Origin of the sequence: Pseudomonas sp. Marseille-Q5299 (genome assembly GCF_943737035.1) — a bacterium.
Taxonomy (GTDB): Bacteria; Pseudomonadota; Gammaproteobacteria; order Pseudomonadales; family Pseudomonadaceae; genus Aquipseudomonas; species Aquipseudomonas putida_E.
In genome coordinates this window covers 1-57352 of record NZ_CALSFR010000002.1, presented here as the reverse complement: position 1 = coordinate 57352, position 57352 = coordinate 1, and the positions used below count along the sequence as shown (strand labels likewise).

Here is a 57352-nt window from a genome sequence, read left to right as displayed (position 1 = left end):
CAGCGAATCGCCTATCTGGGTTTGCTGCCTGCCTGGGTCGGGGTTCCAGTGCTCCTCCAGGGTCAGGCTGCGGGCTGGCAACCACGGTTCGGCCGCGGGCCAGGCGGCGGGGATCGGGCGTACGGTCAGGCGCAGCGGCAGCGACCTGACCTGTACCTGGCGAGCGGTGCGTGCAGTGCCCTCAGGCTGCTGAGCGTTATCGGCGGCGGTGGCGGTGAACGTGAGCGGCGCGATTTCCAGGGTGCCGCTGTGCTGCGGATAGAGTGCGTAGCGTGTCTCGATCACCCCGTGGCGTACGCCGTTGATGTCCTTCTCATAGGTGCGTGAGTCACCCAGCGGCTCGACCTTGGCGTTTTCCAGCTGCAGCGGGCTCAGGCTGCTGTCATCGTACAGCGACACCGAATGGTAGATGCGCAGGGTCAGCACGGCCTGGGCCTGGACATAGACCTCGTTGCTGTCCAGCGTGGCTTCGACGAATATCTGGGACGCAGTATCCGGGCGGCTGGCGTCGGCCTGCAGCACCTGCAGATCGATGGCCTGGCTGTGTGACTGGCCCAGTTGCAGCTCAGGAATACGCAGGCTGCCGCTACGCCTTGGCAGCAGGGTAATGATCCAGCGGGTGCTGGCGCGGGTCTCGCCGTCGAGGGTATGCAGGCTGTTCAACTGGCGCGTGCCGCGCACTTCGAAGTCGCCGTCCAGGGCGCGCAGGTCGGGCTTGCCGAACTGGGTCACATCCTGGCTTTCGAGGGTCAGTTCCAAAGTTTCGCCGGCGCCCAGGCGAGTGCGATCGACGCTGGCCTGCAGGGTCGGCTCGGCCTGGGCCAGAAGGGCCCAGAAGAGGCTGAAGAGAAAGACGCCGAGGCGACTCATCGTGGGGTTTCCTGATGCAATTGCTGTTCATACCAGAATTTGCGGCGTAGCAGCTGCGCCGGGTTGTCGGGGATTTCCCGCAGCCATTGTTCCAGGGCCTGGCGTTGCTCGGCGTCCAGGCTGGTGGAAACCGGCCGCTTGGGCGGCTGGGTGATGCTGTCATCGTCGCCACCCTGGTTTCCGGGAGTGGCCTGGCTGTTGTTGCTGTCTTGGCCGGGCTGTTCGGCGTTGGCCGGTTCATTGTTGCCGGGCGTGCCCTGCGCCGGGCTGCTGGCCGAGCTGCTGTTGCCCTCGGTCTCGCTGTCGGGCGTGCCTTGGGCATCGTCTTTGGCCGGTTGTTCCTCGGCCTGTGCTTCGCGTTGCTGCAACAGCTGCTGGATCAGTGCCTGGTTATCCAGCGCCGGCTTGAAATCGGGCTGGCGTTCGAGGGCTTGCTCATAGGCATCCAGGGCGGCTTCCAACTCGCCGCTGCGGGCCAGGGCATTGCCTCGATTGTAGTGGGCCGCTGTCGTATTGCCTTGGGCAAAGGCCTTGGCGGCCGCGGCGTAGTCGCCGGCCTGGTACAGCGCCATGCCGCGCCATTGCGGGTCCTGGAAGTGCCGGGCGGCGTCCGCCGGGCGGTTCTGTTCAAGCAGGCGCTGGCCCTGCTGGTCGGGGCGCAACCACAGGTCATTGAACTCCAAGGCCTGGCTTGGCTGCGGCAGGGCCAGCAGCAGCGGCAGGCAGAACAGCCAGCCGCGCCGACCCGCGCAGGCGGCCAGCAGTAACAGGGGGATCAACAGCCAGTAGCCTTGGTCGGCCCAGCTGTCGAGTTGCACGTTCTGGCCGTCATTGCGCAGGATGCGCGGGTTGTCGTACAGGCCCAGGCCACGCAGGTCGAGGTCGTCGATGCGGGCATGACGGTAGCGTCCGCCGGTGCTGTTGATAAACGCCCTGAGGCCGCCGCTGTCCAGGCGCGGTACCAGAATGGCACCTTGCTCGTCCTTGAGGAACTCGCCGTTGGCCTGGCGCACCGGAGCCCCGTCGCTGGTGCCGACTCCGAGCATCAACAGGCTCGGGCCCTGGCGGCCCAGGGCCTGGACGATGCCTTGGCGTTCCGGGCCGCTCAATGCCGAACCGATCAGCAACAGGCGGCCTTGGCCCAGGCCGCTCTGCGCCAGCAGGGCCAGGCCTTTTTGCACGGCCAGGTCGGCGCGTTGGCCGGGCTGCGGCATGATCGAAGGGTCGATGGCCTCGAGCAGGTTGCGCGTGGTGCTCAGGTCGTCGGACAGCGGCACCAAGGTGTGTGCGCTGCCTGCGTAGACGATCAGGGCGGTCTGGCTGTCGCGGCGGTGTTCGAGCAGGTCCAGGACCTTGCGCCGAGCCTGCTGCAGCCGGTTGGGCGGGGTGTCCTCGGCAAGCATCTGCGGCGTCAGTTCGAGCAGGATCACCAGCGGGTCGGCCGGGCGTTGGCGGGATTCCTCCACACGCTGCCAGCTCGGCCCGAGCAGCGCCAGAACGACCAGCAACCAGGCAAGGCCGAGGGCCACCCAGGGCAGTTTGCTGTTGCTGCCACTGCCGCCACCGAGCAGCACCGGGTGGAATGCCTTGGGCAGGATCATCTGCCAGCGCCCGGCGCGCTTGCGCCGGTGCCACAGCTTGAACAGCAGCCAGGCGAGCAGCGGCACTACCAGCAGCCACAGGGGGCGCAACCATTGCGGCCACAGATCGATCATCGCCGCTTCCTCAAGCGCAGCCGTTTAAGGCGCTCACGCCATTGCGGGTGGGGCTGCAGGAAGCGCGGTTTGCGCAGGCCCCGTTGCAGCAGGTTGTTTGGCCATTGCACCGCCACCACCAGCAGCACGCTGAGCAGTAAGGCCAGGGCCAATGGCCAGGCATACAGGGCCTTGGCCGTGCGCGCCTGGGTCGGCTGCTGGGCGACGGGTTCTAGCTGATCCAGGGTATCGCCGATGGCGTCCAGTTCGGCACCGTCGTGGGCGCGGAAGTACGCGCCGCGGGTCAGCTCGGCGATTTCCTTGAGCGAGGCTTCGTCCAGGTCCAGGCTTGGGTTGAGCCCGAGCAGGCCAGGTGTACCGCTGGCCTCGGGGTTGGCGCCGATGCCGATGGTGTAGATGCGCACGCCTTCCTGGGCGGCCAGGCGGGCGGCGGTCAATGGGTGGATCTGCCCGCCATTGTTGGCGCCGTCGGTAATCAGCACCAGCACGCGGCTTTGCGCAGGGCGCTGGCGCAGGCGTTTGACCGCAAGGCCAATGGCGTCACCGATGGCGGTGTTTTTGCCAGCTATGCCGATTTGCGCTTCGTCGAGGAAGGTACGCACAGTGCGCCGGTCAAAGGTCAGCGGTGCCTGCAGGTAGGCCTGGCTGCCAAACAGAATCAGGCCGACGCGGTCGCCTTCGCGGTCCTGCAGGAAGTCGCCCATCAATGCCTTGACCAGGTCGAGGCGGCTGACTTCGTCGTCCTTCCACTGCATGTCGGGGAAGTCCATGGAGCCGGACACATCCACTGCAACCATCAGGTCACGGCCACTGGCGGCCACCGGTAACGGGTCGCCCAGCCATTGCGGGCGGGCAGCGGCGAGCAACAGCAGCAGCCAGATCACCACGAACGGCGCCTGCTGGCGCCAGGTTGGCAGGTTCAGGCGCGCACGCCGGCCGGCCAGGCCTTCCAGCTCGTGGAGAAAGCCCACCTTGAGCACCGGTTCGCCGCTGTCAGCGGCGGGCAGCACCAGGCGCGCCAGCCACGGCAGCGGCAACAGCACGAAGATCCACGGCCAGGCCAGTTCAAACATGTTTGCGAATCCAGGTTTCGACGGCCTGGCTGAGCCCGACGATGGCCTTGTCGTCGAGCTTGCACTCGGGCTTGTACGCGCCCTCGACCAATACCATCCAGCGGGTCAGGCCGGCGGCCGGGCAGCGGTTGTCGAGGAACGCCAGCCACTGGCGGCCGTTGAGTGTATGGCTGTTGGCCCCGGGGTAATGGTTGCGGCACAGGCGTTTGAGCAAGGCGTTGATCTGCTGCAACCAGGCCCCGGCCGGCGCGCCGTCGTAGGGGCGGGGTAGGCGGGCAAGTTCGGCCAGCGCCTCTAGGCGCACCGGGTCGAGCGGCTGTTCGGCACGCACCACCCGGCGCTTGCCCGGGCGCCAGCGCCGCAGCCGCCACAGGCCCCAGGCCAGCAGTGGCAGCAAGGCGAGCAGCAGCCACCAGCCTGGTGCCGGTGGCCACAGGCCAATCGCCGAGGGTGCGATCAGCGGCTGCAGCTGATCCAGCGGATTCATTTACTGCTCCCAGGGCGCTGGGCATTGAGGTATTCGCGCAACTGCTCGATCATTTCGCTTTGGGTGCTCAGTGGCATCAGCACCACGCGCAGCTTTTGCGCCATCAAGTCCCAGCGTTCGATACGCGCTTCGGCCTGCTGACGGTAGGCCTGGCGCAGGTTGGTGTCCAGCGTGTCTAGCTCCAGCTGCGCACCGCGCTGGGAAAAACGCAGCAGGCCAGCAGCAGGCAAGGCGTGGTCGAGCGGGTCGGAGACCGGTATCAGCAGCAGGTCGCAATGGCGCGAGAGCATCGCCAGGTGCTGTTCAGCCTGGGCGCTGAGTGAGCGCTCGTCGCAAATGACGATGGCCAGGCTGCCTGGGCGCAGTACTTCACGTGCGCGGCGCAAAGCCAGGCCCAGGCTGTCAGCGTGGGGCGCGGCTTCGGTGTGCAGCGCCTGGTTGACCTTCGCCATACGGTTGAGCAACTGCAGCAGGCTTTGCTTGCTGCGCCGCGGCTTGATTTCGTGGTGCTCATCATCGCCGAACACCAACCCGCCGATACGGTCGTTGTGGCCCAGCGCAGCCCAACCGAACAGCGCCGCAGCCTGGGCCGCGAGCACTGACTTGAACATCAGCCCCGAGCCGAAGAACAGGCGTTGGCTTTGCTCGACGAGGATGAAGATCGGCCGCTCCCGTTCTTCATGGAACAGCTTGGTATGCGGCTCTTGGGTGCGTGCGGTGACCCGCCAGTCGATGTTGCGTACGTCGTCACCGGCCTGGTAGACCCGCACCTGGTCGAAGTCCACGCCGCGCCCGCGCAGCTTTGAGTGGTGCAGACCGACCAGCGGGCTGCGCTGGCCAGGCCGGGAGAACAACTGGATCTCGCGCACCCGGTGGCGCATGTCGATCAGCTCGGCGAGGCCGATGCGGATGCCGGGTTCGGCCTGCTGAGCGGTGGGCATCGGCTCAGGCAACGGCGACGACGTCAAGGATGCGCTGGACCACGCGGTCCTGGTCGATCCCTGCCGCTTCGGCTTCGAAGGAGAGGATGATGCGGTGGCGCAGCACGTCGAACAGCACGGCCTGGATATCCTCGGGGCTGACGAAGTCGCGCCCGGCCAGCCAGGCATGCGCCCGCGCACAACGATCCAGAGCGATGGAACCGCGCGGGCTGGCGCCGTAGGCGATCCAGTCGGCCAGCTCGGTATCGAACTTGGCCGGTGTGCGCGTTGCCATGACCAGTTGCACGAGGTATTCCTCCACCGCGTCGGCCATGTACAGGCCAAGGATTTCCTTGCGTGCGGCAAAGATGGCCTGCTGGCTGACACGCCGTTCAGGTTTGACTTCGCCACCCAGCGCTTCACCGCGGGCCTGGGCCAGAATGCGTCGCTCCACCGCCGCATCGGGGAAGCCGATCTTCACGTGCATCAGGAAACGGTCGAGCTGGGCCTCCGGCAGCGGGTAGGTTCCTTCCTGCTCGATCGGGTTTTGCGTGGCCATGACCAGAAACAGCGGCGACAGGTCATAGGTACTGCGCCCGACACTGACCTGGCGTTCGGCCATCGCCTCGAGCAACGCCGACTGCACCTTGGCCGGTGCCCGGTTGATTTCGTCAGCCAGCACCAGGTTGTGGAAGATCGGCCCCTGCTGGAACACGAAGCTGCCGGTTTCCGGGCGGTAGATTTCTGTGCCGGTAATGTCGGCCGGGAGCAGATCAGGGGTGAACTGGATGCGATGGAACTGCGCTTCGACACCTTCGGCCAGCTCTTTGATGGCCTTGGTCTTGGCCAGGCCCGGGGCGCCCTCGACCAGCATGTGGCCGTCGGCCAGCAGCACGATCAACAGCCGCTCGACCAGTTTTTCCTGGCCTAGGATCTGGGAGGAAAGAAAGGTGCGTAGCGCGATCAGCGCTTCACGGTGTTCCATCGGCGGCGGTTCCTGGGATTGGGCCAGGGCGGGCGCGGAGCGCGACGGACCTGGCAGGGGTGGATACTTTAATCTATCCGGGGGGTGGCGACCAATTACGCCCCGGTTTTTTATGCGCATTGAAGCGGTGGAATATCCGCGTGCGTTTCAGGTGTTCTCCGATTCCCGGTGGCGGTGATCTGTCGCTTGCTTGTGCTCTTCGAATCATGAAGGAGCATGATGATGAGCAAGCAGTACGGTATACCTGCCCCGGTCACCCTGCGGGTGGGCGTTTTTTTCGATGGCACCGGCAACAATCAGGGCAACGCTGCACCCTTGGCTTCCACCGGCCGCGCTTGCGCAGGGGGTAGTTACGCCAATGCCCGCAGTAACATTGCCCTGCTGCACGCGCTTTATCCCTCCGGGCCTGTGCAAGGTCAGGTTCATTTCAGCGTTTATGTGGAAGGTATCGGTACAACACACGGTGCGCCTGACTCGTCCTTCGCCCAGGCGACGGGGCGTGGAAGCGCGGGGGTGGCGGCCCGGGTAGATCAGGCGCTGGTGGAGGTTGGCAGGCAGCTGCGCGATTATCGGGCTGAGCATCCGCAGGTTGTACCCAAGTGCATCGAATTCGACCTGTTCGGTTTCAGTCGAGGTGCTGCGGCGGCCAGGCATCTGGCCAATCGGCTGGGCAAGGAGGAGGCGGGCTTGCCGGCTGAGCTGCACGGGCCCCGGGCGATCAATTTCATTGGTCTGTTCGATACGGTGGCGGCAATCGTTGCACCTTTGCAAGGCAGCTTCGACCCTGCCAGCGATCAATACGGCGGTTTGCGTCTCGGGCTGGACACACTTGTCGCCCGGCAGGTGGTGCAACTGGTGGCCGGCGATGAGCAGCGCCACAACTTCCCGCTGGTGCGCAGCGACAACGACATAGTCGTGCCGGGTGTGCACTCGAATATCGGTGGCGGTTATCGTGAGCACATGCGTGAGCAGGTTCTTTTGTGCAAACCGCAGTCGAGCCGGGTCGCGCGGACGACGCCGGCCGAATGCACAAGCGCCCATGCGGCGGTCAATGGGCTGCTGACCTCGACTTTTGCCGGCCTGGTCGATCCGCGGCCAACGCTGCTCAGCTGGGAGGTGCCGATCGAAGGCAGCCGAGCCAGGCGTGATGACCCGGAAAAGCAGGTGTATGCCGCTGTGTACCGAGAACGTGAAGTCAGTGGCCACCTGTCACGTGTCTACCTCAGCATCATGCGTGAACTGGCCGTGCGCGGTGGCGTACCGTTCGCTCCCTTGGGCAGTGACGATGCGCATCACCTGCCGGCAGAGTTGCTGCCTGTCAGCCGCAAACTGCATGAGTTTGCCCTCGGGCAATGTGCGCAACTGCGCCTGACGCCCCAGGAACGAGCGTTGCTGCAGGCAAAGTATGTGCACACATCGGCGCACTGGAACGCAGTGAAAGGGCTGGATAACAGTGCGCTGGACGCGTTTTACATCGACCGGCCGGGCAAGGCGGGCAGGGTGCTGCACAAGAACCCGGTTGGCTGATGCGGGTGCCGGCCTGCCCACCATTATCGATGTGCAGGCCGGCCCGGGTCAGTTTTTCGAACTGGAGTGCTTGCGGCCTTGGTCACACAAGGCAAACACCACCACCAGCACACCGGAAACCGCCAGGATCAAAGCCACGCCGTCGGTGGAGTGGGTCGCCGAGTTCGCCACCAAGGCAAGGCCGCCCAGGGGCGCCAGGCCGCCGGCCACTGCAGTGCCAATCTCGCGCCCGGTGCCGAAACCGGAAGAGCGCGTCTGGGTCGGGAACTGCCGGCTAAGGAACGAGCCCTGGGGGGCGAACATCATTGGCGCGAGGAGGCCGGTGCCGATGGCAATGGCCACATAGATCAGTGTTGGCTCACCGCTGCTCAGCAACTGCAAGAATGGATAAGCAAACAGCGCCGACAGCACGCCGCCGAGCATCAACACGGTCTTGCTGCTCCAGCGGTCGCACAGCCAGCCGAAGAACGGTACGGCAAAGATCGCCACCAGGCTGGCGATGGTCACCGACAGGGAGGTGACATGTGCCTCGACACCTTTGAACTGAGTCAGGTATGCCAGCGAGAACGTCTTGAATATGTAGCTCAGAGCGTTGTAGCCGATGGCCACGAAAAACACCACGGCCAAGCCTTTGAGATCGTTCCTGAACAGCAGTTTCAGCGGTGACTCCTGCGGTTTGGCATCGGCCTTGTCGAGTTCTTTGAAGTCCGGTGTCTCAGGAATGCTCTTACGCACCCAAAGGCCGATCGCCACCAGGGCGATGCTGGCGATGAACGGAATGCGCCAGCCACCGGCGAGGAGAAACTCGTTGCCGTTCATGGTCAGCAGGTAAACGGTCAGCGACGACAGCAGCAAGCCCAGGTTGAGCCCCAGTGCTGGCCAAGCGCCCTGGCTGCCGCGCTTGCCTTCGCTGGCATGTTCGTAGGAGGTGACGGCCGCCCCGGACAGCTCTGCACCGGCGCCCAGGCCCTGGATGATGCGGATCACTACCAGCAGAATCGGTGCCCAGATACCGATCGAGGCGTAGCTGGGGATCAGACCGATCAGCGCGGTGCACACACCCATCATGCAGAACGTGATAACCAGTACATGCTTGCGGCCGAAGCGGTCGCCCAGGTAGCCAAACAGAACCCCGCCGAATGGGCGCGCGACAAAACCGATGGCAAACGTGGAGAACGCCAGCAGTGAAGCCACTGCCGGGTTGCTGGCATCGAAGAAAATCTTCGAGAACACGATCGCCGCCATGGTCGCGTAGAGGTAGAAGTCATACCACTCCAGCATCGAACCGAAGATGGTTGCCGCCGCCACCTTGCGCAGGCGCTTGCGTTTCTGTGCTGGTGTCTCGCTCGCGGCCGGGGCCGCCTCGTGTACCGACATCTGATGTTCCTTATTGTCTTTGTAGTTGGGGTGTGCAGCAGGGTTCAGCTGGCGTTGAGGATCTTTTCAGCGATCATCTGGCCGATGGGGATCGCCGAGGTGGCAGCCGGTGACGGTGCATTGCAGACATGCACCATGCGCGGGGTCTCGGCGAACAGAAAATCGTGGACCAAGGTGCCGTCGCGCATCACGGCCTGGGCACGGATGCCGGCCTCGAAGGGCAGCAGGTCGCCGGCCTGCAGCGACGGGCAGTACTTGCGGCACTGCTCCAGGTAGCCGTGCTTGAACAGCGAGTTCTTCATCTCGGTGGTGCCGGAGCCGAGGTTGTTCCAGATCGTTTTCCAGAACCCAGGGAAGCGCACGTACTCGGCCACATCGCGCCAGTTCACCGCGAACTTGCGGTAGTTTTCCCGGCCAAAACCCAGCACGGCGTTGGGGCCGACGGTGACACTGCCGTCGATCATGCGCGTCAGGTGTACACCGAGGAACGGTAGCTGTGGGTCAGGAATCGGGTAGATAAGGTGGTTGACGATCTGGTTCTTGCTGGCTGGCAGGCGATAGTACTCACCGCGGAATGGGATTATCTGGTGGTCGATCTTTACCCCGGCCAGGCGCGCCAGGCGGTCGGATTGCAGGCCGGCGCAGGCGACCAGCTGGCGGGCATGCCAGGTCTGGCTGTGATCGCACACTTCGACATGATCGCCAAACTCGCGGATGGCCTGCACGGTGGTGGCCAGGCGCACTTCGCCGCCGGCCTGCTCGATGACCTTGGCCATGGCATCGCACACCTGCTTGTAGTCGACGATGCCGGTGGCATCGACGAACAGCGCACCAAGGCCTGCGATATTGGGTTCGCGGCGCCTGAGTTCACTGGCGTCCAACCGCTCGACCTTCAGCCCGTTGAGCTGTGAACGCTCGTACAGCGCCTGCATGCGCTGCATTTCCAGCGGGTTGGACGCCACCAGCAGTTTGCCGCAGACATCGAAGGCAATGCCGTGCTCGCGGCAAAAATCCTTGGTCGCCAGGGCTCCACGCTTGCACAACTCGGCCTTGAGGCTACCCGGGGCATAGTAAATGCCCGCATGGATCACCCCACTGTTGTGGCCCGTCTGGTGGCGGCCGAGGCTGGACTCCTTTTCCAGTATCAGCAATGACGCCCCGGGGCGTTGTTGGAGCAGGGCCATCGCGGTGGCCAGGCCGACGATGCCGCCGCCGATGATGCAGTAGTCGTATGTCATGCAGGGGTACCTTGGGATTCTTGTCGGTGGATCTGCTTATCAGGTTGTCAGACTAATGGATGCGTAAAAAAAAGAGCTTGCCGGGTCGCAGCAAGCTCTGGGTATCAGTCGAGTGCAGGTAGTTCTATTTTCAGGCGTTTGGCAGAGGCGCGCAGATGCGCTTCGGCACACGCCGCAGCCCTTTGGCGGTCACCGTCGGCGATGGCCTGATAAAGCGCTTGGTGTTCGCGATTGGCTTCGGCCGAGCCGCCCACCGAATGGGCTGCGGAGTTTTCCCAGGCGGTGCGCCGTGCATTGGCCAACTGGCCGCCGAGAAAGTCATGGAAGGCCACGAAGTAATCGTTCTTGCTGGCTTCGGCGATGGCCCTGTGGAAGGCCACATCAGCTGCCGAGGCAGTGGCGAAGTCGCTGCGTTTGTCGAGCATCTCCTGCAGGGCCTGGGCCATGTTCGCCAGATCGTGTTCGTCACGTCGGCGCGCGGCGATGGCCGCTGCCTGGGTTTCGATCCACAGGCGCATTTCGAACATCTGCACCAGGTCGGGTTTGCGACCGGTACTGCCGGGGAAGCGGAACACCGTGCCCCCGGGGGTTTTCGAGATATAGGAGCCAAGCCCGCGGCGGGCGATCAGCACGCCATCGGCCTTGAGCTGCGCTACCGCTTCGCGCACTACCGAGCGGCTGACGTTCAGTTGTTCAGCCAGTTGCTGTTCAGTGGGCAGGCGCGCTTCGGCGGCCAGGCGACCGGAATCGATTTCTGCACGGATGGCGCTGACAACCCGTTCGACCAGAGTGTCGGGGCGCTGGAGTTCTAGCATGGAAGCGATTGCCTAGTGGTCAGGTTGTCAGACAATGCCTGTAGCGGGTATGGGATGTCAATCGTTTCGATCAGGTGTGCGTTGCCAGGCATGGCCCTCGCACCGGTGAGCCGTCTCGCGCAGAGAAGCCACCGCTCCGCGGTTGGACGGCCGCGTCAGGCAGGCTTTCAGAGCTCGCTGACGAAGGTCCCTGTCCCCTCCAGAATGTTGCGCAAGGTCAGTTCGACCTCTTCCAGGTCAGTCCCTGCCGATGTCAGCACGATCTCCAGCGTTTCGTCACCCTTCAACGCATCTCGATCCCCGGCCGCCACTTCGATCAGCAGGCGCTTTGCGCTCAGGGTCACCTTCAGGCCATCGAGCGTCGACGGTTCATCGTCCAGGGTCAGGTCCACGGTGTCCTCATCCGGGTAGCGGGTGAGCAGGAACATCTGCCCCTTGTCGCTGTGGCAGCACAAGGTCGCCATGTTGTCTTCCTCGTCATCGCAAGGGGTGGCGAACAGCAGGGCGGTGTTGATTTGCATGAAGGCGGCTCGGGTCAATGGAAACGAAAGTGAATTCTGACAGCCTTGGGGGCATCGATAAACGTAAAGTTTCCCCCCCTTGACCGAAATTGTCGCAGCGCTGCAAGCGGTAATGACCGATCAGTCGTTAAGCTTCCGCGAGCCCTGAACATTACCGTCCGGCTTGCCACGGGTTGGCTATCGTTGATCCGTGATCGTCGGATGTACGCGACGCTTCAATTATTACAAAGCCCAAGCGGAGTACCACAGATGGCGTTCTTCACCGCAGCCAGCAAAGCCGACTTCCAGCATCAACTGCAAGCGGCCCTGGCGCAGCACATCAGCGAGCAGTCACTGCCACAAGTGGCGCTGTTCGCCGAACAGTTCTTCGGCATCATTTCCATGGACGAGCTCACCCAGCGCAGGCTGTCGGACCTGGCCGGCTGTACCCTTTCCGCCTGGCGCATCATCGAGCGCTTCGACCCCGCGCATCCGCAGGTGCGGGTGTACAACCCCGATTACGAGCGCAATGGCTGGCAGTCGACCCACACCGTGGTCGAGGTGCTGCACGATGACCTGCCGTTCTTGGTGGATTCGGTACGTACCGAGCTCAACCGCCGCGGCTATAGCATTCACACGCTGCAGACCACGGTGCTGAGCGTGCGTCGTGACGCCAAGGGCAATCTGCTCGAGCTGTTGCCCAAGGGTACCCAGGGCGAGGGTGTGTGCCATGAATCGCTGATGTACCTGGAGATCGACCGCTGCGCCAACGCTGCCGAATTGACGGTGCTCACCCGCGAAATCGAGCAGGTGCTGGCCGAGGTGCGGGTGGCGGTGGCCGATTTCGAGCCGATGAAAGCCAAGCTGCAGGAAGTCATGGCGCAGGTGGAGCAAACCGCGTTTGCGCCAGCGCACCACGAAAAGGGTGAGGTCAAGGCGTTCCTCGAGTGGCTGCTGGACAACCACTTCACCTTCCTCGGTTATGAAGAATTCACCGTGCAGGCCGACAGCGCCGGCGGCCAGATGGTCTACGACGAGCAGTCGTTCCTGGGCTTGCCGCGCCGCTTGCGTGTGGGCCTGACGCCTGAAGAGCTGCGTATCGAAGACTACGCGGTGGCTTACCTTGCAGAGCCGCTGCTGTTGTCGTTCGCCAAGGCTGCACTGCCCAGCCGGGTGCACCGCCCGGCCTACCCGGATTACGTCTCGATCCGCCAGCTGGACGCCGATGGCAAGGTGCTCAAGGAACACCGCTTCATGGGCCTTTACACCTCGTCGGTGTACGGCGAGAGCGTGCACGCCATTCCATACATCCGGGTCAAGGTCGCCGAGGTCGAGCGCCGCTCCGGCTTCGACGCCAAGGCACACCTGGGCAAGGAACTGGCCCAGGTACTCGAAGTGCTGCCACGCGACGATCTGTTCCAGACCCCGGTCGACGAGCTGTTCAGCACGGTGATGTCGATCGTGCAGATCCAGGAGCGCAACAAGATCCGTGTGTTCCTGCGCAAGGACCCGTACGGGCGCTTCTGCTACTGCCTGGCCTACGTGCCACGGGAAATCTACTCCACCGAAGTGCGGCAGAAGATCCAGCAGGTGCTGATGGAGCGCCTGAAGGCCAGCGACTGCGAGTTCTGGACGTTCTTCTCCGAATCGGTGCTGGCACGCGTGCAGCTGATTTTGCGCGTCGATCCGAAGAACCGTATCGCCATCGACCCGCAGCAACTGGAAAACGAAGTGATCCAGGCCTGCCGCTCGTGGCATGACGACTACGCCGCGCTGGTGGTGGAGAACTTCGGTGAAGCCCAGGGCACCAATATTCTCGCCGATTTCCCCAAAGGTTTCCCGGCCGGCTACCGTGAGCGCTTTGCCGCCCATTCTGCGGTGGTCGACCTGCAACATGTGCTGGCCCTGTCCGAAAGCAAGCCGCTGGCGATGAGCTTCTACCAGCCGCTGACGCGTCTGGGCGAACGCTTGCTGCACTGCAAGCTGTACCACGCGGACACGCCATTGGCGTTGTCGGACGTGCTGCCGATCCTGGAAAACCTTGGCCTGCGTGTGCTGGGCGAGTTCCCCTATCGCTTGCGCCACGCCAGTGGTCGTGAATACTGGATCCACGATTTCGCCTTCACTTACAGCGAAGGCTTGAGCCTGGACATCCAGCAACTCAACGACGTGCTCCAGGACGCGTTCATCCATATCGTCCAGGGCGATGCCGAGAATGACGCGTTCAACCGCCTGGTGCTCACCGCCGGCCTGCCATGGCGCGACGTGGCGCTGCTGCGCGCCTATGCCCGCTACCTCAAGCAGATCCGCCTGGGCTTCGACCTTGGCTACATCGCCAGCACGCTGAACAACCACACCGACATCGCCCGTGAGCTGACCCGGTTGTTCAAGACCCGCTTCTACCTGGCGCGCAAGCTCACTGCCGATGACCTGGACGACAAGCAGCAACGCCTGGAACAAGCCATCCTCAGCGCCCTGGACGATGTCCAGGTGCTCAACGAGGACCGCATCCTGCGCCGCTACCTGGACCTGATCAAGGCCACCCTGCGCACCAACTTCTACCAGCCTGATGCCAACGGCCAGAGCAAGTCGTACTTCAGCTTCAAGTTCAACCCCAAGCTGATCCCCGAGCTGCCCAAACCGGTACCCAAGTTCGAGATCTTCGTCTATTCGCCAAGGGTCGAGGGTGTGCACCTGCGCTTCGGCAATGTGGCACGCGGTGGCCTGCGCTGGTCGGACCGTGAAGAGGACTTCCGTACCGAGGTGCTTGGGCTGGTCAAAGCCCAGCAGGTGAAGAACTCGGTGATCGTGCCCGTCGGTGCCAAGGGCGGCTTCCTGCCACGGCGTTTGCCGCTGGGCGGCACGCGTGACGAAATCGCCGCCGAAGGCGTGGCCTGCTACCGCATATTCATCTCGGGCCTGCTCGACATTACCGACAACCTCAAGGACGGCGGCGTGGTGCCACCGGCCAACGTGGTGCGTCACGATGACGATGACCCGTACCTGGTGGTGGCGGCCGACAAGGGCACCGCGACCTTCTCCGACATCGCCAACGGCATCGCCATCGATTACGGCTTCTGGCTGGGCGATGCCTTCGCCTCGGGTGGCTCTGCCGGCTACGACCACAAGAAGATGGGCATTACCGCCCGTGGTGCCTGGGTGGGCGTGCAGCGCCACTTCCGCGAGCGCGGCATCAATGTGCAGCAGGACCCGATCACCGTCATCGGCGTCGGTGACATGGCCGGTGACGTGTTCGGCAACGGCCTGCTGATGTCCGACAAGCTGCAACTGGTAGCGGCGTTCAACCACCTGCACATCTTCATCGACCCGAACCCGGACCCGGCCAGCAGCTTCGCCGAGCGCCAGCGGCTGTTCGACTTGCCGCGTTCGGCCTGGAGCGATTACGACACCAGCATCATGTCCGAAGGCGGCGGGATCTTCCCGCGCAGTGCCAAGAGCATCGCCATCACGCCGCAAATGAAGGAACGCTTCGCCATCGAGGCCGACCGGCTGACACCGACCGAGCTGCTGCATGCATTGCTCAAGGCACCGGTAGACCTGCTGTGGAACGGGGGCATCGGTACCTACGTCAAGGCCAGCAGCGAAAGCCACGCCGATGTCGGCGACAAGGCCAATGACGCGTTGCGGGTCAACGGCAACGAACTGCGCTGCAAGGTGGTGGGCGAGGGCGGCAACCTCGGCATGACCCAGCTCGGCCGTGTCGAGTTCGGCCTCAACGGCGGTGCCACCAATACCGACTTCATCGACAACGCCGGTGGGGTGGACTGCTCCGACCACGAGGTCAACATCAAGATCCTGCTCAACGAAGTGGTGCAGGGTGGCGACATGACCGAGAAGCAGCGCAACCAGCTGCTTGGCAGCATGACCGATGAAGTGGGCGGGCTGGTGCTTGGCAACAACTACAAGCAGACCCAGGCGCTTTCGTTGGCGGCGCGTCGCGCCCGCGAGCGGATCGCCGAGTACAAGCGCCTGATGGCCGACCTCGAGAGCCGTGGCAAGCTGGACCGTGCCATCGAGTTCCTGCCGACCGAGGAGCAGTTGGCCGATCGCCTGGCGGCCGGCCAGGGCCTGACCCGTGCCGAGCTGTCAGTGCTGATTTCCTACAGCAAGATCGACCTCAAGGAGCAGTTGCTCAAGTCGCTGGTGCCGGACGATGACTACCTGACCCGCGACATGGAAACCGCCTTCCCGCCGTCGCTGGTCAGCAAGTTCGGCGAAGCCATGCGCCGCCACCGCCTCAAGCGCGAGATCGTCAGTACCCAGATCGCCAACGACCTGGTCAACAACATGGGCATCACCTTCGTCCAGCGGCTGAAAGAGTCGACCGGCATGAGCCCGGCCAATGTTGCCGGGGCCTATGTGATCGTGCGTGACATCTTCCATCTGCCGCACTGGTTCCGCCAGATAGAGGCGTTGGACTACCAGGTGCCGGCGGAAATCCAGCTGACCCTGATGGACGAGCTGATGCGTCTGGGGCGCCGCGCGACCCGCTGGTTCCTGCGCAGCCGGCGCAACGAGCAGGATGCCGGGCGCGACACCGCGCACTTCGGGCCGAAAATCGCCCAGTTGGGGCTCAAGCTCGACGAACTGCTGGAGGGCCCGACCCGCGAACGCTGGATGGTCCGCTATCAGAGCTTCGTCGATGCCGGCGTGCCGGAGTTGCTCGCACGCATGGTGGCAGGCACCAGCCACCTGTACACGTTGCTGCCGATCATCGAGGCGGCAGACGTGACCGGGCATGAGCCGGCCCAGGTGGCCAAGGCGTTCTTCGCCGTGGGCAGTGCGCTGGACTTGACCTGGTACTTGCAGGAAATCAGCAACCTGCCGGTGGAGAACAACTGGCAGGCCCTGGCCCGCGAGGCGTTCCGCGACGATATCGACCTGCAGCAACGGGCCATCACCATCTCGGTGCTGCAGATGGTCGATGCCCCGCAAGACATGGATGCCCGCGTGGCGCTGTGGGCCGAGCAACATCGGGTAATGGTCGAGCGCTGGCGTGCCATGCTCGACGACCTGCGCAATGCGACGGGTACCGACTATGCGATGTACGCGGTGGCCAACCGCGAGCTGGTCGACCTGGCGATGAGCGGGCAGGCGGTGGCGGTGCCGTCCTGATCGGACAGCTGAAATGAAAAAGCCCCGGCAGTGATGCCGGGGCTTTTTCATGCTGGCGCCCGCCTTACGGATGATCGGCCCCCAGGTAGGAGCAGCCTTGTGTCGCGAAAGGGTCGCGTAGCGGCCCCGGCAATATCAGCCTGATGCATGAATTGCGGGGGCGCTGCGCACCCCTTTCGCGACACAAGGCCGCTCCTACGGGGCCGTGTGTTATTTGAACCGCCGCTCCACGCCTTTTTCCACCAGGATTTTTGCCGATATCTCCTCCACCGAAAAATGCGTGGAGTTGATGTTGGGGATGTTCTCCCGCCGGAACAGGCTCTCGACCTCGCGTACCTCGAACTCGCACTGGGCAAAGCTCGAATAACGGCTGTTGGGCTTGCGCTCGTGGCGGATGGCGGTCAGGCGGTCGGGGTCGATGGTCAGGCCGAACAGCTTGTTGTGATGCTTCTTGAGCACCGCCGGCAGCTGCAGGCGCTCCATGTCGTCTTCGGTGAGCGGGTAGTTGGCCGCGCGAATGCCGAACTGCATCGCCATGTACAGGCAGGTCGGGGTCTTGCCGCAACGCGATACGCCGACCAGGATCAGGTCGGCCTTGTCGTAATAATGGGTGCGCGCGCCGTCGTCGTTGTCGAGCGCGAAATTCACCGCCTCGATGCGCTCCATGTAGTTGGAATTACCGCCAATGGAGTGGGACTTGCCGACGGAATACGACGAATGGGCAGTCAATTCCTGCTCGAGCGGGGATAAAAACGTCGAAAAGATGTCGATCATGAAGCCGTTCGACGTCGCCAGGATCTCGCGGATGTCCTGATTGACGATGGTGTCGAAGATGATCGGGCGCATGCCGTCGCGCTCGGCGGCGGCATTGATTTGCTGCACCATCGTGCGCGCCTTGTCCGGCGTGTCGATGTACGGACGGGTGAATTTGTTGAATGGAATGCTATCGAATTGCGCGAGCAGGCTTTGGCCCAGGGTTTCGGCAGTGATGCCGGTGCCATCGGAGATGAAGAACGCGGTTCGTTTCATTTGCGATCTGGGCCTTAAGCTGATGACGTTTCTTGGATATGATAAGTTCGGTTTGCCGAATGCGGCTGTCGGCATTCTCACTTATTTTCCAGGTACAGGCCACAAGCGTCCGGCCCAGTCAAAAGGCAGGCGGGCGCCCTTGAGCTTTTCCAATACAGTTAGTGGAGAGATCACCTTGGTAGAGTACGTAGTTTCCCTCGATAAGCTCGGCGTCCATGATGTGGAGCATGTGGGGGGCAAGAACGCATCCCTGGGCGAGATGATCAGTAACCTCGCCGGTGCCGGCGTGTCGGTGCCGGGCGGCTTTGCCACTACGGCTCAGGCGTACCGTGATTTTCTCGAGCAAAGCGGGCTGAACGACCGCATTCACGCCGCGCTCGACGCGCTGGATGTCGATGACATCAATGCCCTGACCAAGACCGGCGCGCAGATTCGCCAGTGGGTCATGGAGGCCGAGTTCCCGGCTCGACTGGATTCGGAAATCCGTACGGCCTTTGCCGAGATGGCCGCTGGCAACGACAACATGGCCGTCGCCGTGCGTTCCTCGGCCACCGCTGAAGACCTGCCGGATGCCTCTTTTGCCGGCCAGCAGGAAACCTTCCTCAACATCCGTGGCGTCGATAACGTGATCCGCGCGGCCAAGGAAGTGTTCGCCTCGCTGTTCAACGACCGCGCCATCGCCTACCGCGTGCACCAGGGCTTCGACCACAAGCTGGTGGCCCTGTCGGCCGGCGTGCAGCGCATGGTCCGCTCTGAAACCGGCACCGCCGGTGTCATGTTCACCCTCGACACCGAGTCGGGTTTCCGCGATGTGGTATTCATTACCGGCGCCTACGGCCTGGGCGAAACCGTGGTGCAGGGTGCGGTCAACCCTGACGAGTTCTACGTACACAAAAACACCCTGCAGGCCGGCCGCCCGGCCATCCTGCGCCGCAACCTGGGCAGCAAGGCGATCAAGATGATCTACGGCGACGAGGCCAAGGCCGGTCGCTCGGTCAAGACCGTCGAAGTCGACCGTGCCGAACGTGCGCGCTTCTGCCTGACCGACGCCGAGGTCAGCGAGCTGGCCAAGCAGGCCATGATCATCGAGCAGCACTACCAGCGCCCGATGGACATCGAATGGGCCAAGGACGGTGACGACGGCAAGCTCTACATCGTGCAGGCCCGCCCTGAAACCGTGAAAAGCCGCGCCAGCGCCAATGTCATGGAGCGTTACCTGCTCAAGGAGAAGGGCACCGTACTGGTTGAAGGCCGTGCGATCGGCCAGCGCATCGGCGCGGGCAAGGTCCGCGTGATCAAGGACGTGTCCGAGATGGACAAGGTGCAGCCGGGCGACGTGCTGGTCTCCGACATGACCGACCCGGACTGGGAGCCGGTGATGAAGCGCGCCAGCGCCATCGTCACCAACCGCGGCGGGCGTACCTGCCACGCGGCGATCATCGCCCGCGAGCTGGGTATTCCGGCAGTGGTAGGTTGTGGCAACGCCACCCAGCTGCTCAAGGATGGCCAGGGCGTGACCGTGTCCTGCGCCGAAGGCGATACCGGCTTCATTTTTGAAGGTGAACTGGGCTTTGACGTCAAGCAGAACTCGGTCGATGCCATGCCCGACCTGCCGTTCAAGATCATGATGAACGTCGGCAACCCGGACCGCGCCTTCGATTTCGCCCAGCTGCCCAACGCCGGTGTCGGCCTGGCGCGCCTTGAGTTCATCATCAACCGCATGATCGGCGTGCACCCCAAGGCGCTGCTGAACTACGCCGGCCTGCCGCCGGAGCTCAAAGAAAGCGTCGACAAGCGCATCGCCGGTTACAACGACCCGGTCGGCTTCTATGTCGAGAAGCTGGTCGAGGGCATCAGCACCCTGGCGGCGGCCTTCTACCCGAAAAAGGTCATCGTGCGCCTGTCGGACTTCAAGTCCAACGAGTACGCCAACCTGATCGGCGGCAAACTGTACGAGCCGGAAGAAGAAAACCCGATGCTGGGCTTCCGCGGTGCTTCGCGCTATATCAGCGAGTCGTTCCGTGACTGCTTCGAGCTTGAATGCCGTGCACTGAAGCGCGTGCGTAACGAGATGGGCCTGACCAACGTCGAGATCATGGTGCCGTTCGTGCGCACCTTGGGCGAAGCCAGCCAAGTGGTCGACCTGCTGGCTGAAAACGGCCTGGCCCGTGGCGACAATGGCCTGCGCGTGATCATGATGTGCGAGCTGCCGTCCAACGCCATCCTGGCTGAGGAGTTCCTCGAGTACTTCGACGGCTTCTCCATCGGTTCCAACGACCTTACCCAGCTGACCCTGGGCCTGGACCGCGACTCGGGTATCATCGCCCACCTGTTCGACGAGCGTAACCCGGCGGTGAAGAAGCTGTTGGCCAATGCCATCCAGGCGTGCAACAAGGCTGGCAAGTACATCGGTATTTGCGGTCAGGGCCCGTCGGACCACCCGGACCTCGCCAAGTGGCTGATGGAGCAAGGCATCGAAAGCGTGTCGCTGAACCCCGACTCGGTACTCGAGACCTGGTTCTTCCTGGCCGAGGGCCAGGGCGCGGTCTGATAGATGAAATGCGGGGGCGCGTCTGGCGTGCCCCCGCCTGGTTTTTTCCAGGGCGAGTTCCAGTGATGGATCCCGCCCTTTTTTGTGCATCAAGCAACCTTATGCAAAGCAGCAGTGTTCTATTCCCCGTGGCCTTGCTCAGTGCCGAGCGCCGCGGTGATCTCAGTGAAGACGTCTACCGGATCAAGGCCGGCAACAGCCCTGACCCCAGCGTCGAACTGGCCGTGACCCGCCTGGGGCTGGCCGACCAGGGTGGCGCTCAAGGCGTGCCGGTTATTCTCCTGCATGGCAGTTTCTCCAATCGGCGTTTCTGGTATTCGCCCAAGGGCATTGGCCTGGGGGCTTACCTGGCACGTGCGGGCTTCGATGTCTGGATCCCGGAAATGCGTGGCCACGGGTTGTCGCCGCGCAACCACAAGTGGCGGCACAACCGGGTCGCTGACTATGCCCGCTATGACTTGCCGCTGATCGCGGCCTTCGTTGAAGAACAGTCCCGTTCAGCCCCCCACTGGATAGGCCATTCGCTTGGCGGTACCACCTTGGCGGCAGCGCTTGGCGGTGGTTTTCTGCAGTCCGGGCAGGTCGCCAGTGCCGCGTTTTTCGGTACCCAGATCAGCCGGGTGTACTGGCCGTTGAAGGTGCCACCCCTGACCTGGGGCGCAAAGCTGCTGCTCAGGCGTTGGGGGCAGATTTCCGGCCCGCGCTTCAAGCGCGGGCCTGAGGACGAGCCGATAGGCCTGGCGCTGGAAAGCATGCGTTGGCATGGCCTGTTTGGCCGTTTTGGTGACGAGGACAGTGACTGGTGGGCGGGGCTTGCCGAGGTGGATGTGCCGGTGCTGGCAGTGGCTGGCGCGGGAGACTTCCAGGACCCGGTGTGGGCTTGTCGCAAGCTGTTCGATCAGTTGGGTGGCGAGCGCAAGCAGTTCCTCAGGCTGGGACGCGAGGAAGGCTTCGAGGCGTTCGGGCATGTCGACATGCTGGTGAGCAAGGCGGCGCAGGCGCAGGTGTGGCCATTGGTGCAACGCTGGTTGCGCCAGCCGTTGCTGCCGGTGCATGGGGCGACCGTGGTTGCGGAGCCAGTCACGGTCAGCTGATTTTCTGCTGGGTGTCGTGGCCCGCTTGGGCTACGACAGGCGAAATACAGATGACCGAGCAGTCCCGGATGACTGCGACTGCCTCCCCGGTGTAGCCTTGGCAGACACCCGCTTTCGTTGTGACTGACAGGAGCTTCCCATGCAGCATTACGTAACGCCCGACCTGTGCGACGCCTACCCGGACCTGGTCCAGGTGCTGGAACCGATGTTCAGCAACTTCGGTGGCCGCGATTCATTTGGTGGCCAGATCGTTACCATCAAGTGCTTCGAGGACAACTCGCGGGTCAAAGAGCAGGTTGAGCTCGACGGCAAGGGCAAGGTTCTGGTGGTCGATGGCGGTGGTTCGCTGCGCTGTGCATTGCTCGGTGACATGCTTGCCGAAAAGGCTGCCAAGAACGGCTGGGAAGGCCTGGTGATCTATGGCTGCGTGCGTGACGTCGATGTGCTGATCCAGACCAGCGTCGGTGTGCAGGCGCTGGCCAGCCATCCGATGAAGACCGACAAGCGCGGTATCGGCGACCTCAATGTGGCTGTGACCTTCGCCGGCGTGACGTTCCGCCCTGGCGAGTATGTGTATGCCGACAACAATGGTGTGATCGTCTCGCCAAGCCCGCTGGAAATGCCGCAGTGATGCGCCGCACGCGCTGATGGAGCTTTGATGTTCGAGGAAGACAACGCGCAGTGGGGGCTGGTGCACGCCCTGGTGCTCGATGGTAAAGGCGGTGCGCGCTCGATCCCCCGGACCGAGCTGGACGATCTGCAGTTGCAGCCACAGCAAAGCCTGTGGCTGCACTGGGATCGCAGTCATCCCCAGACCCGTACCTGGCTGCAGCAAGAGAGCGGCCTGAGTGAGTTCGCCTGCGACCTGCTGCTGGAGGAAAACACCCGTCCGCGCCTGTTGCCGCTGGCCGATGAACAGCTGCTGTTGTTCTTGCGTGGGGTGAACCTCAACCCGGGCGCCGAGCCTGAAGACATGGTATCGGTACGTATTTTCGCCCAGGCGCGGCGGGTCATTTCGCTGCGCTTGCGGCCTTTGCGCGCCAGTGACGAAATTCTCCGTCTGCTGGACGAGGGCAGGGGGCCCAGATCGGCGTCCGAGTTGCTGCTGCTGATGGGCGAATTGCTCACCGAGAAAGTGCAGGGTTTGGTCAACGATCTGTCGGAGCTGGTCGATCTGGAGGAAGAAAAGGTTGAATCCGACGAACGGTACAGCCCTGAGCACGGCAGCTTGCAGCAGATTCGTCGCCGAGCCGCCGGCCTGCGGCGTTTTCTCGCCCCGCAGCGGGAGATCTATGCCCAGCTGTCGCGCAGCCGCTGGAGCTGGTTCGCCGATGCGGACGCAGACTACTGGAACGAGCTGAACAACAGCCTGATCCGCTACCTGGAAGAGCTGGAGCTGGCCCGTGAGCGGGCCGCGCTGGTGCTGGAAAGCGAGGACCGGCGGCGCAGCGAGCGGATGAACCGGACCATGTACCGCTTCGGCATCATCACCTGCATTTTCCTGCCCATGAGCTTCGTCACCGGGTTGCTGGGGATCAATGTCGGCGGCATTCCGGGGGCGGAAAACCCCTATGGTTTCCTGTTTGCCTGTATCGTCGTGCTCGGGCTTGCGGTGGGGCAGTGGTGGCTGTTCCGACGGCTGCGGTGGGTTTGAATGCTTATTGGAATGTACCGGCCCTGTCGCTGGCAAGCCGGCCGCAACATGAGCCGAAGTGTGACCCGGCGTCTGTCGCTCTCGTCTCTGACTGACATTGCGCGAGGTGCACATGCACGATCCGTTTGAACAATCCCTGCGTGACCTGCTCAACGCGTCGCCGTCCGGTGAGGACCGTGACGACGCTGCGTGCCTGGGTCGCGTGCTGAAAACCGCCAACCGCCAGGTTGGCGCCGGTGACCTGTTCAGCCTGCTTGGCCGCTGGAGCCAGGCGCTGCTGATCGCCGTGAACAATGGCTCGGCGCATGTCGCGCCGGTGCGCCGCACTTCTGCCCGTAACGCTGCCGACGGCAGCAAAGCTGATAAGGCCGATTGAATATGGAACTCGATCTCTGGACCCAGAGCCTGGTCACTGCCATGACCGCCCTATGGACCAAGGTGGCGAACTTCATCCCCAACCTGTTCGGCGCGCTGGTCGTGGTGCTGCTCGGTTTCGTGGTGGCCAAGCTGCTCGATACGCTGTTGTCCAAGCTGCTGGCCAAGTTTGGTCTGGATCGCCTGATGGCCGGTACCGGCTTGACCAAAATGCTCAGCCGTGGCGGCATTCAGGTGCCGATCTCGACTTTGATCGGCAAGATCGTCTACTGGTTCGTACTGCTGATTTTCCTGGTCTCTGCTGCCGAATCGCTAGGCCTCGAGCGCGTCTCCGCAACCCTCGACATGCTTGCCCTCTACCTGCCAAAGGTATTTGGTGCGGCCTTGGTGTTGCTGGTTGGCGTGCTGCTGGCGCAAGTGGCCAACGGCCTGGTGCGTGGCGCTGCCGAAGGTATCGGCCTTGAGTATTCCGCAGGCCTTGGGCGCATTACCCAAGGCCTGGTGATCATCATCAGTATTTCGGTGGCGATCAGCCAGCTCGAGGTCAAGACCGACCTGCTCAACCACGTGATCGTGATCGGGCTGATTACCGTTGGTCTGGCCGTTGCGCTTGCGATGGGGCTCGGCAGTCGCGAAATCGCTGGGCAGATTCTGGCCGGTATCTATGTGCGTGAGCTTTACCAGGTCGGCCAGCAGGTGCGGATTGGAGAGGTCGAGGGGCAGATCGAGGAGATCGGCACGGTAAAGACGACGTTGCTGACCGATGATGGCGAACTGGTGTCGTTGTCTAATCGTGTGCTGCTCGAGCAACGCGTCAATAGCCGCTAATTGTCCAAAAGCTGTTAATGTATGCCGCCGCAGAAATCCGCCCACGTGGCCGAGCGGCGACATTGACCTGACTGTCGGCCAGATCCGTTTTGAATAAAGTTCATTCGCCGCCCATGCGTTACGACCCGCGCGAGCTCACCGACGAGGAGTTGGTGGCGCGTTCGCATGAGGAGCTGTATCACGTTACCCGCGCCTATGAAGAGCTCATGCGGCGCTACCAGCGGACCCTGTTCAACGTGTGCGCGCGTTATCTGGGGAACGACCGGGATGCTGACGATGTCTGTCAGGAGGTGATGCTCAAGGTGCTTTACGGTCTGAAGAACTTCGAGGGTAAATCCAAGTTCAAGACCTGGCTCTACAGCATTACCTATAACGAGTGCATTACCCAGTACCGCAAGGAGCGCCGCAAACGTCGGTTGATGGATGCCTTGAGTCTTGACCCTGTTGAAGAGGCGTCTGAAGACAAGGCACCCAAACCCGAAGAAAAGGGTGGCCTGGACAAGTGGCTTGTGTATGTGAACCCGATCGACCGGGAAATTCTGGTGCTGCGATTTGTTGCGGAACTGGAATTTCAGGAGATCGCGGATATCATGCACATGGGCCTGAGCGCAACGAAAATGCGCTACAAGCGCGCGCTGGACAAGCTTAGAGAGAAATTTGCAGGTATGGATGAAACTTAGCCCCTTGCGAATATCTCTAACGAATCGGCAAGTTCTGCTAGACTTGCCGTCGAGTTGTCCGCCGGATTTTGGTGGGACTGCTTAACTATCACCAGATGGGGATTTAACGGATGAAATTGAAAAACACCTTGGGCTTGGCCATTGGCTCGCTCGTTGCTGCTACTTCGTTCGGCGTTCTGGCACAAGGCCAAGGCGCTGTCGAAATCGAAGGCAACGTGACCAAGCAGTACTACGACAGCGAGCGTAACTTCCAGAACGACGGCACCAACCCTGGTGTTCGCCTCGGTTACTTCCTGACCGACGACGTCTCCCTGGACCTGGGCTACAACGAGACCCACAACGCTCGTGGCGAAGTCTTCAACAAAGACATCAAAGGTTCCAAAGCCAAGCTCGACGCTACCTACCACTTCGGTACCGTAGGCGACGCGCTGCGTCCGTACGTTTCCGCTGGTTTCGCTCACGAGAGCCTGGGCCAGGCCACTCGTAGCGGCCGTGACCACTCCACCTTCGCCAACGTTGGCGCTGGCGCCAAGTGGTACATCACCGACATGTTCTTCGCCCGTGCCGGCGTAGAAGCCATGTACAACATCGACAACGGCAACACCGAGTGGGGCCCGACCGTTGGTGTGGGTCTGAACTTCGGTGGCAGCGGTGGCAAAGTTGCCCCGGCTCCTGCTCCAGTTGCTGAAGTCTGCTCCGACAGCGACAACGATGGCGTTTGCGACAACGTCGACAAGTGCCCAGACACCCCAGCCAACGTTACCGTTGACGCTGATGGCTGCCCGGCTGTTGCCGAAGTCGTTCGCGTTGAGCTGGACGTCAAGTTCGACTTCGACAAGTCGGTCGTCAAGCCTAACAGCTACGGCGACATCAAGAACCTGGCTGACTTCATGAAGCAGTACCCACAGACCACCACCGTGGTTGAAGGTCACACTGACTCCGTGGGCCCAGACGCTTACAACCAGAAGCTGTCCGAGCGTCGTGCCAACGCCGTCAAAGACGTGCTGACCCAGCAGTACGGTGTTGAGTCGACTCGTGTTGACTCGGTTGGCTACGGCGAAACCCGTCCGGTTGCCGACAACGCCACCGAAGAAGGCCGTGCTGTCAACCGTCGCGTTGAAGCTCAGGTAGAAGCCCAAGCCAAGTAATTGGTTGAAGCTTCACTGAAAAACCCGGCCTCGGCCGGGTTTTTCGTGTCTGGAGCATGTAGTTTCCAGGCAAGGCATTAAGCCGATGAACACCGCGTCATCCGGCTGCCGCCATCCGCTGATGGACCTCCAGGTTCCCTGCCACCTCGCCAATCACCAGGATTGCCGGGCTGCGCAAGCTGAACGCCCGCGCATCCTCCAGCATCCCCCGCAAGTCGCTGCGGCACTCGCGTTGCCCGGGCAGTGACGCATTCTCGATCATCGCCACCGGCATCCCCGGCGCCATGCCGCCGTCCAGCAAGCCCTGGCGAATCTGCTCCAGCCTCGCTACCCCCATGTACACCACCAGGGTCGTGCCACCCTGTGCCAGCGCCGTCCAGTTCAGCTCGCTGTCATCCTGGGTGTGCGCGGTCACCAGTGTCACGCCACGGCTGATCCCGCGTGAGGTAAGCGAAATGCCACACTGGGTCGCGCCTGCCAGGCCTGCAGTAATACCGTTTACCACCTCCACCTCGATGCCATGCCCTTGCAGCCACAAGGCCTCCTCACCGCCACGGCCAAAAATGCACGGGTCGCCGCCTTTGAGCCGCACAACGCAGCGGCCCTGCCGTGCGTGGCGCAGCATCAGGCGCTGAATGAACGCCTGGGGCGTGGAGCGGCAGCCACCCCGTTTGCCCACGGCGATCACCCGTGCCTGCGGGCAGTGTTCCAGCACGGCCGGGTTGACCAGGTCGTCGATCATCACTACATGGGCCTGTTGCAGCGCACGCACGGCTTTCAGGGTGAGCAGTTCGGGGTCACCAGGGCCGGCACCGACCAGCCAGACTTTCGCATTCATCAGGGTTTCCTCATCGGCAAGGCGTGCTCAGCCCTTGAACAGGCTGAGCAGCAGTATCAGGTTGAGCAGCAGGGACAGCAGGGCCAGGGTGCGCCAGACCTTCAGTGGCTCCCGTTCAAGCAGTGGGCGTGGATGGCTGTTGAGCGCCTGGCGGTCACCCCGTTCGAGCAGCAGCAACCACTGTTCAGCGGTTTCGAAGCGCTGCGCCGGGTCCGTGGCCACGGCTTGCTGCAGGTTGTGCTGCAGCCATTCCGGCAAGTCGGGGCGATAGCGCGCGGCATTGACCGATTGGCCAAAGCGCGGGCGCTGGAAAGCTTCGACCTCGCCATAGGGGTAATGCCCGGTCAACAGGTGGTAGAGCGTCACACCCACTGCGTAGAGGTCTTGGCGCGGGCTCGGCGGCTGGCCGTCGAAGGCTTCCGGGGCGATGTACGAAGGCGTGCCGGGGAGTTCGTGGCGCGGGTCCTCGGACAGCCCTGGGCAGTACGCCAGGCCGAAGTCCAGCAGGCGCAGTTGGCCGTCTTCGCCCAGGTGCAGGTTGTCGGGCTTGATGTCACGGTGCAGCAGGTTGCGTCGGTGCAGCACACCAACGGCCTGCAGTAACTGGCGGGCCACTTCCAGCCACTGTGCCAGTGGCAACGGGCCCTGCTCGGCCAGCTGGGCGGCCAGGGTTCGGCCGCTGTGCTCGCGCATCACGTAATACAGGTGCTGGCGCTGGCTGGCGGCGTGCAGTTCGGGGAAATGGCGGCCGGCTACGCGGCGCAGGAACCATTCCTCAAGCAACAGCGCCTGGGCAGCGCCCGGCTCTTGTTCGCGTTCCGCGGGCAAGGTTTTCAGTAGCCACGGCTGGCCCTGGCTGTCGCGCACGCGGTACAACAGCGATTGGCGGCTTTGTGCCAGGCGCGCCTCGATCTGCCAGCCATCGATTGCCTGGCCTTCGCGCAGTTCGCGGGGTAAGGGCCATTGCTGCAGTTGAACCAGGGTATCGCCAAGGTTGGCCGTGCCCACGCGCTCGACCCGTACCAGCAGGGCGCTGGCATTGTCCTGGCTGCCATTGTGGTGGGCGCTGGCGACCAGTGTATCGGCGGCCAGTTGCAGGTCGGGCTGCTCGCGCAGTACGGCCTGGATGTGCTGGTCACCCAGGCTGGCCCAGACGCCGTCACTGAGCAACAGGTAGCACTCGCCGGGCTGCAGCTCACCGTCCAGGTAGTCCACCAGCAGGTGCTGGTCCAGGCCCAGTGCGCGTTTGAGCACATGCTGCATGCCGGGTTGGTCCCACACATGGTCTTCACTCAGGCACTGCAGGCGGCCGTCGTGCCAGCGATAGGCGCGGCAGTCGCCGACGTGTGCCAGGGTGAAGCGGCGTCCGCGCAGCACCAGCGCGCTGAGCGTGGTCAGGAGCGGCTGGCTGCCCTGAGCGCGCAGCCAGCGGTTCTGTGCCGACAGCAGGCGGTCCAGTGCCTGCGCCACGCCCCAGGTGGCGGGGGTGGCGTAGTAATCCATGGCCAGGGCCTGCAAGCTGGCACGTGCTGCAAGGCCGCCGTCAGCACATTGGCTGACGCCGTCGGCAAGGGCGAACAGGTAACCCTTGCTGGCGGCAAGCTCCGGCGCCGGGGTGACCAGGCGCAAGGCGTCCTGGTTCTCCTCGCGCGGCCCCGTGGCGCTGGCCTGGGCGAAACTCAGTTGCAGGCTCATCGGTTCGCCTCAGACCCGCGCCGCGGTGACCGCTGCAGAACCCCAGGTGGTGCGCCAGCGCTGCTTGACCCCGTGCAGTCCGAACCAGGCCAGCAGGCCCAGGCTGGCAAACAGCCACAGGCCCATCTGGTAGTCACCGGTGTGCTGCTTGATGGTGCCGAGCCCGGCTGCCAGCAGGAAGCCGCCGATGCCGCCGGCCATGCCGATCAGCCCGGTCATCACGCCGATCTCCTGGCGGAAGCGTTGGGGGACCAGCTGGAACACCGCACCGTTGCCCGCGCCCAGGCCGAGCATGGCGCTGACGAACAACGCCAGGGCCGCTGTGGCGCTGGGCAGGTTGAAGCCGACGGCAGCGATGCAGATGGCGGCCACGCTGTACATGCCAAGCAGGGTGCGGATACCGCCGAAACGGTCGGCCAGGGCGCCGCCCAGCGGGCGCATCAGGCTGCCGGCGAACACGCAGGCGGCGGTGTAGTAGCCTGCCGTGATCGGGCTGAGGCCGTACTGGTCGCTGAAATAGCCGGGCAGGGCGCTGGCCAGGCCGATGAAGCCGCCGAAGGTGACGCTGTAGAAGAACATGAACCACCAGCTGTCACGATCACCCAGCGCCTTGAGGTAGTCGGCCATGGCCTTTGGCTTGGGCCGTTGTGGTGCATTGCGCGCGAGCAGGGCGAACACCACGACCGTCACCAGCAGCGGGATCACGGCGAAACCGAACACGTTGTTCCAGCCAAAGCCTGCGGCCAGCACCGGGGCCAGCAACGCGGCGAAGACGGTGCCGGAGTTGCCCGCGCCAGCGATGCCCATCGCCTTGCCCTGGTGTTGCGGCGGATACCATTGCGAGGCCAGCGGCAGCGACACGGCGAACGAGGCGCCGGCAACACCGAGAAACACACCGAGCAGCAGGGCTTGCTCGTAGGTGTGCACGCCCAGGTACCAGGCACAGGCCAGGGCGACAATCACGATGACCTGGCCGATCAGCCCGGCGGTTTTCGGTGAGAGGCGGTCGACCAGCAGGCCCATGACAAAACGCAGCACGGCACCGGCGAGGATGGGTGTTGCGACCATCAGGCCCCGTTGCTGTGCACTCAGTTGCAGGTCGGTGGCGATCTGTACGGCCAGCGGGCCGAGCAGGTACCACACCATGAAGCTCAGGTCGAAATACAGGAACGCAGCGAACAGCGTGGGCACATGCCCGGATTTCCAGAAGCTGGTACTCATCGAACACCTCACTCGGCAATGCAACGGAAACGAAAAGACGCCGCTACCCGGTCCACTGGCATGGAGGGGTGAGCGACGTCTTTGTCGGGGTTTGTGGGCAACCGCCGTTGGCTACCGGTGCGATATCTTCAGCAAGAGCTGGGCCAACATTGTACGGTCGCCTGCTTACCCCAGCATCTCGTGCATGGCGATGATCTGCTCAGCCACCTGGATCAGCTTCTGCTGGCGGCTCATGGCCTGCCGGCGCATCAGGGTGTACGCCTGTTCTTCGTTGCAGTCTTTCATTTTCATCAGCAGGCCTTTGGCCTGCTCGATGCGCTTGCGCTCGGCCAGTTGCTGGTCGCGGGCCTGCAGCTGGGCCTTGAGCGCCTGGTCGCTCTCGAAGCGGGCCATGGCCACGTCCAGGATTGGCTGCAAGCGGGCGGCGTGGATGCCCTCGACGATGTACGCGCTGACCCCGGCCTGGATCGCCTGGCGCATCACCCCGGGGTCATGCTCGTCGGTGAACAGCACGATCGGCCGCGGCTGGTCGCGGCTCACCATCACCACCTGTTCCATCACGTCACGGTCGGGTGAGTCGGTATCGATCAACACCACGTCCGGGTGCACCATCTCGACGCAGGCGGGCAGGTCGATGGTCAGGTCTGGCGCCTCGATCACCTCGAAGCCGGCTTCGCGCAGTGCAGCCTTGAGGCGGCCGAGCTTGTTCTGGGTATCGTCGATCAGCAGGATGCGCAGCATGTTGGTGACCCTCACAGACCGATACGGGCATCGGGCGTATCGCCCAAGGCGTGCAGGCTGAAGCTGCGGGCGTAGCCGTATGGGTCGCTGCCATCCCAGCGGATACCGTCGATCAGCAGGCTGCTGCGCATGGGCGTGCCAGGGCAAGCCACGCCCAGCGCCTCGGCGGCTTCTTGGTAAAGCGCCAGCTGCTGGACCTGGCGCGCCACGCCGAGGTAGTCGGGATCATCGCGCAGCAGCCCCCAGCGACGGAACTGGGTCATGAACCACATGCCGTCGGACAGGTAAGGCACATTGGCCCGCCCCTGATCGAACAGGCGCAGGGCATGATGGTCCTGCCAGTGGTTGCCAAGGCCGTCCTGATACACCCCGAGCAGCCGCGGTTCGATGTTTTCAATGGGCGTATCCAGGTAGGCGCTGCCGCTGAGCAGTTGCGCGGTGCCGTGGCGATTTTCCTGGCTTTGTTCGATGAAGCGGCTGGCGGCGAGGATCGCTTTGACCAGCGCCCGGGCGCTGTTTGGGTACTGCTCGGCAAAGGTGCGGGCGCAGGCCAGGACCTTTTCCGGGTGGTCGGGCCAGATCGACTGGCTGGTAGCCAAGGTAAAGCCCTGGCCCTGCGCTACGGCGGCGCCTGCCCAGGGTTCGCCGACGCAGAAGCCATCGATCCGGCCAGCCTGGATGTGCGCCATCATTTGCGCCGGTGGCACCACCACGCTATTGACGTCGTGCAGGGGGTGAATGCCTTGGCTCGCCAGCCAGTAATACAGCCACATGGCATGGGTGCCAGTGGGGAATGTCTGGGCGAAGGTCAGTTTTGCACCCTGCTGGTGCACGTGACGTGCCAGTGCTTCAGGTGTGGTCACAGCCTTGCGCTGAAGGGCGGGGGAGAGGTTGATGGCCTGGGCATTCTGGTTCAGCCCCATGAGCACCGCCATGTCGCTGGCCGGCACCCCGCCGATGCCCAGGTGCACGGCATAGACCAGGCCATAGAGGCAATGAGCGGCATCCAGTTCACCGCTGGCCAGTTTGTCGCGCAGGCCGGCCCATGAGCCCTGGCGTTTGAGGTTGACTGTCAGGCCGTGTTGCTGGGCGAAGCCCTGGGTGGCCGCTACCACAACCGAAGCACAATCGGTCAGGGCCATGAAACCGATATCGAGGCTGGGTTTTTCTGGCGCATCGCTGCCGTTGACCCATGCCAGGGGTGATGTATTCACGTAGATCCTCGCCTGTACTGAATAGGCTGTGTGCAGGCGATGTAGCAACGCATGTGCCAAGGCGCTGTCATGCCGGCCGCACGCTGGCTATAATCGCAACCTCACTCACCCCTGAGCCTTGCCCGCCCATGTATACCCTGGCCCGCCAGCTGCTGTTCAAGCTTTCCCCGGAAACCTCCCATGACCTGTCCCTGGACCTGATCGGCGCCGGTGGCCGCCTCGGGCTCAACGGCGCGCTGTGCAAGCAGCCGGCGGCATTGCCGGTGTCGGTGATGGGCTTGAACTTCGCCAATCCGGTCGGCCTGGCGGCAGGCCTGGACAAGAATGGCGCGGCCATCGATGGCTTTGCCCAGCTGGGCTTCGGTTTTGTCGAGATCGGCACCGTGACCCCGCGAGCGCAGCCGGGCAACCCGAAGCCGCGCTTGTTCCGCCTGCCAGAGGCCACGGCAATCATCAACCGCATGGGCTTCAACAACCTGGGCGTCGATCACTTGCTCGAGCGGGTGCGCGCCGCGCGTTATGACGGTGTGCTGGGCATCAACATCGGCAAGAACTTCGACACCCCGGTAGAGCGCGCGGTCGACGATTACCTGATCTGCCTGAACAAGGTCTATGGCCACGCCAGCTACATCACCGTGAACATCAGCTCGCCCAATACCCCAGGCCTTCGCAGCCTGCAGTTCGGCGATTCGCTCAAGCAGCTGCTCGATGCCCTGGCCGAGCGCCGCGAACAACTGGCCGGCGAGCATGGCAAGCGTGTGCCGCTGGCGATCAAGATCGCGCCGGACATGAGTGATGAAGAAACTGCGCTGGTGGCGGCAACGCTGATGGAATCGGGCATGGATGCGGTGATCGCTACCAACACCACCATGGGCCGTGAAGGTGTGGAAAACCTGCCGTATGGCGGGGAGGCGGGCGGCCTTTCCGGTGCACCGGTACTTGCAAAGAGCACCCATATCGTCAAGGTGCTGTCGGCCGAGCTGGGCGGCAAGATGCCGATTATTGCTGCTGGGGGTATCACCGAAGGCCGGCATGCCGCAGAGAAGATTGCCGCTGGCGCGAGCCTGGTGCAGATCTACTCAGGCTTCATCTATAAAGGGCCGGCGCTGATCCGTGAGGCAGTGGATGCGATCGCCGCAATGCCGCGGGCATGATCACGCAGGCATAAAAAAGGGCCCCGTCAAGGGGCCCCTGGGCCTTAGCCCGCCGCCCGGATGGGGCGTGCATGGTGACTCGAATTCAGTGTCCTCGTTCAGCCAACGGCGTGATTTTCGTTGAGTCTATGGATGCCAGCGGTGCCAGTCATTCCGTCCCAGTTATCACCGCGACCTTCACGCCAGCCGTTGATCCAGGCTTGGCGAACAGAAGGAAGATTGAAGGGGCAAAGTTCGCGGGATTTGCCGGTGACCCCATATTGGTAGCCACGTGAATATGCTCTTTCCAACGGATCACGCTTAAGTCTTCTCATAGGGTGTTGCCCTCACTTGTTGACTGTAATGTCCCGTCGGCCTCTCCGAGGCCGGGCAGAGTCTTTCTGCCGGTTTGCGCCCGCTGCCGGCGTGGCGGGCTGAAAGTGCCACTTCGTTGCGAAGCGGCCTGAGACCAGTTCTAACGAATGCGAGTCACCGAGGGAATGATCGATTTGTCATAAGCACGTAACGTTTCCAAGGGTGAAGGGATAAGTAAATAAATGCGACTCAACCTTGTTTGGCGTTGAGCCCGCTATGGCCGGGGTTTGCTGAACCTTGACGTCATTTCGCCAGCGTTGCGCTGCGATGAAAGAAATATTTGGTAATGCGACGAAGGGTCACATCGACCCTGAAGTCGACAGAAATTTTTTGTACTGCCTGATGATCTAAGCTGTCTCTGCCACTGGCGAGAGCAGATCGATCAGGCGGCCCGGCCCATCAGCTGCTGCATACTGCGCAGATCAAGGCCACTCGGACGCTTGCTGGAAGGGCGTTCGGGCAAACATCGGCGGGGCGATGCGTCGCTTCGTCACTCAAATAGCCCAAGGCTCTGGAATACACATGTCGGACCGTTTCGAACTTTATCTCACCTGCCCCAAAGGCCTGGAAGGCCTGCTTGCCGAAGAGGCCAAGGGCCTGGGCCTTGACGATGTGCGCGAGCACACCTCGGCCATCCGCGGCGCGGCCGACATGGAAACCGCCTACCGCCTGTGCCTCTGGTCGCGTCTGGCCAACCGCGTGCTGCTGGTGCTCAAGCGCTTCAACATGAAAAATGCCGACGACCTTTACGATGGCGTGAACGCTGTCGACTGGGCCGATCACCTGGCGGCCGACGGTACCCTGGCGGTCGAGTTCAGCGGCCATGGCTCGGGCATCGACAACACCCACTTTGGCGCGCTGAAGGTCAAGGATGCCATCGTCGACAAACTGCGCAATCGTGAAGGTCTGCGCCCATCGGTAGAAAAAGTCGACCCGGACGTGCGTGTTCACCTGCGTCTGGACCGGGGCGAGGCGATTCTTTCGCTCGACCTCTCCGGCCACAGCCTGCACCAGCGCGGCTATCGCCTGCAGCAAGGTGCTGCGCCGCTCAAGGAAAACCTGGCCGCGGCGGTGCTGATCCGTGCCGGCTGGCCACGCATCGCCGCCGAGGGTGGCGCCCTGGCCGACCCGATGTGCGGTGTAGGCACCTTCCTGGTCGAAGCGGCGATGATCGCCGCCGATATGGCACCTAACCTCAAGCGCGAGCGCTGGGGCTTCAGCGCCTGGCTTGGCCATGTGCCGGCCACCTGGCGCAAGGTTCACGAAGAGGCTCAGGCCCGTGCACAGGCCGGCCTGGCCAAACCGCCGCTGTGGATTCGCGGCTACGAGGCAGACCCGCGGCTGATCCAGCCGGGGCGCAACAACGTCGAACGCGCAGGCCTGAGTGAGTGGGTCAAGATCTATCAGGGAGAAGTCGCCAGCTTCGAGCCGCGCCCGGATCAGAACCAGAAGGGCCTGGTCATCAGCAACCCGCCCTACGGCGAACGCCTGGGTGACGAAGCCAGCTTGCTGTACCTCTACCAGAACCTCGGCGAGCGCCTGCGCCAGGCGTGCATGGGCTGGGAAGCTGCAGTGTTCACCGGTGCGCCGGAGCTGGGCAAGCGCATGGGCATCCGTAGCCACAAGCAATATGCGTTCTGGAACGGCGCGCTGCCGTGCAAGCTGCTGCTGTTCAAGGTGCAGCCTGACCAGTTCGTCACCGGTGAACGTCGCGAGGCCCAGGCCGATAGCGGTGATACCCGCCGACCGCTGCCGGTAGCCAGCGAGCCTGCACGCCTGTCCGAAGGCGCTCAGATGTTCGCCAACCGCCTGCACAAGAACCTCAAGCAACTGGGCAAGTGGGCCCGCAAGGAACAGATCGGCTGCTACCGCGTATACGATGCCGATATGCCTGAATATGCCTTGGCGGTCGACCTCTATCAGGATTGGGTACACGTACAGGAATACGCTGCGCCGCGCTCGATCGACCCGGAAAAGGCCCAGGCGCGCCTGCTCGATGCCTTGTCGGCGATCCCCCAGGCGCTGGGCGTCGACCCGCAGCGCGTGGTGCTCAAGCGCCGTGAGCGGCAGAGCGGCACCCGCCAGTATGAGCGCCAGGCCACCGAAGGGCGCTTCCATGAGGTCAGTGAAGGTGGCGTCAAGCTGCTGGTCAACCTCACCGACTACCTCGACACTGGCCTGTTCCTCGACCACCGCCCAATGCGCATGCGCATTCAGCGCGAGGCCGCCGACAAGCGCTTCCTCAATCTGTTCTGTTACACCGCTACGGCCAGCGTGCATGCCGCCAAGGGCGGTGCGCGCAGTACCACCAGCGTCGACCTGTCCAAGACCTACCTGGACTGGGCGCGGCGTAACCTGTCGCTGAACGGCTTCTCCGAGCGCAACCGCCTGGAGCAGGGCGATGTCATGGCCTGGCTGGAAGCCAATCGCGACACTTACGACCTGATCTTCATCGACCCGCCGACCTTCTCCAACTCCAAACGTATGGAAGGCGTGTTCGACGTGCAGCGTGACCACGTGCAACTGCTCGACCTGGCCATGGCGCGCCTGGCGCCCGGTGGTGTGTTGTACTTCTCCAACAACTTCCGCAAGTTCCAGCTCGACGAGCATCTGGCTGCGCGCTACGTGGTAGAGGAAATCACTGCGCAGACACTGGACCCGGACTTCGCCCGCAACAACCGTATCCACCGCGCCTGGCGCCTGCAATTGCGCTAAAGCGACAGGCAACATTGCGTCGCTAATGGCCAATAGCTATAACTCAGCACAGGGCCATGATTTTCGCAGGACGCTGACGTGACGAGATCGATCTATGTCGAAGTATGGCGTGCGTGCGAAGGTGCTGGGCCTGTGCAGCGAGGCGATGGCTGCCTGGGCAGTGGCATTGGTGGCGTTGGTGGCCGGCAGCTTGCTGTCGATTGCCCTGGCGCTGGCCACGCATGCGTTTTACAAGCAGCAGCTGCGCCAGCGCTTCGAGCTGCTGGCCAGCGAGCGCTATAGCCGTATCGCCGAGCGCTTCGACGACCAGGAACAGCGCCTGGACAGCTTGCGGCGCTTTTTCAGCTTCTCCAACGACATCACTCCACGTGAATTCGACGGCTTCGCCCGCCCCCTGCTGCGGCGCACCCAGGCTTACTCCTGGGCGCCGCGGGTCGAGGGCGCGCAGCGGCGCGACTTCGAGCGCAAGGCCAGTGCCGCCTTGGGGCAGGCCTACCTGATCCGTGACCTGGACGAGCGCGGTAATTGGCACCCGGCGCCGCCGCGTGATCACTACTTCCCGGTGCTTTACACCCAGGCAACCCAGATGCAGGGGCAACCCTACGGGCTGGACCTGCGCGGCCAGGCGGTACGTGACCAGGCCCTGATGCGTGCCTTGGAACCCGGCAGCATGGCAGTGTCCGCGCCGCTGGACATGATAAGTGTGGCACCGGGCTACGCCCGCGGGCTGTTGATGGTAGCGCCGGTGTTCTACAGCGCGCAGGCCGGCAACCCCGCAGGGTATGTCATGGCGCTGCTGAACGTGCGGCAACTGATCACGGACGGCTTGCCGGCCATTGCCCAGGACAACCTGGTGGTGCGGATCGTCGATCCAAGTGGCCGCAATGGCCATGAGCTGTTGTTCGACTCGCAGAACCCGGCCGCGCCGTTGGCGTTGGTCAGCACGCAGCTGTTGCACCTGGCCGACCATCATTTCCAGCTTGATATCCGCCCAAGCCAGGTGTTCATGCAGGCCAACCGCTCCTCTGCGGCGCTGGCGGTGGGCTTGCTCGGTGGCCTGCTAAGCCTGTTGCTCAGTGCCTTGCTGTACAACCTGTTCAGCCAGCGGCAACGTGCGCTCAAGCTGGTGGAGCAGCGCACCGCTGAGTTGCGCGTCAGTGAGCAGTCGTTGCGCGAGACGCATAATCAGCTGCGCAGTGTGCTCGATGCCGCTACCCAGGTCGCTATCATCGCGACCAGCCTGAAGGGTGTGGTCAGTACTTTCAATGCCGGTGCCGAGCGCATGCTTGGCTACGCGGCCAGCGAAGCGGTCGGGAAACTGCAACTGGAAGACTTGCTTCTGCCAGAGGAGCTCAGCCTTCGCGCCCATGCCTTGGGCCTGCGCTACGGGCGCCACATCGATGGTGGCCAGGCGATGTTCGCCGAGACCATACAAGAGGGTGGCGCGCAGCCAGGCGAGTGGACTTTGGTGCGCAAGGATGGCAGCCAGTTGTTGGCCAACATGCTGGTGACCGCGGTGCTTGACGAGCAGGGGCTATGGGTAGGTTACCTGGCGATTTGCATCGATGTCACCGAGCGCCGTCGAGTGCACGAGGCTTTGGCAATACGTGATCGGCTGCTGGAGAAGCTCAGTGCCGAGGTGCCGGGCGGCATTTATCAGTATCGCCTCGACGCTAATGGCAATTCGTGTTTCCCCTATGCCAGTCAGGGCCTGTTCGATATCTACGAGGTCGACCTGCAGTTGCTGCGCGAGGACGCCACAGTGGTGTTCGAGCGCATCCATGCCGATGACCTGGAGCGCGTTCAGCGCTCCGTGCGCTACTCGGCCGAACACCTGTCCCCTTGGCGTGAAGAGTACCGTGTGTGCCTGCCCAGGGCCGGGTTGCGCTGGGTGCGCGGGGAGGCGACGCCGGAAGTCGGTGAAGACGGTTGCACGCTTTGGCATGGCTACCTGACCGATATTTCCGACCTCAAGGGCGTGGAGGAGGACTTGCGGACCTTATCGGTGACCGATGCTCTGACCGGTATCCACAACCGCCGCTACTTCCAGGAGCGGCTGAAGGCCGAACTGGACCGCGCCCAGCGTGATGATCAGGAACTGGCAGTGATCATGCTCGACATCGACCATTTCAAGAGGATCAACGACCAGTACGGTCATGCCGTGGGGGATCATGTGTTGCGCAGCCTCTGCCAGCGTATCGGCCAGCGTCTGCGGCGTACGGACGTATTCTGCCGGCTTGGCGGTGAAGAGTTCATGGTGCTTTGCCCTGGTAGCAATGCTGAACAGGCGCGGCTCCTGGCGATGGAGCTGTGGCAAGGGGTGCGCAATTTGCCTGTCGACGGGGTTGGCAAAGTGACTGCAAGCTTTGGCGTGGCCGGATGGCGCCCGGGGGAGGGGGCCGATGCCTTGTTGCTGCGGGCTGATGCCGGCGTCTATGCGGCCAAGCAGGCAGGCAGGGACCGTGTCGAGGCAGAGTTGAGCTGAGCGGGCAGTACGGGCCTCATCGCCGGCTTGCCGGCGATGAAGTTGGTATTTGCCCAAGTCAGATCATGGGTTGACGCCTACCGTCCGGTTAGCGGCTTTGGGCTGGCGATACAGGTCCAGCAGTACCTGGTCGAGTACCTGCGATGCCCCCCAAGGTTTCGGGTCGTTGAGAATCGCCGCCACTGCCCAGGTATTGCCGTTGCTGTCACGGCTGAAGCCGGCAATGGCGCGTACGGTATTCAGGGTGCCGGTCTTGATGTGGCCTTCACCGGCCAAGGCGGTACGCTTGAGGCGCTTGCGCATGGTGCCGTCCATGCCCACCAACGGCATTGAACTGATGAATTCTGCGGAGTAGGGGCTATTCCACGCCGCCTGCAGCAGTGCGGCCATTTCGCGCGTGCTTACCCGTTCAGCGCGCGACAGGCCAGAGCCGTTTTCCATCACCAGGTGGGGCGCGGTGATACCTTTCTTGGCCATCCACTGGCGAACCACGCGCTGGGCTGCGCGGGCATCGTCGCCATCGGCATCGGTACGGAACTGTGCGCCGAGGCTCAGGAACAGCTGCTGGGCCATCGTGTTGTTGCTGTATTTGTTGATGTCACGGATCACCTCCACCAGGTCGGGCGAGAAGGCCCGTGCCAGCAGGCGAGCGCCCTTGGGTACGTTTTCGATGCGGTCACGGCCCTGAATGCTGCCCCCCAGTTCGTTCCAGATCGCGCGCACGGCACCGGCGGCGTAGGTGGGGTGATCGAGCAGCGCGAGGTACGTCTGCGAGTTGCAGCCATCGCCCAGCTGGCCGCTGACCACGACATTCATGCCATCGGCTTGAGGCACCGGGTTGTAGCGTACATCGCCAGTGCATTTTCTGGAGGCAACTGCCTTGACCTGATTGTCGATGCGAATGCTCGCAATGGGTGGCTCGACGGCGACGGTCACCTTGCCGCCATCGTTGCGGGCGACGAAGCGCAGGGCCTTGAGGTTGACCAGCAAGGAGTCGGGCTTGACCAGGAAGGGCTTGTTCACGTCACCGCCGTCATCATTGAAGTGCGGCAGGTTGGGCTGTACGAAGTGGCTGCGGTCCAGCACCAGGTCACCGGTAATGGTGCGAACGCCGTTGGCGCGCAGGTCACGCATCAGCAGCCATAGCTTCTCCATGTTCAGCTTCGGGTCACCGCCGCCCTTGAGGTACAGGTTGCCGTTGAGCACGCCGTTGCTCAGGGTGCCATCGGTGTAGAACTCGGTCTTCCACTGGAAAGTCGGGCCGAGCAGTTCGAGGGCTGCATAGGTGGTGACCAGCTTCATGGTCGAGGCCGGGTTGACCGAGACATCAGCGTTGAACACGGTCGGCGTGCCGGGGCCATTGAGCGGCAGCATCACCAGCGACAGTGCTGTGTCCTGCAGTTTGCTGGCTTTGAGCGCCTGCTGAACCTTGGGGGGCAGCGTGGTGTTGACGGCTGCGGCCTGGCTGGGCAGGGCGAACGGCAGGAGCATGCCGGCGAGAACGAGGGGGCGGAGCGATTTGATCATATGAGATTCATACCCTGCGGACGAGGGAAAAAGACATAGGGGCTGTATGAGATGATCGCCCCTCTACGAAATATAGTGCGCATTATGCCCCAAGCGCCGCGCTCATGCGCCACGTTCGACGGAAAAGCGCCGTTGTACTGCGGAAACTGTTAAAGTGCCGCGCGTTATTACTCAAGAGGATTGTTTCATGGCTACCAACCGTTCCCGTCGTCTGCGCAAGAAGCTGTGCGTTGATGAATTCCAGGAGCTGGGTTTTGAATTGAACCTGGGTTTCAAGGAAGACCTGTCCGACGAAGCCATCGATGCCTTCCTCGACGCCTTCCTGGCAGAAGCCATGGACGCCAACGGCCTGGACTATGTCGGTGGTGATGATTTCGGCCTGGTCTGCCTGGCAGAGCGTGGCTCGGTCAGCGAAGAGCAACGCGCCACTGTCGAAGCCTGGCTCAAAGGCCGTAGCGAACTGACCTCCATCGAAGTCAGCCCGCTCTTGGACGCCTGGTATCCGGAAAAGCCGATCAACCCGGCTTCCTGATGCATGGCTGAAGCGGCGCCCGCTCGGGCGGCCGCTTCATCAAGGCTTGGTCAGTTCTCTGGCCAAGGCTTTCTCTACGCGGCGCATGTGCCGTGCCAAAGCCTGTCGCCGCAGTTTCAGCTGTGATGCGGGCAACCCGCTTTGTTCAAGGGCCTCACAGGCCGCCATCAAGTGCTGCGCTTCCAGCATCCGCGCCGCGCTGAGGATCTTGTGTGCCTGCTCGCCGACGGCCTCAGCCTCGAGGTCAGGGTCCAGGGCCATGAGTTTTGTCAGGTCCTGCTGCAGGCTCATCAGCAAGGCCTTGAGAAACAGTTCACGGTCGTTGGGGTTGTCGCCAACGATACTGTTCAGACCTTTGATATTGAATGGTACCTTCGTTGCGGCCTGCTCCCGTTTGGGAGCGATATTCGCCAGGCGTTGGCTGAGTGTGCGCAGGCTGATGGGTTTGAGCAGGCAGTCGTCCATGCCGACACTGAGGCATTTTTGCCTGACTTCGGGCTGGGCGTTGGCGGTATAGCCCAGGATCACACAGTGAGGGCGCCCGTTTTGGCGTTCTTCGGCGCGCACGGCGGCCGCGAGCTGATAGCCGTTCATGTGCGGCATGTTGCAATCGAGGACGATCACGTCGAATTGCCCTTCACGCCATTTTTCCAGGCCTTCGCGGCCATCGCTGGCAGTGGCCTGGCTCAGGCCCAGGTACCCCAGCTGTTGCGCCATCAGCATCAGGTTGGCCGGGTGGTCGTCGATCACCAGCACCTTCAGCCGGGCATCGGGTACATCCATGTCATCGGCTTCCAGCACCTGCGGCGGCAGTGCGTCGACACGTTGCAGCGGTACGCTGAAGCGAACCTGCGTGCCGAAATCCGGCACGCTCTTGATGCTCAGGCTTGCGCCCATCATTTCGCACAGGCTACGGCAGATGGCCAAGCCCAGGCCCGTGCCTGCGCGAGCCCCCTGGCTATGCGGGTTGGCCTGAACGAAGGGGTTGAACAGGCGTTGCAGGTCATCGTCGTGAATGCCAATGCCGGTGTCACGCACTTCCAGGTCAAGGCTTGGGGGCGCTGACGGGGCTTCTTCGCGCAGGCTGAGGCTGATGCGCACCTGGCCCTGCCCGGTGAACTTGATGGCATTGCTGATCAGGTTGGACAGGATCTGCTTGAAACGCAGTGGGTCGAGCAGGACGTGGCAGCGTGCGCTGGAGTCGATGACGACGTCGAAGGCCAGGCCTTTTTGCCGTGCCTGGCCATCGAACACGCGGCTCACCGATTCGACCAGCGCCGCAAGGTCGACAGGCTCGGGCGCAAGGGACAGGTGGCCGGACTCGATACGCACGATATCCAGGATGTCACCGATCAGGCCCAGCAGGTCCTTTGCCGAATGGTGGGCGACTTCCAGCGAGGTGCGATCGATCTGCCCTTGATGGGCACGCTTGACCGCCAGTTCGAGCATGCCGATGACCGCGTTCATCGGGGTGCGAATCTCATGGCTGATGGTCGCCAGGAAGGTACTCTTGGCGCGGTTGGCATCATCAGCCAGTTGCTTGGCCTCGCGCAGCTCCTGCACCAGCTTGCGCCGCTCGCTGATGTCGATCCAGCCACCGATGATGCCCTGGACTTCACCGAGTGAATCACGGTACGGCAGTATCCAGTGGTAGATCGTGATTTCGCGATCCTTGAGCCGCAAGGGGCGGTCGATGATCAGCGGAACCCCGGCCGCCATCACCTGCAGATAATCGGCATGGATCTGCCGGGTACTTTCCGAACCCGCGAACAGACTGTCTTCCAGGCGCCTGCCTATGACCTCGTCGTGGGTCGCCTGCACCGCTTCCAGATAACTGGCATTGCAGCTTTGCAGGCAGCCCGCCCTGTCCCGCACGTACATGGGGTGCGGCGTGCCATTGAGCAGTGCGCCCATGAACTCCAGCTGATCGTTCAGGGCGCGCTCGGCGTGCTGGCGCTGTTTGATCTGGCGGCGCAACCGGGCGTTCCACAGCAGCGCCGCCAGCAGGAGCAAAGCGGTCCCCAGCAACACTTTCAAGGCAAGGCGCCTGAAGCCTAGCCAATTGCTGTCATCATGCTGGCTGTAACCACTCCAGCGGTTGTTGATCACCCCCAGTTCTTCCGGCGAAATGCTCAGCAGGGCCTTGTCCAGAATCGATGCCAACTCTGTTGCCTGTGCCGAGGTGGCCATGGCGAAGCTCGCAGGATCGGTACCTACCGTGCTGCGGATGACCAGTTTGGCGTTACCTGCTATGGCGTGGTTGGCATCGATCAAGGTCGTGATGACGGCATCGACTGCGCCACTGCTCAACAGTGCCATGGAATAGTAGGGGCTTTCGGTCTCGATCCAGCCGGTTTGCGGATACCGGGTCGCCAGCAGTTCGGACATCTCGCTGTAGCGGGTAATGGCGATGCGGCGGCCCTGCAGTTGTTCCAGTGAAGTGTACTGGGGCGTTTCGGTGCGCGTGACCAGCACATAGGTGCTTTCCAGGTAAGGTCGGCTGAGTTGCAAGTGCTCCTCGCTCATGTCATCCACGGCAAGCGCTGCGATCATGTTCACGCGCCCGTCCTCAAGCCGGGCGATCATCTCGGCAATGCCGTTGGCACGCTGAACGTCGAAGCGCAGCCCTGTGCGCAGGCGGATCAGATCCAGCAGGTCGGCGGTAATCCCGCGAAAATGGCCATTGCCGTCGAAATAGGACAGCGGTGCGGCCGTCTCGTCGATAGCCACCTGCATCACAGGATGGCGGCGCAACCACTGCTCCTCTTCGGCCGTGAGCTGCAGCTTCCGGTCGCTCAACAGTAGGTCGCTGCCGGCGCTCCAGCGTTTGAAGATGCTGGCGCGCACGGCGGCTGGCTGGCGCTCCAGGGCCAGGTTCACCAGGTCCTTGAGATGGGTATCCTGGGCGCGCATTGCAAAACTGAAACCGACGCTCTCATGTTTGCCGAAGCTTGCCATGCGCAGGCGCGGCAGGTGACCGCGGTTGAGCTGATAGTGAGTGGATATGGTATCGCCGATGAATACGTCAGCCTGCCCGAACGCGACGGCATTGAGGGCTTGGGAAGACGAACCGAAGGCCAGCAGTTCGGCTTGGGGATATAAAGTGCTGACTTCTTCTCGGGGCAGGTAGTGATACAACATGCCCAGACGCATGCCGTCCATGCCGCGATTGAGCGTACGGCGTTCGTCTTCGCGGGTCACCAGCACCGGCTGGTCGACGGCATAAGGGTGCGAAAGCGCCAGGCCTTCGCTCGCTGCTTCATAGCCATTGGCGCTGCCGAGCAAGTCGATATCCCCCTTCTTGAGCGCCTCTACTGCAGCTTGCCGGTTGGGATAGCGCAACACTCGAATCGGCACCTGCAGTACCTTGCCGATCAGGCTGGCATATTCGGCGGTGAGTCCTTGATAGTCGCGCCCGCCACTGGTTATGTCGAAGGGCGGATAATCCGGTGCTGACGTGCCCAGCTTCAGGTATTGCCGGCCCATCAGCCATTCCCTCTGTGGCGCGGTCAGTGGCGGCGTTACCGGTGAGGCAGAGGAGCGGGCAAGAAGGGAATACGGTACCGCCTCAAGCTGAGAAGCCTGCGCTGCGCAGCAGGCCAATGACAGTGCAAGGGCCAGCCAGGCAAGGAGTTGCGCCATTTGACACCTCAGACCAGCGCGTTGCGTTTGGCCATCTCGATAAGGTCGACCAAGGTGTCGACCTGGAGTTTCTGCATCAGGCGCTTCTTGTAAGTGCTGACGGTTTTGTTGCTGAGAAACATGCCTTTGGCAATTTCCTTGTTGCTGCGCCCTTGGGCGAAAAGTTGCAGCACCATGAGTTCGCGATCGTTGACCTGCCGGAAAAGCCTGAGATCGGTGTCTGCTGTTTCGTGGCCCGTGTGGATGGCCTGGCTGGGAAAGTAGTTGTATCCGGCCAGTACCGCCTTGATAGCGCTGAGCAGTTCGCTCAGGTCTTCCTGTTTGCATACATAGCCTGCCGCACCTGAGTGCATGCAGCGCACGGCGAACAGCGCAGGCGATTGCGCGGTCAGGATCAGCACCTTCAGCGGCAAGGCCATGGTTTGAAAGCGCGAGAGGACCTCGAGGCCATCAAGCTTGGGGATGCTGATATCCAGAATCACCAGGTCGGGCATTGTTTCGCGGATCATCTGCATGGCGTCCACGCCATTGTCCGATTCGCCTACGACTTTGTAGTTCTGGTTTTCAAGCAGCATACGGACAGCCAGGCGGATGACCGGGTGGTCATCGACAATAAATACGGAGTGCATGTTCAACTTCCCTGCGGCGGATGACGAGGCAGGGGGCACATTAACCCAGTTGCATCTGACATGGGGTGTGAAGTGTGGCGATTAAACGTATATGGGAAATGGCTTACAGCAGAAAGCAATTAGAGCTACGAAGTGTAATGATTTGAATCAGTGTCAAAGGACTCTTGGTAACTTTTTGTTTTGTAAATATTCGTTCTGTTTAACAAGTGGCGGCAGTTGTAGGAGATATCCCTCACTATAATGGGCCGCATGCGCAAAGGCATGCGGCAGTACCCAGGTTCAGGTCGGGCTGGACCGCCCGGTCATCTCGCGGGCCATTTCGCTGGCATAGCTGTCGGTCATGCCGGCGATGAAATCGATCATGCGCAGGTAGGCTTTGTGCAAAGAATCATGCGGGTGTGGGGCGTTGTTACCAATCAGATCGAGTACGCGGCGGCTCTTGAAGGAGGGGGTGCGCCCGCCATGCTGCTCAAGGGCCGCAGCACAGAACGTGTTGAGGAGGATTTCCAGGGTGGTGTAGGCACCGATTTCGTGCAGCGTCTTGCGCTTGTCCTGGAATATCTTGTTGCGTGCCATGTCCTTGGCCTGAAGCACGCAGCGCTTGGCCGGGCCGTGCATGTGCTCGACCAGGTCGCCACTCAACTGCCCGGCAAGCAATGCCTGCTGTTGCTCGACGAAGGCGCTCGCGGCGGCGTTGGTCAGGTGCTCGATGGCTTTGCCACGCAAGATGGCCAGCTTGCGTCGCCGCGAATCTGCAGGGCCAAGCTGGCGATACGTTTCTGGCAAGTCATCGCCCACCAGGTCGAGCAGCAGCGCCTCCACTTCGGCGTACTGCAGCAACTCCATCTCCAGGCCGTCTTCCAGGTCGATCAGGCCGTAGCAGATGTCATCGGCTGCCTCCATCAGGTAGACCAGTGGATGGCGCGCCCAGCGCTGCTCCTCAAGTAACGGCAGGCCGAGCTTGTGCGCGATCTGTTCGAGCAGCGGCAACTCGCTCTGGTAGCAGCCGAACTTATGCTTCTTGTACCCCAGGGCATCAGCGTGCCGGGCGGTCCAAGGGTATTTGAGATAAGTACCGAGGGTCGCGTAGGTCAGCCGGGTACCGCCGTCGAACTGGTGATACTCAAGCTGGGTGAGCACGCGAAACCCTTGGGCGTTGCCTTCGAAGTTGAGGAAGTCGCCGCGCTCGTCATCCGTCATGTCATCCAGCCAGCCGCGCCCTGCAGCCTGCTGGAACCAGTGGCGGATGGCATCTTCGCCTGAGTGGCCGAACGGCGGGTTGCCGATGTCGTGGGCCAGGCAGGCGGACTGCACGATCATGCCCAGATCACTGGGTTCACACCAGTCTGGCAGGCTGTCGCGCAGCGTTTCGCCGACGCGCATGCCCAATGAGCGCCCTACGCAACTTACCTCGAGGGAATGGGTCAGGCGCGTGTGAATATGATCGTTGCTGGAGACGGGGTGGACCTGGGTCTTGCGCCCCAGGCGGCGGAACGCGCCTGAGAAGATGATCCGGTCGTGGTCTTTGTGGAAGGGGCTGCGCCCCAGTTCATCGGGGCTGTACAGGGCTTTGCCCAGGCGCTCGCGGGTGAGCAGGGTGTGCCAGTCCAAGGCTCGCTCTCCTGTAGGTCGAATGGCGTAGCTTCCGGTGTCGCGCAGGGCTATGCAAGCGGAAAATCGATACCGGCCTGATCGTCGGCAAGCCGTCTCTCACAGGTGCTTGCCACGCTTGAAACGCGTGGGTCACCTGCGAGTGAAGACTCTGGAGGTGGCTCAGGAGCGCCGCGAGCCTTGCAGATACACCTTCAACAGCGGCAGCAGCGTAGTGCCCAGGCGCACCAGGCGTGACAGGTTGCCGCTGCGCACCCCCTTGCCGGTCAGAAAGCCCAGCGCAACCACCGCACCAATGCCCCATAGGGGAGCGTGTTTGATGCCCAGGCCATCTTGCAATGAGCCGCCCATGCCACGCAGGCGGTGCAGTGGCTGCAGCATTTGCCCGGACTCCTGGCGGATCTGCTGGCGATGCATTTCCATGCGCAGGCGCAGCAGGGCTTTGCGCAGCTCCCGAGGGTTACGCGTATTGGGTAGTTCAGGCAGGCTCATGGCAGCAGGCGCTCCCGGTCCTTGGCAAGTTCTTCGAGGGTGGCGCCAAACGGCGAGGACTCGTCGAATACCGCCGCCCTCAGCCGTAGGCCGCAATACAGCGCAGCCACACCATAAAACACACACAGGCCGATGATCCCTGCCAGGCGGTAGCTGTCCCACAGCAACACCAGCAGCAGGCCCGACAAGGCTGTCAGCAGCAGCAGTGCGAACACCAGCGCCAGGCCAGCGAACAGCAAAAGGCTCAGGGTGCGTCCTTTCTGCTCCTGCAGTTCGATACCGAACAGTTCGATATGGCTGTGCAGCAGCCCCAGTATCGCGGCGCCCAGGCGCCTGCCCGAGGCACCGGTGCCAATGGCGTCATTCTCCATGGAGGCTCCTTAGCGCCGATTGGCCAACAGGCCGATCAGCAGGCCGACACCTGCGGCTATGCCGATGGCCTGCCAAGGGTTTTCCTGAACGTAGTGCTCGGCACTACCCAAGGCCGCCTGGCCACGCTCACGCACCGATTCCTGAGTCAGTTGCAAGGTTTCGCGGGCCTGCGTGAGGCGCTCGTGGATCTGCTCACGCAGCTCATCGGCCTGGTCGCCCGCCAGATTGGCTGTGTCGGCCAGAAGCTTCTCGGTGTCACGGACCAAAGCCTGGAAGTCCGCCATCAATATCTCTTGTGCAGTCTTTGCCGATTTGCTGGCCATGGTGCTCTCCCTGTGTAGGTGTGTAGGTAATTCGAGTTTCGCTGTGCGCTGAAGGTTCACTTCGTCGCTGGTATGGGCCTTGCTAATGAAGATTGCCACAACGCGGGGCGTAGACCGGAGCGATGCGCCGATACAGGGCGTCGACCCCGGCAGATACCGATAAACCTTAACCCAATCCACGACAAACCCAAGAAAAAACCACGCAGGCTTCGCTCGGTCCACCGTACCCGGGCAATGGGCTGGCACCGATCCGGTGCATGGATGCAGGTTCTTGAACTGTCCTGGTGCCTTTTTTCAGTAGGTCTGCCTTTTCATGGACAACATGCACAGCGCCATGGACTCCCTGGTCCACGGTTCCAACACGCTCTTCATCCTCATGGGCGCCATTCTGGTGCTTGCCATGCACGCGGGCTTCGCGTTTCTCGAAGTGGGCACCGTGCGCCACAAGAACCAGGTCAATGCCTTGTCGAAGATACTCAGCGATTTCGCCATCTCGGCGCTGGTGTACTTCTTCATCGGTTACTGGGTTGCCTATGGTGTGAGTTTTCTGCACCCGGCATCCCAGCTGGCCGCCGACCACGGCTATGCCCTGGTCAAATGCTTTTTCCTGTTGACGTTCGCGGCAGCGATACCGGCAATCATCTCCGGGGGTATCGCCGAGCGTGCGCGGTTCGTGCCTCAGCTGTGTGCCACAGCGTTGATCGTAGCCTTCATTTATCCGTTCTTCGAGGGCGTGGTATGGAATGGCAACTTCGGCGCACAGGCATGGCTGCAGGCGCGTTTTGGTGCGCCTTTCCATGACTTTGCAGGGTCTGTGGTGGTGCATGCGATGGGCGGCTGGCTGGCACTGGTGGCAGTGCTGCTGCTGGGTGCACGGCGGGGGCGGTACCGTGATGGTCGGCTGGTGGCCTTCGCTCCGTCGAGCATTCCGTTTCTGGCGCTGGGCTCGTGGATCCTGATCATCGGCTGGTTCGGCTTCAATGTCATGAGCGCGCAGACCTTGCAAGGCGTCAGTGGCCTGGTGGCGATCAATTCGCTGATGGCCATGGTAGGCGGCACCCTGGCAGCGTTGTTGGCCGGGCGTAACGACCCTGGATTTTTGCACAACGGGCCGCTGGCGGGGCTGGTGGCGATCTGTGCAGGTTCGGACCTGATGCATCCGATCGGTGCACTGGCTACTGGCCTGGTGGCCGGTGTTCTGTTCGTGTGGAGCTTCACCGCCGCGCAAAACCGCTGGAAGATCGACGATGTGCTGGGCGTGTGGCCATTGCATGGGCTATGCGGCGTATGGGGCGGGATAGCCTGTGGCATCTTCGGCCAGGCAAGCCTTGGCGGTATGGGGGGCGTCAGCCTGACCAGCCAGTTGATCGGGAGCCTGGCAGGGGTGCTGATCGCGCTGCTTGGGGGCTTTGTCGTGTACGGGCTGATCCGCGCGGTACTCGGCCTGCGCCTGAGCCATGAACAGGAGTTTCAGGGCGCCGACTTGTCGCTGCACCGCATCGGTGCCACCAGCCAGGATTGAACCAGGTCAGGTGCACATGGGGCGGTGGCGACCTAGAATAGGCTTCTCATCCATGCCAAACCGGGTCCCGCCCCATGCTGCCTGAATGCCAACTCTTCGGCACCGTCGGGTGCCACTTGTGTGAAGTGGCCGAAGCCGTTCTCATGCCTTTCGTCGATCATGGCCTGCTGGTCGAACTGGTCGATATCGCCGAGAGCGAGGCGCTGTTCGAGCGTTACGGGCTTATCATTCCCGTGCTGCGTCGTTGCGATACCTCGGCCGAACTGCACTGGCCGTTCGATCCTGAACAGGTTGTAGCCTTTCTCGCGCAATGACAACGGCAGGGGAAGCATCGCCTGCCTGCATGAGCTGAGCTGTTACCCGAAGATGCCGTGCCGGCGACACACGCCGGAACCTCATCTTTGTCGAGAATGCAGTCATGTTCATCACACCAAATTTTACCCTGGAAGAGATGATTGTCTCGCAGGTCGCCGCTCGGGAAGGGCTGGACAATACGCCCTCGCAGCAAGTCATCAGCAACCTGCACCTGCTGTGTGAAGCCCTTGAGCGGGTGCGGGCCCTGTTTGGCCTGCCGGTAATCATCAGCAGTGGCTACCGGTCCCCCGCGTTGAACAAGCGTATAGGCGGCTCCCCGCGCAGCCAGCACCTGCTCGGCTTGGCCGCGGACTTCGAGATATTCGGCATCAGTAATCGGGAAGTGGTCCGCCGGGTGAGCGCAAGCGCAGTGAATTTCGACCAGATGATTCTCGAGTTCGACAGTTGGGTCCACCTGTCGGTAACGCCGAGCGTCCCGCGCCGTCAAGTGCTGACCATCCGCAGGGGTACAGGCTACCTGCCAGGTTTGCAGTGAGCAGGGGATGAATTGACGGCGGGGTATGCAAGTTCGTATGCTGTATATAAATACAGTATCGAGGTAAGCCCATGCTCAATGTCGAGCAACTCAAGTACAGCGTCAACCGCATGCCGGTGGAGCGGGTATGTGACGCCGTGCTGGAACTGCGCCTCGAAGGCTTGGTCACCGATGACCGTACGCCGTTCGGCAAGGTTCATTTCAATACCTGCTTCGCCGAGATCGAGGCGCTGTTCCAGCGGGCCGGCTACCATCGAGGGTTGGATGTGGTGGGTTACCAGGGCTTGCTGTATGCGCTCTATGATCCCGGCCGCTGGGAGCCCGTGCAGGTTCTGCGCTGGCTGAAGGCGCGCAGCGAGGCCATGGTCCAGGCTGGTTGAGCTGGCGGGGTTGGGGGATAATGCCCGGCCCTGCCTGCCCCGAGTCTCGCCATGACCACGCCTTTCGACCCCGCCCGCCAGCAAGCCAGCACGGTCTGCCTGCCACCTGGCAACTGGGCGACGGTACTTGATTGCCTGTGCGACCATTTCAAGGCAATCGAGCGTGCGCAGTGGCTTGACCGCTTTGCTCGTGGCCGGGTGCTCAACGCCGAAGGCCAGGCGATCGCTGCCGACCTGCCTTACCGTCGCGGCATGCGCCTGCACTATTTTCGTGAGGTGCCCAACGAGCGGCCGATCCCGGTAGAGGAAGCCATCCTGCATGTGGATGAGCATCTGGTGGTGGCCGACAAACCGCATTTTCTGCCGGTTACGCCAACCGGCGAGTATGTCGAACAGACGTTGCTGCGCCGTTTGATCCGGCGCCTGGATAACCCGCACCTGGTGCCGTTGCACCGCATCGACCGGCATACCGCAGGGCTGGTGTTGTTCTCGGCCAACCCGCAAACCCGCAGCGCGTACCAAAGGCTGTTCCCCGAGCGCCGCATCGACAAACGCTACCACGCCATCGCCCCGGCCTTGCCCCAGCGTGATTTTCCGCTGGTGCATAAAAGCCGTCTGGTGCATGGCGAGCCGTTTTTCCGCATGCATGAGGTACCGGGCGACGATAACAGCGAAACCCTGGCCGAGGTGCTGGAGAAGCAGGGTGAGCTATGGCGCTACGGCCTTTCGCCGGTGACCGGCAAGACGCATCAACTGCGGGTGCACATGGCGGCACTGGGGGCAGGGATCTGTAACGACCCGTTCTATCCTGAGTTGCTCAAGGTAGAAGATGATTACCAGCGGCCATTGAAGCTGCTGGCACACAGCTTGCGCTTTGCCGACCCGTTGACGGGGGAGGAGCGCTATTTCGAGAGTCGTCTGACCCTCGGTTGGTAGTGCCCCTTCGCGGGCAAGGTCGCGAAGGGGCGCTGGGTTGTCAGCGGTTGAACCGCTCCACCAGTGAGTACTGGCCACCGGCGGTGGTGGTCAATGCTTCGCTGAGCAGCGCCGAATGCTGCGCCTGCTCGGCTGTCTGGTCGGCCAGTTCGGCGATCGTGCTGATGTTGCGGCTGATCTCGTCAGCCACGGCAGTCTGCTCTTCAGTGGCGGCAGCGATCTGGGTCGCCATGTCGGTAATGTTGGCCACCGCCTCGCTGATCCCCATCAATGCCTGGTCAGCCTGCATCACTCGTTCTACACCTTCCTGAGCCTGGCGATGGCCAGATTCCATGGTGAGCACGGCGTTGTTGGCTGTCTGTTGCAGTTTGGCAATCAGGCCATGGATCTGCCCTGTGGACTCAGCGGTACGCTGGGCCAGCTGGCGCACTTCGTCGGCCACCACGGCAAAGCCACGGCCCATTTCGCCAGCGCGGGCTGCTTCAATGGCAGCGTTCAGGGCCAGCAGGTTGGTCTGGTCTGCAATGCCCTTGATCACATCGACCACGCCACCGATTTCGTCGCTGTCCTTGGCCAGTTGCGTCACGGTCTGGCCGGTTTCACCCACGGCCGCCGACAGGCGCTCGATGGCGTCGCGGGTTTCACCGGCGATCTGCCGGCCCTGGCTGGTCAGGCGATTGGCTTCCTGTGTGGCATCGGCGGTGCGCTGTACATGGTTGGCCACTTCCTGGGTCGTGGCGGCCATCTGGTTGACGGCGGCGGCAACCTGCTCGGTCTCGACCCGTTGGCGCTCCAGCCCCGAAGAGCTCTGGTGGGCCAGGACGTCGGACTGGCGTGCCTGGTCGCTGAGGTGTTCGGCGCTGTCCTGCAGGCGGGTCAGGCAGGTTTTCATGCGCGCATCCTGGCTGAGCAGGGCCATTTCCAGGCGTGCCTGCACGCCTCGGCTGTCGGTGTACATCTGCGCGATCAGTGGGTCGGAAGTGGTCTGTTCGGCCAGGCGCAGCAGGCGCTTGAGGCCGCGTTGTTGCCAGCTAAGGCCGAGCAGGCCGAGCGGCACCGACAGGCCGGCGGCCAGGGCGAAGCCCCAGGAATGCCCGAGCCAGTTGCCGATCAGGAAACCGATCTGGCTGACCAGGATGAAGGGCAGCCAGTCCTGCAGCACTGGCAGCCACTTGTCACGGCGCGGAACGGCGGGCTTGCCCTGATTCAGGCGCTGGTACAGGGCTTCGGCGCGGCGGATCTGCTCGGCGGTGGGCTTGACCCGCACCGACTCGAAACCGGTCACCTGGTTGTTGTCGAAGATCGGCGTGACGTAGGCGTTGACCCAGTAATGGTCACCCGACTTGCAGCGGTTCTTGACGATGCCCATCCAGGGCTGGCCTTGCTTGAGGGTCTGCCACATGTGGGCGAACACCGCAGGCGGCACATCAGGGTGGCGTACCAGGTTGTGCGGTGCGCCGATCAGCTCCTCGCGCGTGAAGCCGCTGATCTCGACGAACGCATCGTTGCAATAGGTGATCACACCCTTGGCATTGGTGGTCGAGATCAAGCGTTGTTGGGCAGGGAAAGTCCTTTCCCGTTGGGTAATCGGCTGGTTGTTCCGCATGGGCTGAGTAATCCGCAAGGCTTTCGACAGATATCGGCAAGCCAGTACTTTTATTGAATGGATATTTAACTTCGTTGATCTGGCGCAGGAACGGACTGCGGGGATTACGCTAGCAGGCCCGCACGTTCGCGAAAGATGGCGTCACTATTGCAGGTTTATTGCAGGGAGTGACGTGCAGGTCAAATCATGACTCATTGGCTGGCCAAGAGCCAGCCTCCGGCACAAAAAAGGGGCGCTTTTGCGCCCCGGTCAGCTGGCTTTCAGCTGGCGATCAACTGCCTCAACACATAGTGCAAAATCCCGCCGGCTTTGAAGTATTCCACTTCATTGACCGTATCGATCCGGCACAGTACCTCAATGTCTTGCTGCTGCCCGTCCTCACGGGTGATGCGCAGTTGCAGGCTCATGCCTGGCTTCAACTGAACCCCGGCCAACCCCAGTACGTCGATTCGCTCTTTGCCGGTGAGCCCCAGTTGCTTGCGATCGTGCCCGGCTTTGAACTGCAATGGCAGTACGCCCATGCCGACCAGGTTGGAGCGGTGGATGCGCTCGAAACTCTCCGCCAGTACCGCCTTGACCCCCAGCAGGTTGGTGCCTTTGGCTGCCCAGTCGCGGCTGGAGCCGGTGCCATATTCCTGGCCGGCGATCACCACCAGCGGCGTGCCTTCAGCCTGGTAGCGCATGGCCGCGTCGTAGATCGAGAGCTTTTCCCCAGTGGGCACGTACAACGTGTTGCCGCCTTCTTCACCGGCGAGCATCTCGTTGCGGATGCGGATGTTGGCGAAGGTGCCACGCATCATCACCTCATGGTTGCCCCGCCGTGAACCGTATGAGTTGAAGTCGTGAGGTTCGACGCCTTTTTCGCGCAGGTAGCGCCCGGCCGGGCTGTCGGCCTTGATGTTGCCGGCCGGGGAAATGTGGTCGGTAGTCACCGAATCGCCAAGCAGGGCGAGAATGCGCGCACCCTGGATGTTCTCGATCACCGGCAATGGGCCGCCAATGCCGTCGAAGAAGGGAGGGTGCTGGATGTAGGTGGAGTCGTCCTGCCACACGTAAGTGGCCGCCTGCGGCACTTCGATGGCTTGCCACTGGGCGTCACCGGCGAATACCTCGGCGTACTCCTTGTGGAACATCGCCGTGTCGACCTTGGCCACGGCGTCGGCGATTTCCTGCTGGCTGGGCCAGATGTCACGCAGGTACACCGGCTGCCCGTCCTTGCCGGTGCCCAGCGGGTCACGGGTAAGGTCCAGGCGAACGCTGCCGGCCAGGGCGTAGGCCACCACCAGTGGCGGCGAGGCCAGCCAGTTGGTCTTGACCAGCGGGTGCACCCGGCCTTCGAAGTTGCGGTTGCCTGACAGTACCGAGGCGACGGTCAGGTCGGCGCTGCCGATGGCGGTCTCGATGGCTTCGTCCAGTGGACCGGAGTTGCCGATGCAGGTGGTACAGCCGTAGCCGACCAGGTCGAAACCCAGTTGGTCGAGGTAAGGAGTGAGCCCGGCGGCATTGTAATAATCGGTGACCACTTTGGAGCCGGGCGCCAGCGAGCTTTTTACCCATGGCTTGCGCTGCAGCCCTTTCTCCAGGGCCTTTTTCGCCACCAGGCCGGCCGCCATCATCACACTGGGGTTGGAGGTGTTGGTGCAGGAGGTAATTGCGGCGATTACCACGGCACCATCGCGCAGGGTATAGGTCTGGCCTTGGTGGCTGTAGTCGATCTCGCCGGCCTGGTCGGCATTGCCCACTGCCACACCACCACCGCCTTCGCTTTCCAGGCGGCCGACCTCTTTGGCCAGGGGTTTGGGCTGCAGTTCGATGAAGTGGTCGAACGCCTGGCTGACTTGGCCGAGCGCAACGCGGTCCTGGGGGCGTTTTGGCCCGGCCAGGCTAGCTTCGACTTCGCCCATGTCCAAGGCCAGGGTATCGCTGAACAGCGGTTCCTGCCCCGGCAGGCGCCACAGGCCCTGTGCCTTGCAGTACTGTTCGACCAGTTGCACCGTCTGCTGCGGTCTGCCCGAAAGGCGCAAGTAGTCCAAGGTGACCTCATCGACCGGGAAGAAGCCACAGGTCGCGCCGTATTCCGGTGCCATGTTGGCAATGGTGGCACGGTCGGCCAAGGGCAGGTCGGCCAGGCCGTCACCATAGAACTCGACGAACTTGCCGACCACGCCTTTCTTGCGCAGCATCTGTGTCACGGTCAGCACCAGGTCGGTGGCGGTGATGCCTTCGCGCAGCTTGCCGGTAAGCTTGAAGCCGATCACTTCCGGGATCAGCATCGACACCGGCTGGCCGAGCATGGCAGCTTCCGCTTCGATCCCGCCAACGCCCCAGCCGAGCACGCCCAGGCCGTTGATCATGGTGGTGTGCGAATCGGTGCCGACCAAGGTGTCGGGGAACGCATAGGTGCGCCCATCGGCCTCACGGGTCCATACCGTGCGGCCCAGGTACTCCAGGTTGACCTGGTGGCAGATGCCGGTGCCCGGCGGCACTACGCGGAAGTTGTCGAACGCGCTCTGGCCCCAGCGCAGGAAGGCATATCGTTCGCCATTACGCTGCATTTCGATGTCGACGTTTTCACCGAACGCCTGGGGGGTGGCGTAGCGGTCGACCATCACCGAGTGGTCGATCACCAGGTCCACGGGCGACAGCGGGTTGATCCGCTGCGGGTCGCCCCCGGCCTTGGCCATGGCAGCGCGCATGGCCGCCAGGTCGACTACCGCCGGTACGCCGGTGAAATCCTGCATCAATACCCGCGCTGGGCGGTATTGGATCTCGCGATCGGAACGACGGTCTTGCAGCCAGTCGGCGAGGGCGCGCAGGTCGTCGCTGCTGACCGTCTCGCCATCTTCCCAGCGCAGCAGGTTTTCCAGCAGTACCCTGAGCGACATGGGCAGGCGCTGCAGGTCGCCTAGTTGTCGTGCAGCCTCGGTAAGGCTGAAGTAATGGTAGGTCTGGTCGGCCACCTTGAGGGTCTTGAGGGTTTTCAGGCTATCGAGCGAGGGCATTGCCAACTCCTTATGCACCGGTGCCCGGCATTGGCTGGATGATGCCGGTGTCACCGCTCTGTTTCGGCCCGCACGGTACGGACCTGGCTGAAGAGTCAGGTTAGACCGGTTTGTCTGCCCTGACCCTATTCTGGACCGGCGGGGCATGTCGCAGGTTCCGATCTTCCTTTATCATCGCCGCCCTGCCGGCGCCTGTGGTGCGCCAGCCGTAGTGGAGTGAGAGATGAATACCCTGTTCATGCATTGCCGGCCCGGGTTCGAGGGCGAGGTCTGCGCCGAGATCAGCGAACACGCTGCCCGCCTGGGGGTTGCCGGTTATGCCAAAGGCAAGCCGCAGAGCGCCTGCGCCGAGTTTGTCTGCGCCGAAGCCGAAGGTGCCGAACGGTTGATGGCGCAGCTGCGCTTTGCCCAACTGATCTTCCCGCGCCAGTGGGCGCGTGGCGGCTACATCGAACTGCCTGAGACCGATCGGATCAGCGTGTTGCTCGAGCATCTGGCAACACTGCCGGTGTTTGGCAGCCTGTGGCTGGAGGTGCTGGACAGCAATGACGGCAAGGAGTTGTCGACGTTCTGTCGCAAGTTCGAGGTGCCGCTGCGCAAGGCTTTGGAAAAAGCCGGCCGCTTGGTCGATAACGCCAGCCTGCCTCGCCTGTTGCTGACCTTCATCAGTGGTCGTCGGGTATTCGTTGGCGTTGCCGAGGCGAACAACAGTGCGCTGTGGCCGATGGGAATTCCGCGCTTGAAATTCCCGCGTGAAGCGCCGAGCCGCTCGACCTTGAAGCTTGAAGAGGCCTGGCACCAGTTCATTCCACGGGAGCAGTGGGAGCAGCGGCTGGGCGATGACATGACCGGGGTGGACCTCGGGGCTTCACCGGGGGGGTGGACGTACCAACTGGTGCGCCGTGGCATGCTGGTCACTGCTATCGACAATGGGCCGATGGCAGAGAGTTTGATGGACACCGGGCTGGTTCAGCACCTGATGGCCGACGGCTTCACTTGGCAGCCCAAGCAACCGGTGGACTGGATGGTCTGCGATATCGTCGAGAAGCCGGCGCGCACCACTTCGTTGATCGAGACTTGGTTGGGGGAGGGCTTGTGCCGGGAGGCGGTGGTCAACCTTAAGTTGCCGATGAAGCAGCGATATGCCGAGGTGCGTCGCTTACTGGACCGCATGGAGGCGACCTTCAAGGCGCGCAAGGTCAAGGTGTCGATTGCCTGCAAGCAGCTGTATCACGACCGCGAGGAAGTGACGTGCCATCTGCGCAGGCTGGACCTGAAACCACGAAAGTAAGCCGTTGCCGTTGCCGTTGCCGTTGCCGTTGCCGTTGCCGTTGCCGTTGCCTTGCTTTTGCTTTTAAGCGCGCGATAGTTCAGACGCCGCAGATTGCGACTTCAGGAGGCCGAGCGCAGGTCTTGCGAAGGGAGGTGACGGGCATGGATGCCCGTCAAGCGCTGCGGCCCATGGATGGGCCGTCAGCGCGGTCCTCCCGGGAGCAAGGCCGGAGCGAG

46 protein-coding genes (1 of these 46 cut by a window edge) are annotated in these 57352 nt (G+C 62.7%); 20 read left to right on the top strand and 26 right to left on the bottom strand.

Annotation, left to right across the window (positions count from 1 at the left end; all coding sequences use genetic code 11):
• The 6 genes in view from NGJ21_RS04690 to NGJ21_RS04665 are tightly spaced (at most 4 nt apart) and all read right to left on the bottom strand, a layout consistent with a single transcriptional unit that may run on beyond the window.
• Window positions 1–870, bottom strand: the 5' portion of a protein-coding gene (locus NGJ21_RS04690) for a BatD family protein (RefSeq protein WP_119688549.1). 756 nt of this gene lie to the left of the window's left edge; the window shows 870 of its 1626 coding nt (coding positions 1–870); it begins with the start codon at window positions 868–870; its stop codon lies beyond the left edge, outside the window.
• Window positions 867–2585, bottom strand: coding sequence for a vWA domain-containing protein (locus NGJ21_RS04685; protein ID WP_251961891.1), 1719 nt, complete (start codon window positions 2583–2585; stop codon window positions 867–869). Before NGJ21_RS04685 ends, NGJ21_RS04690 begins: the two co-directional genes overlap by 4 nt.
• Window positions 2582–3658, bottom strand: a complete 1077-nt coding sequence (locus NGJ21_RS04680) for a vWA domain-containing protein (RefSeq protein ID WP_115275435.1) — start codon at window positions 3656–3658, stop codon at window positions 2582–2584. The genes NGJ21_RS04685 and NGJ21_RS04680 overlap by 4 nt, the downstream gene beginning before the upstream one ends.
• Complete coding sequence (locus NGJ21_RS04675) at window positions 3651–4145, bottom strand: DUF4381 domain-containing protein (protein ID WP_046786503.1); 495 nt, start codon at window positions 4143–4145, stop codon at window positions 3651–3653. The genes NGJ21_RS04680 and NGJ21_RS04675 overlap by 8 nt, the downstream gene beginning before the upstream one ends.
• A complete protein-coding gene (locus NGJ21_RS04670; RefSeq protein ID WP_125924845.1) occupies window positions 4142–5086 on the bottom strand; it encodes a DUF58 domain-containing protein in 945 nt (314 codons plus the stop codon). Before NGJ21_RS04670 ends, NGJ21_RS04675 begins: the two co-directional genes overlap by 4 nt.
• A gap of 4 nt (window positions 5087–5090) precedes the next feature.
• Entirely contained in the window at window positions 5091–6050 is a 960-nt protein-coding gene (locus tag NGJ21_RS04665) for an AAA family ATPase (protein WP_012313500.1), read from the bottom strand.
• A gap of 219 nt (window positions 6051–6269) precedes the next feature.
• Between NGJ21_RS04665 and NGJ21_RS04660 the strand changes: the two genes are divergently transcribed.
• On the top strand, window positions 6270–7577 hold the full coding sequence (locus tag NGJ21_RS04660; RefSeq protein WP_174141797.1) for a phospholipase effector Tle1 domain-containing protein: 1308 nt from the start codon (window positions 6270–6272) through the stop codon (window positions 7575–7577).
• A 48-nt stretch (window positions 7578–7625) separates the two neighbouring features.
• Here NGJ21_RS04660 and NGJ21_RS04655 read toward each other — a convergent pair whose 3' ends face one another.
• The 4 genes from NGJ21_RS04655 to NGJ21_RS04640 all read right to left on the bottom strand — a co-directional run bounded on the left by NGJ21_RS04655 (window position 7626) and on the right by NGJ21_RS04640 (window position 11528).
• Window positions 7626–8954: an MFS transporter gene (locus NGJ21_RS04655; RefSeq protein WP_012313502.1), complete on the bottom strand. Its 1329-nt coding sequence runs from the start codon at window positions 8952–8954 to the stop codon at window positions 7626–7628.
• A 44-nt stretch (window positions 8955–8998) separates the two neighbouring features.
• Window positions 8999–10192, bottom strand: coding sequence for an L-2-hydroxyglutarate dehydrogenase (gene lhgD, locus NGJ21_RS04650; RefSeq protein ID WP_251961890.1), 1194 nt, complete (start codon window positions 10190–10192; stop codon window positions 8999–9001).
• Between the two features lie 104 nt (window positions 10193–10296).
• The gene (locus NGJ21_RS04645; RefSeq protein ID WP_012313504.1) at window positions 10297–11007 is read right to left on the bottom strand and encodes a FadR/GntR family transcriptional regulator; all 711 of its coding nucleotides are present in this window, start codon (window positions 11005–11007) and stop codon (window positions 10297–10299) included.
• A 167-nt stretch (window positions 11008–11174) separates the two neighbouring features.
• Window positions 11175–11528 carry a hypothetical protein gene (locus tag NGJ21_RS04640; RefSeq protein ID WP_012313505.1) on the bottom strand — a complete coding sequence of 118 codons (354 nt, stop codon included), beginning with the start codon at window positions 11526–11528 and terminating at the stop codon, window positions 11175–11177.
• A 249-nt stretch (window positions 11529–11777) separates the two neighbouring features.
• On the opposite strand from NGJ21_RS04640, the gene NGJ21_RS04635 reads away from it, so the two are divergent.
• Window positions 11778–16643 carry an NAD-glutamate dehydrogenase gene (locus NGJ21_RS04635; protein ID WP_046786499.1) on the top strand — a complete coding sequence of 1622 codons (4866 nt, stop codon included), beginning with the start codon at window positions 11778–11780 and terminating at the stop codon, window positions 16641–16643.
• Window positions 16644–16853: 210 nt separating this feature from the next.
• Here the strand turns inward: NGJ21_RS04635 and ppsR are convergent, their stop codons facing one another.
• On the bottom strand, window positions 16854–17672 hold the full coding sequence (ppsR, locus tag NGJ21_RS04630) for a posphoenolpyruvate synthetase regulatory kinase/phosphorylase PpsR (protein ID WP_012313507.1): 819 nt from the start codon (window positions 17670–17672) through the stop codon (window positions 16854–16856).
• Window positions 17673–17847: 175 nt separating this feature from the next.
• On the opposite strand from ppsR, the gene ppsA reads away from it, so the two are divergent.
• From ppsA to NGJ21_RS04590, 8 genes are all read left to right on the top strand, one after another.
• The gene (gene ppsA, locus NGJ21_RS04625) at window positions 17848–20223 is read left to right on the top strand and encodes a phosphoenolpyruvate synthase (protein WP_012313508.1); all 2376 of its coding nucleotides are present in this window, start codon (window positions 17848–17850) and stop codon (window positions 20221–20223) included.
• A gap of 101 nt (window positions 20224–20324) precedes the next feature.
• A complete protein-coding gene (locus NGJ21_RS04620; RefSeq protein WP_237859570.1) occupies window positions 20325–21317 on the top strand; it encodes an alpha/beta fold hydrolase in 993 nt (330 codons plus the stop codon).
• Between the two features lie 139 nt (window positions 21318–21456).
• Entirely contained in the window at window positions 21457–21948 is a 492-nt protein-coding gene (gene rraA, locus NGJ21_RS04615; RefSeq protein ID WP_012313510.1) for a ribonuclease E activity regulator RraA, read from the top strand.
• Between the two features lie 27 nt (window positions 21949–21975).
• A complete protein-coding gene (gene cmaX / locus NGJ21_RS04610; RefSeq protein WP_046786497.1) occupies window positions 21976–22971 on the top strand; it encodes a divalent cation transporter CmaX in 996 nt (331 codons plus the stop codon).
• A gap of 112 nt (window positions 22972–23083) precedes the next feature.
• Window positions 23084–23347 (top strand): CrfX protein, encoded by a 264-nt coding sequence (locus tag NGJ21_RS04605; RefSeq protein ID WP_115275429.1) that lies wholly within the window; start codon window positions 23084–23086, stop codon window positions 23345–23347.
• 2 nt (window positions 23348–23349) lie between these two features.
• The gene (locus tag NGJ21_RS04600; RefSeq protein ID WP_012313513.1) at window positions 23350–24174 is read left to right on the top strand and encodes a mechanosensitive ion channel family protein; all 825 of its coding nucleotides are present in this window, start codon (window positions 23350–23352) and stop codon (window positions 24172–24174) included.
• A gap of 113 nt (window positions 24175–24287) precedes the next feature.
• The gene (sigX, locus tag NGJ21_RS04595) at window positions 24288–24854 is read left to right on the top strand and encodes an RNA polymerase sigma factor SigX (protein ID WP_039603739.1); all 567 of its coding nucleotides are present in this window, start codon (window positions 24288–24290) and stop codon (window positions 24852–24854) included.
• A gap of 110 nt (window positions 24855–24964) precedes the next feature.
• Complete coding sequence (locus NGJ21_RS04590) at window positions 24965–26002, top strand: OmpA family protein (protein WP_039603738.1); 1038 nt, start codon at window positions 24965–24967, stop codon at window positions 26000–26002.
• Window positions 26003–26099: 97 nt separating this feature from the next.
• Here the strand turns inward: NGJ21_RS04590 and cobA are convergent, their stop codons facing one another.
• From cobA to NGJ21_RS04565, 5 genes are all read right to left on the bottom strand, one after another.
• Entirely contained in the window at window positions 26100–26840 is a 741-nt protein-coding gene (gene cobA, locus NGJ21_RS04585; protein WP_174141795.1) for a uroporphyrinogen-III C-methyltransferase, read from the bottom strand.
• Window positions 26841–26867: 27 nt separating this feature from the next.
• On the bottom strand, window positions 26868–28535 hold the full coding sequence (locus tag NGJ21_RS04580; RefSeq protein WP_237859568.1) for a bifunctional protein-serine/threonine kinase/phosphatase: 1668 nt from the start codon (window positions 28533–28535) through the stop codon (window positions 26868–26870).
• A gap of 9 nt (window positions 28536–28544) precedes the next feature.
• Window positions 28545–29756 carry a nitrate/nitrite transporter gene (locus NGJ21_RS04575; RefSeq protein ID WP_046786493.1) on the bottom strand — a complete coding sequence of 404 codons (1212 nt, stop codon included), beginning with the start codon at window positions 29754–29756 and terminating at the stop codon, window positions 28545–28547.
• Between the two features lie 165 nt (window positions 29757–29921).
• Window positions 29922–30497: an ANTAR domain-containing response regulator gene (locus tag NGJ21_RS04570; protein WP_039602393.1), complete on the bottom strand. Its 576-nt coding sequence runs from the start codon at window positions 30495–30497 to the stop codon at window positions 29922–29924.
• An 11-nt stretch (window positions 30498–30508) separates the two neighbouring features.
• Window positions 30509–31711 carry a CmpA/NrtA family ABC transporter substrate-binding protein gene (locus NGJ21_RS04565; RefSeq protein ID WP_251961889.1) on the bottom strand — a complete coding sequence of 401 codons (1203 nt, stop codon included), beginning with the start codon at window positions 31709–31711 and terminating at the stop codon, window positions 30509–30511.
• A 128-nt stretch (window positions 31712–31839) separates the two neighbouring features.
• Between NGJ21_RS04565 and NGJ21_RS04560 the strand changes: the two genes are divergently transcribed.
• Entirely contained in the window at window positions 31840–32865 is a 1026-nt protein-coding gene (locus NGJ21_RS04560; protein WP_115275426.1) for a quinone-dependent dihydroorotate dehydrogenase, read from the top strand.
• A 98-nt stretch (window positions 32866–32963) separates the two neighbouring features.
• Here the strand turns inward: NGJ21_RS04560 and rmf are convergent, their stop codons facing one another.
• Complete coding sequence (rmf, locus tag NGJ21_RS04555) at window positions 32964–33179, bottom strand: ribosome modulation factor (RefSeq protein ID WP_003248687.1); 216 nt, start codon at window positions 33177–33179, stop codon at window positions 32964–32966.
• Between the two features lie 562 nt (window positions 33180–33741).
• On the opposite strand from rmf, the gene rlmKL reads away from it, so the two are divergent.
• Window positions 33742–35934: a bifunctional 23S rRNA (guanine(2069)-N(7))-methyltransferase RlmK/23S rRNA (guanine(2445)-N(2))-methyltransferase RlmL gene (gene rlmKL / locus NGJ21_RS04550; RefSeq protein ID WP_046786490.1), complete on the top strand. Its 2193-nt coding sequence runs from the start codon at window positions 33742–33744 to the stop codon at window positions 35932–35934.
• A gap of 94 nt (window positions 35935–36028) precedes the next feature.
• On the top strand, window positions 36029–38419 hold the full coding sequence (locus NGJ21_RS04545) for a sensor domain-containing diguanylate cyclase (protein ID WP_251961888.1): 2391 nt from the start codon (window positions 36029–36031) through the stop codon (window positions 38417–38419).
• 63 nt (window positions 38420–38482) lie between these two features.
• Here NGJ21_RS04545 and dacB read toward each other — a convergent pair whose 3' ends face one another.
• A complete protein-coding gene (gene dacB, locus NGJ21_RS04540) occupies window positions 38483–39946 on the bottom strand; it encodes a D-alanyl-D-alanine carboxypeptidase/D-alanyl-D-alanine endopeptidase (RefSeq protein ID WP_046786488.1) in 1464 nt (487 codons plus the stop codon).
• Window positions 39947–40133: 187 nt separating this feature from the next.
• Here dacB and NGJ21_RS04535 point away from each other — a divergent pair, with 187 nt between their 5' ends.
• Window positions 40134–40478 (top strand): YggL family protein, encoded by a 345-nt coding sequence (locus NGJ21_RS04535; RefSeq protein ID WP_012313525.1) that lies wholly within the window; start codon window positions 40134–40136, stop codon window positions 40476–40478.
• Window positions 40479–40517: 39 nt separating this feature from the next.
• Here NGJ21_RS04535 and NGJ21_RS04530 read toward each other — a convergent pair whose 3' ends face one another.
• The 6 genes from NGJ21_RS04530 to NGJ21_RS04505 all read right to left on the bottom strand — a co-directional run bounded on the left by NGJ21_RS04530 (window position 40518) and on the right by NGJ21_RS04505 (window position 47547).
• Complete coding sequence (locus tag NGJ21_RS04530) at window positions 40518–44120, bottom strand: transporter substrate-binding domain-containing protein (RefSeq protein WP_251961887.1); 3603 nt, start codon at window positions 44118–44120, stop codon at window positions 40518–40520.
• A gap of 8 nt (window positions 44121–44128) precedes the next feature.
• On the bottom strand, window positions 44129–44749 hold the full coding sequence (locus NGJ21_RS04525; protein ID WP_046786486.1) for a response regulator transcription factor: 621 nt from the start codon (window positions 44747–44749) through the stop codon (window positions 44129–44131).
• 279 nt (window positions 44750–45028) lie between these two features.
• The gene (locus NGJ21_RS04520; protein ID WP_046786485.1) at window positions 45029–46360 is read right to left on the bottom strand and encodes a deoxyguanosinetriphosphate triphosphohydrolase; all 1332 of its coding nucleotides are present in this window, start codon (window positions 46358–46360) and stop codon (window positions 45029–45031) included.
• 162 nt (window positions 46361–46522) lie between these two features.
• The gene (locus tag NGJ21_RS04515; RefSeq protein ID WP_046786484.1) at window positions 46523–46852 is read right to left on the bottom strand and encodes a hypothetical protein; all 330 of its coding nucleotides are present in this window, start codon (window positions 46850–46852) and stop codon (window positions 46523–46525) included.
• Window positions 46849–47223 (bottom strand): phage holin family protein, encoded by a 375-nt coding sequence (locus NGJ21_RS04510; RefSeq protein ID WP_115275423.1) that lies wholly within the window; start codon window positions 47221–47223, stop codon window positions 46849–46851. The genes NGJ21_RS04515 and NGJ21_RS04510 overlap by 4 nt, the downstream gene beginning before the upstream one ends.
• Window positions 47224–47232: 9 nt before the next feature.
• The gene (locus tag NGJ21_RS04505) at window positions 47233–47547 is read right to left on the bottom strand and encodes an ElaB/YgaM/YqjD family protein (RefSeq protein WP_012313531.1); all 315 of its coding nucleotides are present in this window, start codon (window positions 47545–47547) and stop codon (window positions 47233–47235) included.
• 313 nt (window positions 47548–47860) lie between these two features.
• Here NGJ21_RS04505 and NGJ21_RS04500 point away from each other — a divergent pair, with 313 nt between their 5' ends.
• From NGJ21_RS04500 to NGJ21_RS04480, 5 genes are all read left to right on the top strand, one after another.
• On the top strand, window positions 47861–49069 hold the full coding sequence (locus NGJ21_RS04500; RefSeq protein ID WP_119689136.1) for an ammonium transporter: 1209 nt from the start codon (window positions 47861–47863) through the stop codon (window positions 49067–49069).
• 74 nt (window positions 49070–49143) lie between these two features.
• Window positions 49144–49383: a glutaredoxin family protein gene (locus NGJ21_RS04495; RefSeq protein WP_039603811.1), complete on the top strand. Its 240-nt coding sequence runs from the start codon at window positions 49144–49146 to the stop codon at window positions 49381–49383.
• A 104-nt stretch (window positions 49384–49487) separates the two neighbouring features.
• On the top strand, window positions 49488–49919 hold the full coding sequence (locus NGJ21_RS04490) for a D-Ala-D-Ala carboxypeptidase family metallohydrolase (protein ID WP_251961886.1): 432 nt from the start codon (window positions 49488–49490) through the stop codon (window positions 49917–49919).
• Window positions 49920–49990: 71 nt separating this feature from the next.
• Window positions 49991–50299, top strand: coding sequence for a hypothetical protein (locus NGJ21_RS04485; protein ID WP_039603809.1), 309 nt, complete (start codon window positions 49991–49993; stop codon window positions 50297–50299).
• Between the two features lie 51 nt (window positions 50300–50350).
• Window positions 50351–51235, top strand: coding sequence for a pseudouridine synthase (locus NGJ21_RS04480; RefSeq protein ID WP_046786480.1), 885 nt, complete (start codon window positions 50351–50353; stop codon window positions 51233–51235).
• A 40-nt stretch (window positions 51236–51275) separates the two neighbouring features.
• On the opposite strand, the gene NGJ21_RS04475 is transcribed toward NGJ21_RS04480, so the two are convergent.
• Window positions 51276–52841 (bottom strand): methyl-accepting chemotaxis protein, encoded by a 1566-nt coding sequence (locus NGJ21_RS04475; protein ID WP_046786479.1) that lies wholly within the window; start codon window positions 52839–52841, stop codon window positions 51276–51278.
• Between the two features lie 260 nt (window positions 52842–53101).
• Window positions 53102–55843 carry an aconitate hydratase AcnA gene (acnA, locus tag NGJ21_RS04470; RefSeq protein ID WP_251961885.1) on the bottom strand — a complete coding sequence of 914 codons (2742 nt, stop codon included), beginning with the start codon at window positions 55841–55843 and terminating at the stop codon, window positions 53102–53104.
• A 223-nt stretch (window positions 55844–56066) separates the two neighbouring features.
• Here acnA and rlmM point away from each other — a divergent pair, with 223 nt between their 5' ends.
• Window positions 56067–57134 carry a 23S rRNA (cytidine(2498)-2'-O)-methyltransferase RlmM gene (gene rlmM / locus NGJ21_RS04465; protein ID WP_046786477.1) on the top strand — a complete coding sequence of 356 codons (1068 nt, stop codon included), beginning with the start codon at window positions 56067–56069 and terminating at the stop codon, window positions 57132–57134.
• The last annotated feature ends 218 nt before the right edge of the window (window positions 57135–57352 follow it).

What these genes read in the sequence shown, in the direction of transcription:
- acnA (WP_251961885.1), bottom strand. Translation starts at nt 55,843, where the DNA reads ATGCCCTCGCTCGATAGCCTGAAAACCCTCAAGACCCTCAAGGTGGCC.
- NGJ21_RS04635 (WP_046786499.1), top strand. Translation starts at nt 11,778, where the DNA reads ATGGCGTTCTTCACCGCAGCCAGCAAAGCCGACTTCCAGCATCAACTG.
- NGJ21_RS04560 (WP_115275426.1), top strand. Translation starts at nt 31,840, where the DNA reads ATGTATACCCTGGCCCGCCAGCTGCTGTTCAAGCTTTCCCCGGAAACC.
- NGJ21_RS04660 (WP_174141797.1), top strand. Translation starts at nt 6,270, where the DNA reads ATGATGAGCAAGCAGTACGGTATACCTGCCCCGGTCACCCTGCGGGTG.
- rmf (WP_003248687.1), bottom strand. Translation starts at nt 33,179, where the DNA reads ATGAGAAGACTTAAGCGTGATCCGTTGGAAAGAGCATATTCACGTGGC.
- NGJ21_RS04535 (WP_012313525.1), top strand. Translation starts at nt 40,134, where the DNA reads ATGGCTACCAACCGTTCCCGTCGTCTGCGCAAGAAGCTGTGCGTTGAT.
- cmaX (WP_046786497.1), top strand. Translation starts at nt 21,976, where the DNA reads ATGTTCGAGGAAGACAACGCGCAGTGGGGGCTGGTGCACGCCCTGGTG.
- NGJ21_RS04655 (WP_012313502.1), bottom strand. Translation starts at nt 8,954, where the DNA reads ATGTCGGTACACGAGGCGGCCCCGGCCGCGAGCGAGACACCAGCACAG.
- NGJ21_RS04645 (WP_012313504.1), bottom strand. Translation starts at nt 11,007, where the DNA reads ATGCTAGAACTCCAGCGCCCCGACACTCTGGTCGAACGGGTTGTCAGC.
- rlmKL (WP_046786490.1), top strand. Translation starts at nt 33,742, where the DNA reads ATGTCGGACCGTTTCGAACTTTATCTCACCTGCCCCAAAGGCCTGGAA.
- NGJ21_RS04680 (WP_115275435.1), bottom strand. Translation starts at nt 3,658, where the DNA reads ATGTTTGAACTGGCCTGGCCGTGGATCTTCGTGCTGTTGCCGCTGCCG.
- NGJ21_RS04495 (WP_039603811.1), top strand. Translation starts at nt 49,144, where the DNA reads ATGCTGCCTGAATGCCAACTCTTCGGCACCGTCGGGTGCCACTTGTGT.
- NGJ21_RS04600 (WP_012313513.1), top strand. Translation starts at nt 23,350, where the DNA reads ATGGAACTCGATCTCTGGACCCAGAGCCTGGTCACTGCCATGACCGCC.
- NGJ21_RS04530 (WP_251961887.1), bottom strand. Translation starts at nt 44,120, where the DNA reads ATGGCGCAACTCCTTGCCTGGCTGGCCCTTGCACTGTCATTGGCCTGC.
- NGJ21_RS04515 (WP_046786484.1), bottom strand. Translation starts at nt 46,852, where the DNA reads ATGAGCCTGCCTGAACTACCCAATACGCGTAACCCTCGGGAGCTGCGC.
- NGJ21_RS04505 (WP_012313531.1), bottom strand. Translation starts at nt 47,547, where the DNA reads ATGGCCAGCAAATCGGCAAAGACTGCACAAGAGATATTGATGGCGGAC.
- NGJ21_RS04685 (WP_251961891.1), bottom strand. Translation starts at nt 2,585, where the DNA reads ATGATCGATCTGTGGCCGCAATGGTTGCGCCCCCTGTGGCTGCTGGTA.
- NGJ21_RS04485 (WP_039603809.1), top strand. Translation starts at nt 49,991, where the DNA reads ATGCTCAATGTCGAGCAACTCAAGTACAGCGTCAACCGCATGCCGGTG.
- sigX (WP_039603739.1), top strand. Translation starts at nt 24,288, where the DNA reads ATGCGTTACGACCCGCGCGAGCTCACCGACGAGGAGTTGGTGGCGCGT.
- NGJ21_RS04475 (WP_046786479.1), bottom strand. Translation starts at nt 52,841, where the DNA reads ATGCGGAACAACCAGCCGATTACCCAACGGGAAAGGACTTTCCCTGCC.
- NGJ21_RS04605 (WP_115275429.1), top strand. Translation starts at nt 23,084, where the DNA reads ATGCACGATCCGTTTGAACAATCCCTGCGTGACCTGCTCAACGCGTCG.
- dacB (WP_046786488.1), bottom strand. Translation starts at nt 39,946, where the DNA reads ATGATCAAATCGCTCCGCCCCCTCGTTCTCGCCGGCATGCTCCTGCCG.
- NGJ21_RS04675 (WP_046786503.1), bottom strand. Translation starts at nt 4,145, where the DNA reads ATGAATCCGCTGGATCAGCTGCAGCCGCTGATCGCACCCTCGGCGATT.
- NGJ21_RS04500 (WP_119689136.1), top strand. Translation starts at nt 47,861, where the DNA reads ATGGACAACATGCACAGCGCCATGGACTCCCTGGTCCACGGTTCCAAC.
- NGJ21_RS04575 (WP_046786493.1), bottom strand. Translation starts at nt 29,756, where the DNA reads ATGAGTACCAGCTTCTGGAAATCCGGGCATGTGCCCACGCTGTTCGCT.
- cobA (WP_174141795.1), bottom strand. Translation starts at nt 26,840, where the DNA reads ATGAATGCGAAAGTCTGGCTGGTCGGTGCCGGCCCTGGTGACCCCGAA.
- NGJ21_RS04525 (WP_046786486.1), bottom strand. Translation starts at nt 44,749, where the DNA reads ATGCACTCCGTATTTATTGTCGATGACCACCCGGTCATCCGCCTGGCT.
- NGJ21_RS04545 (WP_251961888.1), top strand. Translation starts at nt 36,029, where the DNA reads ATGTCGAAGTATGGCGTGCGTGCGAAGGTGCTGGGCCTGTGCAGCGAG.
- NGJ21_RS04510 (WP_115275423.1), bottom strand. Translation starts at nt 47,223, where the DNA reads ATGGAGAATGACGCCATTGGCACCGGTGCCTCGGGCAGGCGCCTGGGC.
- NGJ21_RS04490 (WP_251961886.1), top strand. Translation starts at nt 49,488, where the DNA reads ATGTTCATCACACCAAATTTTACCCTGGAAGAGATGATTGTCTCGCAG.
- lhgD (WP_251961890.1), bottom strand. Translation starts at nt 10,192, where the DNA reads ATGACATACGACTACTGCATCATCGGCGGCGGCATCGTCGGCCTGGCC.
- rlmM (WP_046786477.1), top strand. Translation starts at nt 56,067, where the DNA reads ATGAATACCCTGTTCATGCATTGCCGGCCCGGGTTCGAGGGCGAGGTC.
- NGJ21_RS04570 (WP_039602393.1), bottom strand. Translation starts at nt 30,497, where the DNA reads ATGCTGCGCATCCTGCTGATCGACGATACCCAGAACAAGCTCGGCCGC.
- ppsR (WP_012313507.1), bottom strand. Translation starts at nt 17,672, where the DNA reads ATGAAACGAACCGCGTTCTTCATCTCCGATGGCACCGGCATCACTGCC.
- NGJ21_RS04580 (WP_237859568.1), bottom strand. Translation starts at nt 28,535, where the DNA reads ATGAGCCTGCAACTGAGTTTCGCCCAGGCCAGCGCCACGGGGCCGCGC.
- rraA (WP_012313510.1), top strand. Translation starts at nt 21,457, where the DNA reads ATGCAGCATTACGTAACGCCCGACCTGTGCGACGCCTACCCGGACCTG.
- NGJ21_RS04620 (WP_237859570.1), top strand. Translation starts at nt 20,325, where the DNA reads ATGCAAAGCAGCAGTGTTCTATTCCCCGTGGCCTTGCTCAGTGCCGAG.
- NGJ21_RS04590 (WP_039603738.1), top strand. Translation starts at nt 24,965, where the DNA reads ATGAAATTGAAAAACACCTTGGGCTTGGCCATTGGCTCGCTCGTTGCT.
- NGJ21_RS04665 (WP_012313500.1), bottom strand. Translation starts at nt 6,050, where the DNA reads ATGGAACACCGTGAAGCGCTGATCGCGCTACGCACCTTTCTTTCCTCC.
- NGJ21_RS04480 (WP_046786480.1), top strand. Translation starts at nt 50,351, where the DNA reads ATGACCACGCCTTTCGACCCCGCCCGCCAGCAAGCCAGCACGGTCTGC.
- NGJ21_RS04670 (WP_125924845.1), bottom strand. Translation starts at nt 5,086, where the DNA reads ATGCCCACCGCTCAGCAGGCCGAACCCGGCATCCGCATCGGCCTCGCC.
- NGJ21_RS04640 (WP_012313505.1), bottom strand. Translation starts at nt 11,528, where the DNA reads ATGCAAATCAACACCGCCCTGCTGTTCGCCACCCCTTGCGATGACGAG.